General features: G+C 64.9%; 50 protein-coding genes and 2 tRNA genes (2 of these 52 cut by a window edge). 30 read left to right on the top strand and 22 right to left on the bottom strand.

Going from position 1 to position 57671, the window contains the following annotated elements; all coding sequences use genetic code 11:
* On the bottom strand, positions 1 to 612 hold the start of the coding sequence (locus QW868_RS00520) for a Na/Pi cotransporter family protein (protein WP_316229677.1). 1083 nt of this gene lie to the left of the window's left edge; only the first 612 of its 1695 coding nucleotides appear in the window; it begins with the start codon at positions 610 to 612; its stop codon lies beyond the left edge, outside the window.
* A gap of 120 nt (positions 613 to 732) precedes the next feature.
* On the bottom strand, positions 733 to 1926 hold the full coding sequence (gene metC / locus QW868_RS00515) for a cystathionine beta-lyase (protein ID WP_315738051.1): 1194 nt from the start codon (positions 1924 to 1926) through the stop codon (positions 733 to 735).
* 315 nt (positions 1927 to 2241) lie between these two features.
* On the opposite strand from metC, the gene QW868_RS00510 reads away from it, so the two are divergent.
* The 4 genes from QW868_RS00510 to QW868_RS00495 are packed head-to-tail and all read left to right on the top strand — an operon-like array spanning position 2242 to position 6775.
* Positions 2242 to 3258, top strand: a complete 1017-nt coding sequence (locus QW868_RS00510) for an amino acid ABC transporter substrate-binding protein (protein WP_315738050.1) — start codon at positions 2242 to 2244, stop codon at positions 3256 to 3258.
* 28 nt (positions 3259 to 3286) lie between these two features.
* Complete coding sequence (locus QW868_RS00505; RefSeq protein ID WP_315738049.1) at positions 3287 to 4492, top strand: amino acid ABC transporter permease; 1206 nt, start codon at positions 3287 to 3289, stop codon at positions 4490 to 4492.
* Complete coding sequence (locus QW868_RS00500; RefSeq protein WP_316229676.1) at positions 4489 to 6009, top strand: amino acid ABC transporter permease; 1521 nt, start codon at positions 4489 to 4491, stop codon at positions 6007 to 6009. The genes QW868_RS00505 and QW868_RS00500 overlap by 4 nt, the downstream gene beginning before the upstream one ends.
* Positions 6010 to 6031: 22 nt before the next feature.
* Positions 6032 to 6775 carry an amino acid ABC transporter ATP-binding protein gene (locus QW868_RS00495; protein ID WP_315711850.1) on the top strand — a complete coding sequence of 248 codons (744 nt, stop codon included), beginning with the start codon at positions 6032 to 6034 and terminating at the stop codon, positions 6773 to 6775.
* Between the two features lie 92 nt (positions 6776 to 6867).
* Here QW868_RS00495 and QW868_RS00490 read toward each other — a convergent pair whose 3' ends face one another.
* The 4 genes from QW868_RS00490 to QW868_RS00475 all read right to left on the bottom strand — a co-directional run bounded on the left by QW868_RS00490 (position 6868) and on the right by QW868_RS00475 (position 11493).
* A complete protein-coding gene (locus QW868_RS00490; RefSeq protein WP_315738047.1) occupies positions 6868 to 7902 on the bottom strand; it encodes a cysteine synthase A in 1035 nt (344 codons plus the stop codon).
* Between the two features lie 81 nt (positions 7903 to 7983).
* Positions 7984 to 9216: a cyclopropane-fatty-acyl-phospholipid synthase family protein gene (locus tag QW868_RS00485; protein WP_315738046.1), complete on the bottom strand. Its 1233-nt coding sequence runs from the start codon at positions 9214 to 9216 to the stop codon at positions 7984 to 7986.
* Between the two features lie 110 nt (positions 9217 to 9326).
* Complete coding sequence (locus tag QW868_RS00480; RefSeq protein WP_315757533.1) at positions 9327 to 10172, bottom strand: DUF1365 domain-containing protein; 846 nt, start codon at positions 10170 to 10172, stop codon at positions 9327 to 9329.
* Positions 10173 to 10179: 7 nt separating this feature from the next.
* A complete protein-coding gene (locus QW868_RS00475; protein ID WP_316229675.1) occupies positions 10180 to 11493 on the bottom strand; it encodes an NAD(P)/FAD-dependent oxidoreductase in 1314 nt (437 codons plus the stop codon).
* Between the two features lie 365 nt (positions 11494 to 11858).
* Here QW868_RS00475 and QW868_RS00470 point away from each other — a divergent pair, with 365 nt between their 5' ends.
* From QW868_RS00470 to QW868_RS00445, 6 genes are read left to right on the top strand one after another with little or no spacing between them, the layout of a single operon-like run.
* Positions 11859 to 13313: an efflux transporter outer membrane subunit gene (locus QW868_RS00470; RefSeq protein WP_316229674.1), complete on the top strand. Its 1455-nt coding sequence runs from the start codon at positions 11859 to 11861 to the stop codon at positions 13311 to 13313.
* Entirely contained in the window at positions 13303 to 14697 is a 1395-nt protein-coding gene (locus QW868_RS00465; protein ID WP_316229673.1) for an efflux RND transporter periplasmic adaptor subunit, read from the top strand. Before QW868_RS00470 ends, QW868_RS00465 begins: the two co-directional genes overlap by 11 nt.
* Before the next feature lie 29 nt (positions 14698 to 14726).
* Positions 14727 to 17855 (top strand): efflux RND transporter permease subunit, encoded by a 3129-nt coding sequence (locus QW868_RS00460; RefSeq protein ID WP_316229672.1) that lies wholly within the window; start codon positions 14727 to 14729, stop codon positions 17853 to 17855.
* A complete protein-coding gene (locus QW868_RS00455; RefSeq protein WP_316229671.1) occupies positions 17855 to 20959 on the top strand; it encodes an efflux RND transporter permease subunit in 3105 nt (1034 codons plus the stop codon). Before QW868_RS00460 ends, QW868_RS00455 begins: the two co-directional genes overlap by 1 nt.
* A gap of 39 nt (positions 20960 to 20998) precedes the next feature.
* Positions 20999 to 21736, top strand: a complete 738-nt coding sequence (locus tag QW868_RS00450; RefSeq protein WP_316229670.1) for a tRNA-uridine aminocarboxypropyltransferase — start codon at positions 20999 to 21001, stop codon at positions 21734 to 21736.
* A 50-nt stretch (positions 21737 to 21786) separates the two neighbouring features.
* Positions 21787 to 21960 carry a hypothetical protein gene (locus QW868_RS00445; RefSeq protein ID WP_316229669.1) on the top strand — a complete coding sequence of 58 codons (174 nt, stop codon included), beginning with the start codon at positions 21787 to 21789 and terminating at the stop codon, positions 21958 to 21960.
* 50 nt (positions 21961 to 22010) lie between these two features.
* Here the strand turns inward: QW868_RS00445 and QW868_RS00440 are convergent.
* A tRNA-Cys gene (locus QW868_RS00440) sits at positions 22011 to 22084 on the bottom strand.
* A gap of 451 nt (positions 22085 to 22535) precedes the next feature.
* Between QW868_RS00440 and QW868_RS00435 the strand changes: the two genes are divergently transcribed.
* A complete protein-coding gene (locus tag QW868_RS00435; RefSeq protein ID WP_316229668.1) occupies positions 22536 to 23111 on the top strand; it encodes a ubiquinol-cytochrome c reductase iron-sulfur subunit in 576 nt (191 codons plus the stop codon).
* Positions 23112 to 23202: 91 nt separating this feature from the next.
* Positions 23203 to 24945, top strand: a complete 1743-nt coding sequence (locus QW868_RS00430) for a methanol/ethanol family PQQ-dependent dehydrogenase (RefSeq protein WP_316229667.1) — start codon at positions 23203 to 23205, stop codon at positions 24943 to 24945.
* 120 nt (positions 24946 to 25065) lie between these two features.
* Here the strand turns inward: QW868_RS00430 and QW868_RS00425 are convergent, their stop codons facing one another.
* From QW868_RS00425 to QW868_RS00400, 6 genes are all read right to left on the bottom strand, one after another.
* Positions 25066 to 25245, bottom strand: coding sequence for a hypothetical protein (locus QW868_RS00425; RefSeq protein WP_315711867.1), 180 nt, complete (start codon positions 25243 to 25245; stop codon positions 25066 to 25068).
* Between the two features lie 364 nt (positions 25246 to 25609).
* Positions 25610 to 26014, bottom strand: a complete 405-nt coding sequence (locus QW868_RS00420; protein WP_315797444.1) for a response regulator — start codon at positions 26012 to 26014, stop codon at positions 25610 to 25612.
* Positions 25992 to 26396 (bottom strand): response regulator, encoded by a 405-nt coding sequence (locus tag QW868_RS00415; protein ID WP_316229666.1) that lies wholly within the window; start codon positions 26394 to 26396, stop codon positions 25992 to 25994. Before QW868_RS00415 ends, QW868_RS00420 begins: the two co-directional genes overlap by 23 nt.
* A gap of 275 nt (positions 26397 to 26671) precedes the next feature.
* The gene (locus QW868_RS00410) at positions 26672 to 27517 is read right to left on the bottom strand and encodes an EamA family transporter (RefSeq protein ID WP_315797442.1); all 846 of its coding nucleotides are present in this window, start codon (positions 27515 to 27517) and stop codon (positions 26672 to 26674) included.
* 15 nt (positions 27518 to 27532) lie between these two features.
* Positions 27533 to 28255: an NUDIX domain-containing protein gene (locus tag QW868_RS00405; protein WP_315738032.1), complete on the bottom strand. Its 723-nt coding sequence runs from the start codon at positions 28253 to 28255 to the stop codon at positions 27533 to 27535.
* Positions 28222 to 28296 (bottom strand) — tRNA-Asn (locus QW868_RS00400). Before QW868_RS00400 ends, QW868_RS00405 begins: the two co-directional genes overlap by 34 nt.
* Before the next feature lie 257 nt (positions 28297 to 28553).
* On the opposite strand from QW868_RS00400, the gene QW868_RS00395 reads away from it, so the two are divergent.
* From QW868_RS00395 to QW868_RS00375, 5 genes are all read left to right on the top strand, one after another.
* A complete protein-coding gene (locus tag QW868_RS00395) occupies positions 28554 to 28739 on the top strand; it encodes a hypothetical protein (RefSeq protein ID WP_315774806.1) in 186 nt (61 codons plus the stop codon).
* 132 nt (positions 28740 to 28871) lie between these two features.
* Entirely contained in the window at positions 28872 to 29537 is a 666-nt protein-coding gene (locus QW868_RS00390) for a protein-L-isoaspartate O-methyltransferase (RefSeq protein ID WP_315738030.1), read from the top strand.
* A 282-nt stretch (positions 29538 to 29819) separates the two neighbouring features.
* Positions 29820 to 31205 (top strand): TolC family outer membrane protein, encoded by a 1386-nt coding sequence (locus tag QW868_RS00385; protein WP_315797441.1) that lies wholly within the window; start codon positions 29820 to 29822, stop codon positions 31203 to 31205.
* Between the two features lie 379 nt (positions 31206 to 31584).
* A complete protein-coding gene (locus QW868_RS00380) occupies positions 31585 to 32331 on the top strand; it encodes a DUF2497 domain-containing protein (RefSeq protein ID WP_315797440.1) in 747 nt (248 codons plus the stop codon).
* 309 nt (positions 32332 to 32640) lie between these two features.
* A complete protein-coding gene (locus QW868_RS00375) occupies positions 32641 to 35505 on the top strand; it encodes a valine--tRNA ligase (RefSeq protein ID WP_316229665.1) in 2865 nt (954 codons plus the stop codon).
* Positions 35506 to 35613: 108 nt separating this feature from the next.
* On the opposite strand, the gene QW868_RS00370 is transcribed toward QW868_RS00375, so the two are convergent.
* Positions 35614 to 36237 carry a DNA-3-methyladenine glycosylase gene (locus tag QW868_RS00370; protein WP_316229664.1) on the bottom strand — a complete coding sequence of 208 codons (624 nt, stop codon included), beginning with the start codon at positions 36235 to 36237 and terminating at the stop codon, positions 35614 to 35616.
* A 135-nt stretch (positions 36238 to 36372) separates the two neighbouring features.
* Between QW868_RS00370 and lipA the strand changes: the two genes are divergently transcribed.
* The gene (lipA, locus tag QW868_RS00365) at positions 36373 to 37332 is read left to right on the top strand and encodes a lipoyl synthase (RefSeq protein WP_316229663.1); all 960 of its coding nucleotides are present in this window, start codon (positions 36373 to 36375) and stop codon (positions 37330 to 37332) included.
* A gap of 10 nt (positions 37333 to 37342) precedes the next feature.
* Positions 37343 to 37816, top strand: a complete 474-nt coding sequence (locus tag QW868_RS00360; RefSeq protein ID WP_315757514.1) for a type II toxin-antitoxin system RatA family toxin — start codon at positions 37343 to 37345, stop codon at positions 37814 to 37816.
* 352 nt (positions 37817 to 38168) lie between these two features.
* On the opposite strand, the gene QW868_RS00355 is transcribed toward QW868_RS00360, so the two are convergent.
* The gene (locus QW868_RS00355) at positions 38169 to 39431 is read right to left on the bottom strand and encodes a methyl-accepting chemotaxis protein (RefSeq protein ID WP_315738023.1); all 1263 of its coding nucleotides are present in this window, start codon (positions 39429 to 39431) and stop codon (positions 38169 to 38171) included.
* A complete protein-coding gene (locus QW868_RS00350; RefSeq protein WP_315810999.1) occupies positions 39403 to 39756 on the bottom strand; it encodes a hypothetical protein in 354 nt (117 codons plus the stop codon). Before QW868_RS00350 ends, QW868_RS00355 begins: the two co-directional genes overlap by 29 nt.
* 228 nt (positions 39757 to 39984) lie before the next feature.
* On the opposite strand from QW868_RS00350, the gene QW868_RS00345 reads away from it, so the two are divergent.
* The 3 genes from QW868_RS00345 (at position 39985) to QW868_RS00335 (ending at position 41450) form a co-directional block, all read left to right on the top strand.
* The gene (locus QW868_RS00345; RefSeq protein WP_315738021.1) at positions 39985 to 40245 is read left to right on the top strand and encodes a hypothetical protein; all 261 of its coding nucleotides are present in this window, start codon (positions 39985 to 39987) and stop codon (positions 40243 to 40245) included.
* Positions 40246 to 40318: 73 nt separating this feature from the next.
* Positions 40319 to 40849, top strand: a complete 531-nt coding sequence (locus QW868_RS00340) for an HD domain-containing protein (RefSeq protein WP_316229662.1) — start codon at positions 40319 to 40321, stop codon at positions 40847 to 40849.
* Positions 40850 to 41099: 250 nt separating this feature from the next.
* Entirely contained in the window at positions 41100 to 41450 is a 351-nt protein-coding gene (locus QW868_RS00335; protein WP_316229661.1) for a DUF1127 domain-containing protein, read from the top strand.
* Positions 41451 to 41486: 36 nt separating this feature from the next.
* Here the strand turns inward: QW868_RS00335 and QW868_RS00330 are convergent, their stop codons facing one another.
* Complete coding sequence (locus QW868_RS00330; RefSeq protein ID WP_316229660.1) at positions 41487 to 42455, bottom strand: alpha/beta hydrolase family protein; 969 nt, start codon at positions 42453 to 42455, stop codon at positions 41487 to 41489.
* A 590-nt stretch (positions 42456 to 43045) separates the two neighbouring features.
* Here QW868_RS00330 and QW868_RS00325 point away from each other — a divergent pair.
* Positions 43046 to 43234 (top strand): type II toxin-antitoxin system RelE/ParE family toxin, encoded by a 189-nt coding sequence (locus QW868_RS00325; RefSeq protein WP_316229659.1) that lies wholly within the window; start codon positions 43046 to 43048, stop codon positions 43232 to 43234.
* Here QW868_RS00325 and QW868_RS00320 read toward each other — a convergent pair.
* The 3 genes from QW868_RS00320 to QW868_RS00310 form a co-directional block, all read right to left on the bottom strand.
* On the bottom strand, positions 43185 to 43637 hold the full coding sequence (locus tag QW868_RS00320) for a hypothetical protein (protein ID WP_316229658.1): 453 nt from the start codon (positions 43635 to 43637) through the stop codon (positions 43185 to 43187). The two genes, QW868_RS00325 and QW868_RS00320, sit on opposite strands and share 50 nt — an antisense overlap.
* A gap of 255 nt (positions 43638 to 43892) precedes the next feature.
* Positions 43893 to 44504, bottom strand: a complete 612-nt coding sequence (locus QW868_RS00315) for a CinA family protein (RefSeq protein WP_315779978.1) — start codon at positions 44502 to 44504, stop codon at positions 43893 to 43895.
* 66 nt (positions 44505 to 44570) lie between these two features.
* The gene (locus QW868_RS00310) at positions 44571 to 45752 is read right to left on the bottom strand and encodes a bifunctional 2-C-methyl-D-erythritol 4-phosphate cytidylyltransferase/2-C-methyl-D-erythritol 2,4-cyclodiphosphate synthase (protein ID WP_316229657.1); all 1182 of its coding nucleotides are present in this window, start codon (positions 45750 to 45752) and stop codon (positions 44571 to 44573) included.
* 448 nt (positions 45753 to 46200) lie between these two features.
* Here QW868_RS00310 and dusB point away from each other — a divergent pair, with 448 nt between their 5' ends.
* The 7 genes from dusB (at position 46201) to hflX (ending at position 55612) form a co-directional block, all read left to right on the top strand.
* A complete protein-coding gene (gene dusB / locus QW868_RS00305) occupies positions 46201 to 47154 on the top strand; it encodes a tRNA dihydrouridine synthase DusB (RefSeq protein WP_316229801.1) in 954 nt (317 codons plus the stop codon).
* The gene (locus tag QW868_RS00300; RefSeq protein WP_315779974.1) at positions 47151 to 48326 is read left to right on the top strand and encodes a nitrogen regulation protein NR(II); all 1176 of its coding nucleotides are present in this window, start codon (positions 47151 to 47153) and stop codon (positions 48324 to 48326) included. The genes dusB and QW868_RS00300 overlap by 4 nt, the downstream gene beginning before the upstream one ends.
* A gap of 9 nt (positions 48327 to 48335) precedes the next feature.
* Positions 48336 to 49778, top strand: a complete 1443-nt coding sequence (gene ntrC / locus QW868_RS00295; protein ID WP_315711890.1) for a nitrogen regulation protein NR(I) — start codon at positions 48336 to 48338, stop codon at positions 49776 to 49778.
* Between the two features lie 175 nt (positions 49779 to 49953).
* Positions 49954 to 52299 (top strand): PAS domain-containing sensor histidine kinase, encoded by a 2346-nt coding sequence (locus QW868_RS00290; RefSeq protein WP_315738012.1) that lies wholly within the window; start codon positions 49954 to 49956, stop codon positions 52297 to 52299.
* A 17-nt stretch (positions 52300 to 52316) separates the two neighbouring features.
* Entirely contained in the window at positions 52317 to 53687 is a 1371-nt protein-coding gene (locus tag QW868_RS00285) for a sigma-54 dependent transcriptional regulator (protein ID WP_315738011.1), read from the top strand.
* A gap of 269 nt (positions 53688 to 53956) precedes the next feature.
* Entirely contained in the window at positions 53957 to 54205 is a 249-nt protein-coding gene (gene hfq, locus QW868_RS00280; protein WP_006613906.1) for an RNA chaperone Hfq, read from the top strand.
* A 27-nt stretch (positions 54206 to 54232) separates the two neighbouring features.
* Positions 54233 to 55612: a GTPase HflX gene (hflX, locus tag QW868_RS00275; protein ID WP_316229656.1), complete on the top strand. Its 1380-nt coding sequence runs from the start codon at positions 54233 to 54235 to the stop codon at positions 55610 to 55612.
* 64 nt (positions 55613 to 55676) lie between these two features.
* Here hflX and QW868_RS00270 read toward each other — a convergent pair whose 3' ends face one another.
* Complete coding sequence (locus QW868_RS00270) at positions 55677 to 57410, bottom strand: thiamine pyrophosphate-requiring protein (protein WP_316229655.1); 1734 nt, start codon at positions 57408 to 57410, stop codon at positions 55677 to 55679.
* A protein-coding gene (locus tag QW868_RS00265; RefSeq protein WP_316229654.1) for an FAD-dependent oxidoreductase crosses the window boundary here: on the bottom strand, positions 57407 to 57671 show its 3' portion. 1436 nt of this gene lie beyond the right edge of the window; the window shows 265 of its 1701 coding nt (coding positions 1437-1701); its start codon lies beyond the right edge, outside the window — the gene reads right to left on this strand; its stop codon occupies positions 57407 to 57409. The genes QW868_RS00270 and QW868_RS00265 overlap by 4 nt, the downstream gene beginning before the upstream one ends.

Genomic DNA, 57671 nt, shown 5'->3' with positions numbered 1-57671 from the left:
CGTAACGAAATGCGCATAGGCCAGTGACATCACCAGCAGCACGCTGGCGACGCTGGAGTGCACGACCCAGGTGACGAGCGCACCGAAGATGATGCACAGCGTGACATCGGCCGTGATCGCCTGCATGAACACGCGCATCGCCGGCGCTTCTTCGGCGGGTGCCAACGTATCGATCAGAATATGCAGCGACAGCAGCATCAGGCCGAGGCCGATTGCTACCCGGCCGAGATCCTTGATGCGCGATCGCGGCCCACTACGGAACGCCACCAGGCCGAGCACGAACAGGATGGGGGCGACCGCCGCCACGTTGAACGAGAGCACCTGGACGATCAGCGTGGTGCCGATATTGGCGCCGAGCATGATCGCGAGCGCCGGGATCAGGCCGACCAGGCCTTCCGCTGCGAAGGAGGTCGTGATCAGCGCGGTCGCCGTGCTGCTCTGGAGCAGAGCGGTCAGACCGAGGCCGGCAGCGAGGGCGCTGAAGCGGTTGCGCAGCGCCCGCGACAGCAGCAGCCGGAGATCCGGGCCGAAGGCGCGGAGAATGCCGCTGTGGACCATGTGAAGGCCCCACAGCAGCAACGCCACGCCGCCCATCAGATCGAGCAGAACCATGATTTCCGTTCGTTCGAGCTTTCCTTGCCGCGCAGGCTACCCCCAATCGGCGGGACATCAACGCCAATTTGTCGGCCCCGGCTGCCCGATCGCGCGGCGCTCCGCTGGCTGCGAGCGTGCTTAAGCCGCGTTGAACGCCGCAAAGCCCCGGTCGAGATCCTCCTTGAGATCCTCCACGTTCTCCAGGCCGATATGCAGACGCAGCGTGGGCCCCCCCGGCGCCCAGGTGGTGGCCGTGCGGTAGCTCGCGCAGTCGAACGGAATCGCAAGGCTCTCGAAGCCGCCCCAGGAATAGCCCATTCCGAACAGCGTCAGCGTGTCGAGCATCGCATCAACCGCGGCTTGCGGCTTTGGTTGCAGCACGATGCTGAACAGGCCGGAGGCGCCGGTGAAGTCGCGCTTCCAGATCGCGTGTCCCGGATGACTCTCCAGGGCGGGATGCAGCACCTCGATCACCTCGGGACGCGCGGCGAGCCAGCGGGCCATTTCCAGCCCCGAGCGATGGTGCTGCGCCAGGCGCACGCCCAGCGTCCGCACCCCGCGCAGGGCGAGGAACACGTCGTCCGGGCCGGCGCAGACGCCGAGCAGGCGAATGCCCTCGGCGATCAGCGGCCATGCCTTCGCATTGGCCGAAATCGTGCCGAACATGATGTCGGAGTGGCCGCCGATATATTTGGTGGCCGCCTGCATGCTGATGTCGACGCCCTGGTCGAGGGAGCGGTGGTAGAGCGGCGTCGCCCAGGTGTTGTCGTCGATGACCAGTGCGCCGTGCGCATGTGCGACCGCGGCAATGGCGGGGATGTCCGGCATTTCGAACGACTGCGAGCCGGGCGCCTCGACAACCACCGCGCGTGTATTTGGTTTGAGCAGTTGCTCAATTCCTGGGCCGATCAATGGGTCGAAATAGGTCGTCTCGACGCCGTAGCGTGCCAGCATGCCGTTGCAGAAATTGCGGGTCGGACGATAGATGCTGTCGCACACCAGCACGTGGTCGCCGGCCTTGAGCACCGACAGCAGCGTGGTCGAGATTGCCCCAAGGCCGGATGGTGCGATGCCGACGCCGGCGCATTGCGGTCCCTCCAGCGCCATCAGGACCTGCTGCAGGGCCTTCGTCGTCGGCGTGCCGTGGCGGCCATACTGGAATTCGCCGCGGTGTGCGTGCAGGTCCTCGGCGGTTGGATACAGAACCGTCGAACCATGAACGACGGGGGGATTCACGAATCCGTGCTGCGCCTTCGTATCCCGCCCCGCCGTGATCAGCCGTGTTTCGACGTTTTGTCGCACCGCCGCAGCGGGGTCATTCGATGATGCCATTCGCGTGTCTTTTCTCTCTTAACCTGCCGGGATAGCTCGAAATCGGGCAGCACTGCGGTCGTTAATAACAGAATGCAGAACAGGCCCGTCAACCCCTTGACCCGGACCGCCAGTCGTTCTGTGATGCCGGCGCAATTCGATCGCTGCACGTTGAGGGGCTTGCCGCGATTTCCGCTTCATCTCGCCTGCACGGCTTCGTCGTGCATGGTGTACGCCATATTCTTGGTATGGCGTTTGCAACGCGGATTCAGGTCGGGCCCCCCTGCGCGCTGAGACTTCATCGCTCCCCAAGGACGACCGCGAAAGGCTGTATTTATGAAACGCGTCACTCTGGCTCTCACTCTTGCTCTCGCCCCGGTGCTGGCGAGCGTCGGCGCCCAGGCCGAAACGCTCAAGACCGTCAAGGATCGTGGCATGCTCGCCTGCGGCGTCAGCCAGGGCCTCCCTGGTTTCTCGTCGCCCGACGACAAGGGCAACTGGACCGGGATCGACGTCGACGTCTGCCGCGCCATCGCCGCCGCAATCTTCAATGATCCGACCAAGGTGAAGTTCGTCCCGCTGTCCGCCAAGGACCGCTTTACCGCACTGCAGTCGGGCGAAGTGGACGTGCTGTCGCGCAACACCACCTGGACCCTGTCGCGGGACACCTCGCTGGGCGCCAATTTCGCCGGCGTGACCTATTATGACGGCCAGGGCTTCATGGTGAAGAAGGCCCTCAAGGTCAATTCTGCGCTCGAGCTCAACAGCGCCTCGGTCTGCGTGCAGACCGGCACCACCACCGAGCAGAACCTCGCCGACTACTTCAAGGCCAACAAGATGAAGTACGAGGTGATCGCGTTCGCCGGCGCCGACGAGACTGTGAAGGCCTATGAATCCGGCCGCTGCGACGTGTTTACCACCGACGTCTCGGGCCTCTACGCCGAGAGGCTGAAGCTGTCCAATCCGGCCGATCACGTCGTGCTGCCGGAAGTGATCTCGAAGGAGCCGCTGGGCCCGATGGTGCGTCACGGTGACGATCAGTGGTTCGACATCGTCAAGTGGACGCTGTTCGGGCTGGTCACCGCCGAGGAGCTCGGCGTGACGCAGGCGAACGTCGACGAGATGGCCAAGTCGGACAAGCCCGAGTTCAAGCGCGCCTTCGGCACCGACGGCAATCTCGGCGAGCAGCTCGGCCTCACCAAGGACTGGTTCTCGCGCATCGTGAAAGCGGTCGGGAATTATGGCGAGATGTATGACCGCAACGTCGGCGCAGGGTCCAAGCTGCAGATTGCGCGCGGTCTGAACCAGCTCTGGAACAAGGGCGGTCTGCAGTACGCGCCGCCGATCCGCTGATCGCTGCACGAGATCGGGGCTGCGGCGAATGAGCATCGAAGCGAGGCTACCGCCTCCGCAATATGGGCTTCGGCTGAAGCGCATGCTCGGAGGAAAGGCAGGATGGAACGGCATCATCCTGCAGATCCTGTTCGTCGCAGTCCTGGTGTGGGTTGGCTACGAGATCGTGGCCAACGCACGCAGCAACCTCGCAGCCCAACGTATCACGTCGGGATTCGGCTTTCTCAACAACACGGCCGGCTTCGACGTCAACCAGACCCTGATCAGCTACTCCGGCTCCGACAGCTACAGCCGCGTGCTGATCGTCGGCGTGCTGAACACCCTGCTGGTCTCGGTCATCGGCATCGTGCTGGCGACCATCCTGGGCTTCCTGGTCGCTCTAGGCCGGCTATCACCGAATGTGCTGCTGTCGCGTGTCTCCGGCGCCTATGTCGAGCTGATCCGCAACCTGCCGCTCCTGTTCCAGATCCTGTTCTGGTATCTTGCGGTGTTGGCGGCTCTGCCCGGACCGCGACAGAGCATCTCTCTTTTCTCGACGTTCTTTCTCAACAATCGTGGCTTCATCGTTCCGCGACCGATCGAGGAGCCCGGCCTGATGCCGTTCCTGGTCGCGCTCGGTGCCGCGATCGTCGGCTCGGCCGGTCTGCACTATTACGCGCGGCGAGAGCTGTTCGTACGCGGCCATGCGATGCGGATCTGGCCCTACGTGCTGGGGCTGCTGATCGGCCTGCCGCTGATTGCAACGCTCGTGTTCGGCGTGCCGATTTCGTTCGAGGTGCCGGCGCTCAAGGGATTCAACTTCGCCGGCGGTTCGCGCATCATTCCCGAGCTCGTCGCGCTGACCCTGGCGCTGACCATGTACACGGCGTCGTTCATCGCCGAGGTGGTGCGTGCCGGCATCCTCTCCGTCCACAAGGGGCAGATGGAAGCGGGGCTCTCGCTCGGACTGAGCCGCGGCACCGTGCTGCGCCTGATCGTCGTGCCGCAGGCGCTCCGCGTCATCCTGCCGCCGCTGACGAACCAGTATTTGAACCTGACCAAGAACTCCTCGCTCGCGGTCGCCATCGGTTATCCCGATCTCGTTTCGGTGTTCGCGGGCACGACGATGAGCCAGACGGGTCAGGCCATCGAGATCATCGGAATCACGATGGGCGTCTATCTGGCGCTGTCGCTGATCACCAGCGCGATGATGAGCTTCTACAGCTGGCGGCTTGGGAAGAGACTTGGCGCATGACCGACATCACGGCCTCAACCTTCATCCGTCAGGACATGGCCGGAGAACGTCCGGCGCCCATCAAGACGACGGGGTTCGTCGGCTTCGTCCGCACGAGGCTGTTGAACTCGCCGACCAATATCCTGCTCACCCTGGTGAGCGCGCTGTTGATCTGGTTCACCGTGATCCCGGCGGTCAAGTTCCTGCTGGTCGACGCGGTGTGGGTCGGCAAGGACCGCGAAGCTTGTCTGGCGCAGAACGCGGGCCATCCGGTCGGCGCCTGTTGGCCCTACATTTCGGCGAAGTTCGGCCAGTTCATGTACGGCTTCTATCCGGAGGCCGACCGGTGGCGGGTCAATCTGACCTACGGGCTCGCGGTGGTGCTGCTGGCGCCGCTGCTGATCCCGCGCCTGCCGGCCAAAGGATTGAACGCGGGCCTGTTCTTCTTCGCGCTTCCGGTGGTCGCATTCTTCCTGCTCTATGGCGGTGGGCTGGAGAGCTTCGGCGTGAGCTGGACCACAGGCGCGCTCCAGCTGTTCGTCGAGAGCATCGATACGGCCGGTAACGCGCTGGTTCGCGCCGGCGACAATTTGCCGGTGGTCGGCATGCTGCTGTGGCTGCTCGGCAAGCTGGTCGTGCTGATCGGTACGCTTGCATCGCTCGTGATCTGGCCGCTGGTCTGGATCCGCAATGAGCTGCAGCAATCTCACCAGCCCGTGTGGAATGATCTCGTGCTCTCCGCGATCATTGTCACCGCGCTGGTCTTCATCGTCGGTGGCGGGAGCAGGGCGCTGCGCAGCGTGATCGCCACGGCCGCGGCCTTCGCCGGCATCGCCATCGTCATTGCGATCATGGGCCTCGATCGCGGCGGCCTTCCCATCGTCGATACAAGGCTGTGGGGCGGAATGCTGGTGACGCTGGTCGTCTCGGTGATCGGCATCGTCGCGTCGATGCCGATCGGCATTGCGCTTGCGCTCGGCCGCCGTTCGACCATTCCATTGATCCGCATCTTTTCGATTGCCTTCATCGAACTGGTTCGCGGCGTGCCGCTGATCACGGTGCTGTTCTTCGCCACCTACATGCTGCCGCTGTTCCTGCCCGGCAATGTCAGGGTCGACGGCCTGGTTCGGGCGCTGATCGGCGTCGCGCTGTTCTCGGGCGCCTACATGGCCGAGGTCATCCGTGGCGGCCTGCAGGCTATACCGCGTGGTCAGGCGGAGGCATCGAGCGCGCTCGGGCTATCCTGGTGGAAGACGACCAGCTTCATCGTGCTGCCGCAGGCATTGCGCCACGTCATCCCCGGCATCGTCAACAGCTTCATCTCGCTGTTCAAGGACACCTCGCTGGTATCGATCGTGGCGCTGTTCGACCTGCTCGGCAGCCTCAAGGCCTCGTTTGCCGATCCGGTATGGGCGACGCCGACCACGGCCTTCACCGGCTTTGCCTTCACCGGGCTGATCTACTTCGCCTTCTGCTTCGGCATGTCACGCTACTCCATGCTGGTCGAGCGCCGCGTCAACGCGCACAGGCGCCATTGAGCCAGAGATCATCGAGAGACCCATGACTGCAAATTCGATCGTCAGCATTTCCGCCCTCAACAAATGGTACGGCGAATTCCACGTCCTGCGCGACATCAACCTCTCCGTCGGGAAGGGTGAGCGCATCGTGATCTGCGGGCCCTCGGGCTCGGGCAAGTCGACCCTGATCCGCTGCATCAACGCGCTCGAGGAATTCCAGGAGGGCGAGATCAATGTCGACGGCATCGATCTCGGGCCCAACCTCAAGCGCGTCGACGAGGTCCGCCGCGAGGTCGGCATGGTGTTCCAGAGCTTCAACCTGTTTCCGCACCTGACCGTGCTGGAGAACTGTACCCTGGCGCCGATCTGGGTGCGCAACATCCCCCAGAAGGAAGCCGAGGCGACTGCGATGAAGTTCCTGGAGCGGGTCAAGATCCCGCATCAGGCGCAGAAATACCCGGGCCAGATGTCGGGCGGTCAGCAGCAGCGCGTCGCCATCGCGCGCGCGCTGGCGATGAACCCGAAGGTCATGCTGTTCGACGAGCCGACATCGGCGCTCGATCCGGAGATGGTGAAGGAGGTGCTCGACACCATGGTCGATCTCGCCAAGGAGGGCATGACCATGCTGGTCGTGACCCACGAGATGGGCTTCGCGCGCGAGGTCGCCAACCGCGTCGTGTTCATGGACGCCGGCCAGATCATCGAATCGAACACGCCGCAGGAATTCTTCGCCAACCCGCAGCATGCGCGCAGCAAGCTGTTCCTGAGCCAGATTTTGCGGCATTGATGAGGAAGCGAATAGGGACTTGCGAATAGCGAATAGGGCGAAAAGTTCTACTCGCTACTCGCTACTCGCTACTCGCTACTCGCTACTCGCCCTCAAACGAAAGGCGGCTTGATGCCGCTGCGCCGCTCCAGCCAGGCCGGCACCGGCAGGTTCTTCGAACGCATGAATTCGGGATTGTACAGCTTCGACTGATAGCGCGTGCCCGAGTCGCACAGGATGGTCACGATGGTGTGGCCGGGGCCGAGCTTCCGCGCGAGTTGCACCGCGCCGGCGACGTTGACGCCGGTCGAGCCGCCCAGGCATAAGCCTTCATGCTGTACGAGGTCGTAGATCGTGTTGACGGCGTCCTCGTCGGACACCAGGAACGCGTCGTCGACCTTGGCGGTCTCGATCACGGGCGTCACACGACCGATGCCGATGCCTTCGGTGATGGAATCGCCGGGCGTCGATTTGACGACGCCGTTCTTGAACCATTCGTACATCGCGAAGCCGTGCGGATCGGCGCAGGCGGTGACGATATTCTTGTTTCTGTCCTTCAAATAGCGGCTCGTGCCGGCGATCGTGCCGCCGGTGCCGACCGCGCAGATGAAGCCGTCGACCTTGCCGCCGGTCTGCTCCCAGATCTCGGGTCCCGTGGACTCATAATGCGCCTTGGCGTTGTCGAGGTTGTTCCACTGGTCGGCGAACAGCACGCCGTTCGGTTCGGTCTTGCGCAATTCGTCGGCGAGCCTGCGCCCGACATGCTGATAGTTGTTGGGATTGCTGAACGGCAACGCCGGCACCTCGACCAGCTCCGCACCGCACAGCCGCAGCATGTCCTTCTTTTCCTGGCTCTGCGTCTCCGGGATCACGATCAGCGTGCGATAGCCGCGCGCGCTGGCGACCACGGCCAGACCGATGCCGGTGTTGCCGGCTGTGGCCTCCACCACGAGGCCGCCGGGCTTGAGATCGCCGCGCCTCTCGGCCTCCAGGATCATCCACTTGCCGGCACGGTCCTTGACCGACTGGCCCGGGTTCATGAACTCGGCCTTGCCGAGAATGGTGCAGCCCGTCGCCTCCGAGGCGCGATTGAGCTTGATCAGGGGCGTGTTGCCGATCGCCGCGACGACGTCGTTGTGAATGGTCATTTTGCAGATACCGTAGGAGTTTCCTCGAGCACACTTAAGAGGACCCTAGCCTGATATCCAGGGCAGCGTAAGCCGGCCGGATCAGCCCCCTGATTTCGCAAAGACGACCTGGCGAACATCGATGTTCCCAGAGAGGAAACCTGCTTCGCAGTAGGACAGATAATATTCCCAGAGCCGCCTGAAGCGCTCATCGAATCCTGCGGGCGTGAGGTCCGGCCAGGCCTCCCGGAAGTTCTTTCGCCAGATCGCGAGCGTCCTGGCATAATCTTCCCCGAAGATGCGCTCGCGGATGACGGGTATGCCAAAGCGGTCGCCGAGCGACTTCAGGATCTGCGGCGTCGGCAACATGCCTCCCGGGAAGACGTAGCGTTGGATGAAGTCGACCTCGCGGCGGTAGTGCTGGAACAGGCTGTCCTGGATGGTAATTGCCTGGACACCGGCCAGTCCGCCCGGCAGCAGACGGTCTCGCAGTTGCGAGAAATATTTCGGCCAGAACTGTTCGCCGACCGCCTCGATCATCTCGATCGAGGCGATGCGATCGTAGCGGTCACGCTCGTCGCGGTAATCCTGCAGGCGGATTTCGACTTTCTCGGCGAGCCCGGCCTCGTGGATGCGGCGCTGCGCGAAGTCGCGCTGCTGTTGGCTGATCGTCAGCCCAACGACCTGGGCGCCGAACGTCTTGGCGGCATATTCGGCAAAGCCGCCCCAGCCGCAGCCGATCTCGAGCAGCTTCTGCCCGGGCTTGAGATCGATCGCCTCGGCCAGCCGCTTGTACTTGTTGGTCTGCGCGGCGGTGAGGTCGGTGGTGTCCTCCTCGAACAGGGCCGAGGAGTAGGTCATGCTCGGATCGAGCCACGCCGAGTAGAACGAATTCCCGATGTCATAATGGGCGTAGATGTTGCGCTTTGCCTGACGCTTGGTGTTGCGGTTGAACCAGTGCCGGACCAGCTGGGCAAACCGGATCAGCGGCTTGTCTTCCAGCATCGACTGCAGCAGGTGCTGGTTGACGCAGAACAGATAGAGAAACTGCGTCAGGTCCGGCGTGTCCCAGTCGCCGTTCAGATAGGCCTCGGCGATGCCGATGTCGCCACCATTGAGAAGGCGCGATGCGAAGCCGTAATTGGCCAGGATCATTGCGGCGGCCGGCCCGGGCTCAACGCCGCCGAGCCGGATCACCCGTCCGTCCGGCAGGGTCACGTCGAGCGTGCCTTTCCGCAAGCGCGAGCCGAAGCCGAGGGCAAGGCGGGGCAGGCGGGGAAGATCGGCAAGCACCTTGTCGATGGTGTCAGGGGTGACTGGGATGACGTTCTGCATGGCAGGTCCATTCACGCAAACGGCTCGAGCCCACGTCCCCCGTCGGCTGGCCGGTGTGGCACCTGTGCGGGCAGGGAATCACGGACGCAGAGCGCGCCGGCCGTTTCCGGTCAGCGTCGTGAAATATAAGCGTGGCTGCCGTTCCCCGCCAAGCCGGTATTGGTTCCAGGGCTTGCGCTGATTTCGCCGCGCGGGACGAGGCGGACGCCTTTGGCCCACAGCCGCAGCGCCTCCCAATGGATCGCGGCAAAGATTTTGACAGTCACCAGCGGGAGCGAGACGAAGGCGGCGAGCAGGGAGCCAGAGGTCAGCGTGCGACGGCGGCCGGAGAAGGTTGCGGCAAGCAGGGGGCCGTCGGCCCCAGTTTCGAGAATCCGCAGCTTGACATTGTCGCCCGGCGGCATAACCCGGAAATGGTAACGCATCGCCATGTCGATGAAGGGCGAGACGTAGAAGGTCTTGTCCTGCGCCTGGCGCAGCCCTGCTGCCGACAGCTCATCCGGCCTGACCGGCAGCACATAGGGCTTGATCTCACCGAAGGTGTTGCGGACCTCGTAGATCATCAGCGCCAGGGTGCCGTCGCTGCGATAGCAGAAATAGACCGACAGCGGATTGAACACGTAGCCGAGCAGCCGCGGATAGCACAGCAGCAGCACGCGCCCACCGCTGAGATCGATCCCCTGATCCGCCGCACAGGTCTGCGCATAGGCCAGTAGCGACGAGCCGTCGCCCGGACCGTGGTCGGCCTCGTGGAAGCTGTAGAGCGCGCGCCGATTGACCCCGAACAGCGAAGCCTGCCGGTCCGCCTGGTCGAGCCGACCGAGATCGATCAGCAGGCTCATCACGCGATAGCGGAAGCGATGCGTGGTCGGGCGCATGCGGGCATGCATGACCTGTCCGACATAGAGCGCGGCCGCTTCCGTTCTGTCATCCGGTCCCGAGTGATCCATGTCCATATCGCGCCTATTCCGCAGCCTCGGCGAGCGCGATGGGAAGCCCGCGCCACGGCACGCTCGCGCCGAGCGCCTCTGCCACGGCGAGACCCGAGCGCAGCCCGTCCTCATGAAAGCCATAGCCGGTCCAGGCGCCACAGAACCAGGTATGGCGCTGCCCCTGAATCGCTGCCAGACGCTTCTGCGCCGCAAAGGCGGCAGCCGTGTATTGCGGGTGCTCACAGATATACTTGCCAAAGGTTAGCTCCGGAGCCGGAGCGAAGGGTGGGTTGAGGCTGACGAACAGCGGCTTGGCGTTGTCGATGTCCTGGAGGTTGTTCATCCAATAGGTGACGGCGACGTCGTTCATGGGAACGCCCTCACGCTGCCAGCGCAGGAAATTCCACGAAGCCCAGGCGCGGCGACGCTTCGGCATCAGCCTGCTGTCACGGTGCAGATAGATCGTGTTGGGCGAATATTTGATCGCCCCGAGGATGCTGCGCTCCCACTCGTCCGCATCGGTGAGCATCGACAACGCCTGGTCGCTGTGTGCGGCGATCACGACATGATCGTAGGTGTCGCGACGGCCGCTGCTGTCCTGAACGACGACGCCGTGGGCAGTGCGTTCGATGCTGGTCACGGCGCTGCCGAGCCGGATATGCTTGCGGAAGCTCGACGTCAGCTTCTCCACATAGCGGCGGCTGCCGCCCTTGACGGTGCGCCAGACCGGACGGTCATATTGCAGCAACCTGTGATTGCTGAAGAACGCGACGAAGTTCTCGGCCGGAAAGTCCAGCATCTCGGACGCCGGGGCTGACCAGATCGCGGCACCCATTGGCGCCAGATAGTCGGTGAGCAGTCGCGGGGCGAAATGGTTGCGCCGGAAATAGTCCCGGAGCGTAAGGCCATGCAGGCGCCCGGCCTTGAAGTCGGCTGTACTCTGCTCGTTGAAGGTCAGGATGTCCCTGAGCATCCAGAGATAGGATGTCGACAGCAGATTGCTCGGCTGCGCGAACAGCCCCTTGGCGGTGTCGAGCCAGGTGTTGCCGCCCCCCTTCCATTCGAAGCGGCCGGCATCCGCGGTGACGGCAAAGCTCATGCTGCTGTCGACCGTCTCGACCCCCAGATGGTCGAACAAGGCGGTGAGCTCAGGATAGTTCAGCTCGTTGTAGACGATGAAGCCGATGTCGACAGAGACCGGAGCGCCGTCATAGTCGATCGTCACGGTGTGGCTGTGGCCGCCCGGACGGAGATCGCGCTCGTAGACGGTGATCGGATAACGCTTCGCCAGGGACCAGGCCGCGGCATTACCCGCAATACCCGTTCCGACCACCGCAACTCGCATGAATGCCCCCTGAAGTTCACGTGCAAGTTACGGAGTCGCCGCCAAAGGGTTTCACCGGCGCGCTCCCCGCGTCACACCCCGCCCAAAACGGCATTCGACAGATGAAATCTTGGTAAGGCGGCAGCCGGTGGCCCGTGGCCCTGCCTGCACGAAACTCCGCTGATTTGCTGGAGATTCGTCGATTCAGTGGACTTTATCGGCACCATCGCTGTTGGGGGACGGGGGGCTGCAGGGCTGTCCGGCGCCGTGGGCTGCGGCTAGAATGATTCCCAAGACTACAGGGAAGCATCACGCCAGTGTCCATCGTGCCGATCGCCGTCGACGAGCCTTGCCGCGCGTCCGCTGACCCGCGGATCGTCGCCGGGATGCGGGAGCGCCGTGTGCCGGCTACCCTGCGGCGATTTGTCCACTGGCTGGCGGCGATCGGATTGGCGGCGAACTCGGCCGGCTGCCTGCTGACCCAGGATATTCCCGATCCGGCCCTCGACTTGCCCCAGCGCTACAAGGCGGCGTCCGGTTCCGATATGGCGGCGCCGCCGCCGCTGGATTGGTGGCGCGGCTTCGGATCACGCGAGCTGACCCAGCTGATGGAGGAGGCGCAGAGCGTCAACCTTGATATTGCCGCTGCTGTGGCAAGGTTCCGGCAGGCCGATGCGCTGGCGCGGCAGGCCGGCGCGGCGCTGCTGCCGAGCCTGTCCGCCACCGGCCAGGAGACCTATTCGCGCACGTCCGGGTCGAGCTCCAGCGGGCTCACCAATGGCGGCCGCGAGGTCGTCAATTACCAGGCGTCGCTCTCTGCGAGCTACCAGCTCGACTTCTTCGGCCAGAATCGCGACGCGCTGCAGGCGGCCGAGGAAACCGCGGTGGCCAACCGCTTCGACCGCGACGTCACGCAGTTGACGACGCTCGCCACCGTCGCCAATGCCTATTTCCAGGTGCTGGCCGCGCAGGATCGGATTCGGACGGCTGAGCGCAACATCGCCAGCGCCACGCGTGTGCTCGATGCCATCCGCGAGCGGCAGAAGGCGGGCACCGGCAATGATCTCGACGTCGCGCAGCAGGAGAGCGTGCTTGCCAACCAGAAGGCGGCGGTGCCGCCGCTGCGCCAGACGCTCGATCAGAACGTCAACGCGCTGGCCGTGCTGGTCGCGCGATCGCCCGAGGGCATTCGCATTGCCGGCGGCTCGCTGGACCGGATCAGGACGCCGCGGGTCACGCCCGGGCTGCCGTCCGAACTCTTGACGCAACGGCCGGACATCCGCCGGCAGGAAGCGCAGCTGGCGTCGGCCACCGCCAATGTCGGCAGCGCGCGGGCGCAGTTCTTTCCCAGCATCCAGCTGACCGGCAATGGCGGCTACCAGAGCGCAGCACTGGTGTCGCTGTTTCAGCCGCATGCGGCGTTCTTCAGCCTCGCCGGCAGCCTGACCCAGCCGATCTTCGATGGTGGCAGAATCCTGGGCAATTTCGAGAACGCCAAGGCGCGACAGGACGAGCTGCTGCAAACCTACCGCAAGACGGTCATCCAGTCTTTCACCGACGTCAACAATGCGCTGTTCTCCATCAAGCAGACCACGATCAAGTTGCAATTGCAGCGAGAAGTCGTTGCCGCCTCCCGCCGTGCCTTCCAGCTCTCCGAGCAGCAACTGCGCGCGGGAACTGCCGACATCGTGACAGTCTTGAATACGCAATTGACGCTGTTCCAGGCCGAGGACGCGCTATGGCAGGCGCAACTGGCGCGCCTGCAGGCGTTCGTGAGCCTCTATCAGGCGCTCGGCGGCGGCTGGGAGCCGCGCATGGAGAAGTCGGCCGATGCTCTTTAAACCGGACGAGAAGGGAGCAGCGGCAGTGAAGCGCGCGCGGTCCAGCGTGGCACGGCGGCTGGTGTCGATCGCGATCACGCTGCTGATCCTGGGCGGCCTCGGCTATATCGGCTGGTCGGCGATGCAGCAGAAGCAGCAGGCCAACAACCGCTTCGCGCGGCCCGACCTTCCGGTTCCGGTCCTGGCCGCCTCGCCTGTCATCAAGGACGTGCCGGTGTATCTCGACGGCGTCGGCTCCGTCCGCGCGCTCAACACCGTCACGGTGCGCCCCCAGGTCGACGGCAAGCTGATCGCGGTCAATTTCGTCGAGGGGCAGGACGTCAAGAAGGGCGACGTGCTCGCCGAGATCGATCCGGCGATCTACCAGGCGCAGTACGACCAGGCCGTCGCCAAGAAGGCGCAGGACGAGGCGCAGCTCGCCAACCAGAAGCTCGACCTCGCCCGCTACGAGCAACTCGCCGCCAGCAATGCCGGCTCCAAGCAGCAGGCCGACACGCAGCGCGCGGTGGTGGCGCAGCAGCAGGCGCTGATCAAGGCGGATCAGGCCGCGATCGATAATGCGGCGACGACCTTGAGCTACACCAAGATCGTGGCGCCGCTCTCCGGCCGCGCCGGCCTGCGCCAAGTCGACCAGGGCAACATCGTTCATGCGTCCGACGCGACCGGTCTCGTCGTCATCACGCAGCTTCAGCCGATTGCGGTGCAGTTCAGCCTGCCGCAGCAGCAGATCATGCGCGTCAATGCGGCCGCTGCCAAGGGGCCGCTCGCTGTCGACGTGTTCGGCAATGACGGCGTCACCGTCATCGACACCGGCACGTTGCGGGGTATCGACAACCAGGTCGATCAGACGACGGGCACGCTGAAACTGAAAGCAGAATTCCCCAACGGCAAATTCCAGCTCTGGCCCGGACAGTTCGTCAATGTCCGCCTCAAGGTCGAGACCTTGTCGCAGGCGATCACGGTGCCGACCTCGGCCGTGCAGCGCGGGCCGGCAGGCACGTTCAGCTACGTGATCGGCGAGGGCGACATCGCCTCGGCGCATCCGGTGACGGTCGTGCAGCAGAACGAGAGCGAGGCCGTGATCGCCAGCGGCTTGAGCCCGTCGGACCGCGTGGTGACGACCGGCTTTGCCAATCTGGCCGACGGCGTCAAAGTCGTGGTCGGACGCGCCGAGCAGACGCCGCAGGCCGATCTGGCGCCGCGCAAGCGCAGCCGCAATCCGCAAGGAAAAGAGCAGGCGAAGGAGGGCGCAGCGCCACCCGAAGGCGCGCCGAAGGACGGCGAGCGGCGCCGCAGGCCTGAGGCTGGGGGTCAGACCGACGCCGGCAGTGCAGCGCCCCAGGGAGGGAGTGAAGCAGGTCGCGGTGCGAAGGCACAGCCATGACGCAACCGCAAGAGTGACGAGCAGTCGCGATGAGCGTCTCCGAACCCTTCATCCGCCGTCCCATCGCGACCTCGCTGCTCGGCGTCGCCCTGCTGATCGGCGGCCTGCTCGGCTATCTCGCGCTGCCGGTCTCGGCGCTGCCGCAGGTCGACTTCCCGACTGTCCAGGTGACAACGCAACTGCCGGGCGCCAGCCCTGATGTGATCGCCTCGCTGATCACGGCCCCACTGGAGCGCCAGCTCGGCCAGATCCCGTCGTTGTCCGCGATGAACTCGACGAGCTCGTTCGGCGTCAGCCAGATCTCGCTGCAGTTCGATCTCGGACGCGACATCGACGGCGCCACGCAGGACGTCCAGGCGGCAATCAATGCCGCCGCCGGCGTCTTGCCAAAGTCGCTGCCCTATCCGCCGACCTACGCCAAGGTCAATCCGGCCGACGCGCCGGTCATGACGCTCGCGCTGACCTCGGACACGATCTCTTTGCGCGCGATGAGCGACATGGCCGACACGATCCTGGCGCAGCGGCTGAGCCAGGTCTCCGGCGTCGGCCGCGTCTCGGTGCTCGGCGGACTGAAGCCCGCGGTGCGCGTGCAGGCCGACCTGGCGCGGCTCGCGGCCTATGGCATCTCGATGGAGGACCTGCGCGCCGCCATCGCAGGCGCCAACGTCTCCGGACCCAAGGGATCGCTGGACGGGGCGCAGCAGGCCTATCTGATCACGGCCAACGACCAGATCGGGGCCGCCGACGCCTACAAGCCGATCATCATCGCCTACCGCAACGGCTCGCCGGTCACGATCGGCGATGTCGCAACGATCATCGACGGTTTGGAGAACGATCGGACCGGCGGCTGGTACCAGGGCGTCCCTGCGGTCATCCTCGACATCCAGCGCCAGCCGGGTGCCAACGTCATCGAGGTCGTTAGGCAGATCCGTGCCGAGATCCCGAAGCTGCAGCGCATGATTCCGGCCGGGGTGAAGCTCGCTATCGTCAGCGATCGTACCGTGACCATCCGCGCCTCGGTGCACGACGTGCAGTTCACGCTGCTGCTCAGCGTGGTGCTGGTGACGCTGGTCGTGCTGCTGTTCCTGCGCTCGTTGCGGGCCACGATCATCGCCGGCGTCGCGCTGCCGCTGTCGCTGATCACGAGCTTCGGCGTGATGTACTTCGCCGGCTTCAGCCTCGACAATCTCTCGCTGATGGCACTCACCATCGGCACCGGCTTCGTCGTCGACGACGCCATCGTGATGATCGAGAACATCGTGCGCCACATGGAGAATGGCGAGAGCGCGATGAACGCCTCGCTGCGCGGCGCGCGCGAGATCGGCTTCACCGTCATCTCGCTGACTGTCTCGCTGATCGCAGTGTTCATTCCGCTCTTGTTCATGTCCGGTCTGGTCGGCCGCATGTTTCGGGAATTTGCGCTTACGCTGACGATTGCAGTGGTGACATCGGCGGTGGTGTCGTTGACCTTGACGCCGATGATGTGCTCGCGGCTGTTGAAGCACGCCAGCGAGGAGTGGGTGCTGCCGGGGCTGAACGCTGTCAGCCGCTTCATCGACCGCACCGTGGCCGTCTATCATCGCAGCCTGCTGTGGGTGCTGGATCGCCAGACCGAGACGCTGGTCGTGACCTTCGCGACCTTGGCGGCGACCTTGGCGCTCTACGTCGTCGCGCCCAAGGGCTTTCTGCCGCTGCAGGATACCGGCTCGATCACTGCGGTGACCGAGGCCGGCCCCGACGTGTCGTTCGCCGAAATGACGAAACGCCAGGCGGACGTCGCCGCCGCGATCCAGGCTGACCCCGACGTCGTCGGCGTCGTCTCGGTGATCGGCGCCGGATCGGTCAACCCGACCACCAATGTCGGCCGTCTCGTCATGACCTTGAAGCCGCTCGGCGAGCGGCAAGACGGCGTCGCTGAGGTGATCAACCGGCTGAAGCAGAAGACCTCGGGCGTGCCCGGCATGACCGTGTACTTTCAGCCGGTCCAGGACGTGCAAATCTCGACCCAGGCGAGCCGCTCGCAATATCAGTACACGTTGACCGGTGCCGATGCCACCGAGGTGTCGAAATGGGCGAGGCAGCTTGTCGGAGAAATGCGCCGCGACCCTTTATTTCGCGACGTCTCCTCCGAAGCCCAGGAGGGCGGCCTGCGCGCGGAGCTGACCATTGACCGCCAGCGCGCCGGCCAGCTCGGCGTCAGTCTGCAGGGCGTCACCGACACGCTCAACGACGCCTTCGCGCAGCGGCAGATCTCGACGATCTATGGTCAGGCCAATCAGTACCGCGTCGTGCTGGAGGCGCTGCCGATGTATCAGCGCGATCCCTCGATCCTATCGAAGCTCTATCTGCCTGGCGCCGGCGGCCAAGTGCCGCTCTCGGCGGTGGCGAGCCTGAAGCGCACCACCGCGCCGCTCGCCATCTCGCACCAGGCGCAGTTTCCGGCGGTGTCGCTGAGCTTCAATCTCGCGCCCGGCGCTGCGCTGAGCGAGGCGGTCGAGGCGCTCCATGCGACTGAGAACCGCATCGGCATGCCCGGCAGCATCATCGGTGTCTATTCGGGCGATGCCGCCGAGTTCGCCAAGTCGCTGGCCGGCCAGCCCTGGTTGCTGCTGGCGGCCGTGGTCACGATCTACATCGTGCTCGGCGTGCTCTATGAGAGCTACATCCATCCGATCACGATCCTGTCGACCTTGCCGTCGGCGGGCGTCGGCGCCATCTTGGCCTTGATGCTGTTCGGCCAGGATCTCTCGGTCATCGGCTTGATCGGCATCATTCTGCTGATGGGCATCGTCAAGAAGAACGCGATCATGATGATCGACTTCGCGCTCGAAGCGGAGCGTCACGAAAACCGCACACCCTACGACGCGATCGTGCAGGCGTGTCTCCTGCGCTTCCGCCCGATCATGATGACGACCCTGGCCGCGCTGTTCGGCGCGCTGCCGCTGGCGATCGAGAGCGGCACCGGCTCGGAGCTGCGCTTTCCGCTCGGCATCTCCATCATTGGCGGCCTGCTGCTCAGCCAATTGCTGACGCTGTACACGACGCCGGTCATCTATCTCGCGCTCGACCGCATCAATCGTCGCTTCGAGCGCGCGCTGCCGCCGGCGCCGAACCTGCCGTCGCCGCCGATCGCAGGTGCGACCGAAGGCATCCAGTGATGGCCTCGATCTCCGAGCCGTTCATTCGCCGGCCGGTCGGCACCACGCTGCTCTCGATCGGCTTGTTCCTGGTCGGGATCGTCGCCTATATCTTCCTTCCCGTCGCGCCCGTGCCGAACGTCGATTTCCCCGCGATCTTCGTCAGCGCGTCGCGCCCGGGTGCGGACCCGTCCGTCATGGCGGGGACGGTCGCGGCGCCGTTGGAGCGGCGGCTCGGCGAAATCGCAGGTGTCGACCAGATCACATCGACGAGCTCGCTCGGCACCACCAACATCCAGATCCAGTTCTCGATCGGCCGCGACATCGACAAGGCCGCGCGTGACGTCCAGGCGGCCATCAACGCCTCGCTGTCGGACCTTCCGAGCGACCTGCCGGCGCTGCCGCGCTTCCGCAAGGCGAACACGGCCGCGGCTCCCGTATTCGTTCTGGCCCTGACCTCGAAGACGATGACGCCGAGCGCGATGTACGACGTCGCCGACACCGTTCTGGCGCAGCGTCTGTTCCAGGTGCCCGGCGTCGGCAACGTCACGGTCAGCGGCGCCGATCAACCCGCCGTGCGCATCGCACTCAATCCGGTCTCGCTCGCCAATGCCGGGATTTCGACCGACGATGTCCGGACGGCGATCATCAATGCCAATCCGATCGGGCCGGTCGGCATCTTCGAGGGCGCGCGGCAGAGCGAGACCATTGCCATCAACAGGCAGATGCGCAGCGCGGCCGAATTCCGCGACATCCTGATCAAGAGCAGCAATGGCAGCTTCGTGCGGCTGTCGGATGTCGCCGACGTCGAGGATTCCGTACGCAACGTGCGTTCGATCGCCTGGTTCAACAAGCAGCCGGCGGTGCTGATCCAGATCGCGAAACAGGGCGACGCCAACGTGATCGAGACCGTCGACCGCGTGAAGGCGCTGATCCCCGAGCTCAAGCAATGGCTGCCGGCCGGCATCGAGATCTCCACTCTGGTCGACCGCACCGGGACCATTCGCGCCTCGGTCGAGGACATGCAGTGGACCTTGCTCGCGACCGCCGTGCTGGTGATGGTCGTCGTGTTCCTGTTCCTGCGCCGCCTGGTGCCGACGGTGGCGGCCGGCGTCTCGGTTCCGCTGGCGCTGGCCGGCACCTGCGCGGCGATGTGGCTCGCAGGATTCTCGATCGACAATCTCTCGCTGATGGCGCTCGCGATCTCCGTCGGATTCGTCGTCGACGACGCCATCGTCATGATCGAGAACATGTACCGCAATCTCGAGCATGGCCTGTCGCCGATGCGCGCCGCGCTCGATGGCGCCCGCCAGATCGGCTTTACCGTGTTGTCGATCAGCCTTTCTTTGATTGCAGCCTTCGTGCCCTTGATCTTCATGGACGGCGTCGTCGGCCGTCTCCTGCGTGAGTTCTCGCTGACGCTGACCTTCGCAATCGTCGTGTCGACGTTGGTATCGCTGACGGTGACGCCGATGATCTGCGCGCATTACATCAAGGAGACGCTGTCCGATCGTGCCACCTGGTTCGACCGTATCGTCGAAGGCGCGCTGTCCGGCATGGTCCGCTTCTATGCCTGGACGCTGCGCGGCGTGCTGGTTTATCCGTTCCTCACCTTGATCGTGTTCTTCGCCACCATCGCGCTCACGGTGACGCTCTACATCAAGGTGCCCAAGGGCTATTTCCCGACCGACGATTCCGGCTTCGTCATCGGTGCGACGCGCGCCTCGGCCGACATTTCGTTCCAGTCCATGCTGGGCCTGCAGCAGCGGCTCGCCGACATCGTGATGGCCGATCCGGCCGTGGCCGGGATTGGCTCGACCATCGGTGGCGGCGGCGGGCCGGGCGGGGCGACCTCGAACCGCGGCACCATGTTCATCAACCTCAAGCCCCCGGCGGAGCGCGAGGGCGTCTCGACTGAGCTCGTGATCAACCGCCTCAGGCGGAGCCTCGCGATGGTCCCCGGCATTCGGCTCTTCATGTTCGCCGCGCAGGACGTGCGCACCGGCGGTCGCCAGAGCGATTCCGACTACCAGTACACGTTGAGCAGCCCCGATCTCGACCTTCTGCAGAAATGGGCGCCGATCGTCGCCAAGCGCCTGGAGACGGTCGACGGCATCACCGACATTTCCAGCGACCGCGATCCCGGTGGCCTGCAGCTCGCGCTGCGGATCGACCGACAGAAGGCGGCGAGCCTCGGCGTCCGCGTCCAGGACATCGACAACGCGCTCAACAACGCCTTCGCGCAACGCCAGATCTCGATCGTCTACAGCCAGCGCAACCAGTACATGGTCGTGCTGGAGATCGACCCGAAATTCCAGACCGATCCCTCCAATCTCGACCGCATCTATGTGGCCGGGGCAGGGGACGCGCAGGTGCCGCTGTCGGCGCTGGTCAAGGCCGAGCGCGGCCTGTCACCGCTGGCGGTGTATCACTCACAATCGTTCCCTTCGACCACCGTGTCGTTCAACCTGCTGCCGGACGTGCCCTTGCAGACCGCGACGGCCAACATTCAGCGCGCCGTCGATGAGCTGCACATGCCGGAGGGCATCCGCGGCAGCTTCGACGGCAATGCCGGAGACTTCAACAAGAGCAGCGGCCGCCAGCCGCTCTTGATCCTGTTCGCCCTGGCCGCGATGTATATCGTGCTGGGCGTGCTCTATGAGAGCCTGGCGCATCCGCTGACCATCATCTCGACGCTACCGTCGGCGGGGCTCGGCGCGCTGCTCGCGCTGCAGATCACCAATACGCCGCTGACCGTAATCGCCTTCGTCGGCATCATCCTGCTGATCGGCATCGTCAAGAAGAACGGCATCATGCTGGTCGATTTCGCGCTCGAGGCCGAGCGCCAGCGCGGCATGTCCTCGGCCGACGCGATCTTCGAGGCCTGCCGGGTGCGCTTTCGCCCGATCCTGATGACGACCCTCGCGGCGCTGTTCGCCGGCCTGCCGCTGGTGATCGCGACCGGTCCCGGCACCGAGCTGCGCCGCCCCCTCGGCATCACCATCATTGGCGGCCTCCTGGTGTCGCAGATCCTCACCCTCTACACCACGCCGGTGATCTACCTGCTGATCGACCGGCTACGCCGCCGGCCTGCGCCGGAGCCGCTTGCCGCGCCCGCCGAATGAGCCGTTGTGGCGCTGTCCGCGGGCGCGTATAGCCGCCGCATGCCAGAACCACACGACCATCCGCCGCTCGCCACCGAGGCGCCGCCCGATTGCCCGCGTTGCCAGAAGCCGCTGCCGCTGTGCGTCTGCGACAGCGTCACACCGCTGGAAAGCCGGCTGGGGCTCCTGATCCTGCAGCACCCGCAGGAGCAGGATCGCGCCCTCGGCACCGCGCGGCTCGCCGCGCTGCATTTCAAGAACGCGGTGGTCAAGGTCGGGTTATCCTGGCCGAGCCTCGCCAAGGCACTGGGACGGCCGGTCGCCGATCCCGCGCGCTGGGCCATTCTCTATCTCGGCTCGGCGAAGGCGGCCGAGCTCGATCCCGAGAGCGAGGTGGTCGCGGTGACCCGCAAGGGTGAGGTGGCCGACAACCAGCGCGCCATCCTCAAGTCGATCGAGGGCGTGATCCTGCTCGACGGCACCTGGAGCCAGGCCAAGGCGCTGTGGTGGCGCAATCCGTGGATGCTGAAGTGCCAGCGTGTGATCCTCGGGCCGCGGCAGCCGTCGCGCTACGGTCGGCTGCGCCGCGAACCGCGCCGCGACGGGCTGTCGACCATCGAGGCGGCCGGGATGCTGATGGCCGCGCTGGAACGGCGGCCTGAGATCGCCACGGTCCTCGACGCGAGCTTCGAGCGCATGCTTGCGCGGTATCGAGAGGTGGAGAAAGAGCATCCGGAGCTCACGCCCCGCCCAAAGGCCCGCAAGCCGGATTGGCGCAGCCGCAAACGGCGGGTTTAGGAACCAAGGGTACGCTTCTTGCATTGCAGCATGGAACGAGGATGAGAGCCATGCAGGAAGCAGAAAAGTCCAATGTGGTGCAGTTCCGGGATTACGCGCCCCGGCTGTCCGGCAGGTCCGGCTCGGATCGGGGCGGTGTCTCGGCCGGTGAACGGAGGGCAATTCTGACCTGGCCGCGCGCGCAGGTCAGCTATCCCGGCGGCATCGACGATCTGCCCATCTAGGGCCGGTTCGCGGCCCCAATGGGTAGTCCAACCGCTTGATTTTGATTGAGTGGAGGCCACGACCAGAATTGAACTGGTGTAAACGGTTTTGCAGACCGCTGCGTAACCACTCCGCCACGTGGCCCCTGTGGGCGGAGCAATATAGGCAATCTCGCGCTTAGGCAACCACTCTCGTCGCGAAGCCGACTCCATCGATCCGGACCGTTAGCCAAGTGGAAGTTCGATGCCCCGAGCCGCGTTTCGAGCTGGTCGGCATCGGGCCACGGCAGCGCATAGGGGTGTTGTCGCGCCGCGCTCATCGCGACCCTGCTCCACATCTCGCTTTGTCGCAATTCCAGACGGCGCTGGCGACACCGTCGGTCTCGATCGCGAGGACCTTTCGCCGAACCGCTTCACCGGCAATGACGCGCAGCAGCGACGATAGTCGAAAACATCGTGGCGAAATCGCGCAGCGCGCCTTGATTTTTTCAGGTTGTGTTGTTCTAATTGTTCTATGTTGGGCTGTGTTGCGGGACGCCGGGCTGTAGAGCAGCACTCCCACGACTCACACACGACTTCACACGCAAAGATCTGTCATGGATGATCACCCGACGCGCCGCTCGGTGGTTTTCGGCACGCTTGCCGCATGCGCAACAGTCACCAGCGCAGCGGCCGATGACGACGATCCGCGCAAGGAGAAGCGGCCGCAAAAAGGCGACCTGATCGTGTTCTCGGAAGGGGAGCGCGAAGGGCAGACGATCACGCCTGACGACTTGAAGATCGGCGAGCCACCGGTTCATGGGTGGCCGAAGGATCCAGCGAATGCGATCGTGCGTGACGGATCGCGATTGAACGAGGTGCTGCTCGTCAGGCTCGATCCAACCGAACTCGACGAAGACACGCGTCAGCGCACGGCCGAGGGCATCGTCGCCTACTCGGCTATCTGCTCGCATGCGGGATGCCCGGTCACGGCCTGGATCAAGGCGACCGAGGGCAACGACGATGTCTTCAAATGCATGTGCCACAATTCCGAGTACGACCCGAGGCGCGGGGCGCAGGTCGTGTTCGGCCCCGCGCCGCGGCGGCTTGCCGCGCTTCCCCTCGTGATCAAGGACGGCGCGCTCATGATCGCTGCGCCCTTCATTGGAAAGGTAGGTGGCCAACAGGGCTGATGAGATCCCGTGTGCCGATCGGAACTCGCATCGTCTCGACACCCGTCACGACAACAAGTGAATCGAAAAACGAAGGAGGGGAGGTTTGTCCATGTCCATCACGTCCACCGCGATCAAGCAATGGCTGCTATCGAGCACCGTGGCGTTCACCTGTCTCGCCGCACCTGCAGCCGTGGCCGGCCCCATCGACAACTACAGTCCCGTCACGCCCGCACGGCTCGAAAATCCCGAGCCAGGCAACTGGATGCTCTATCGTCGGACCTATGATGGCCAAGGCTATAGTCCGCTCGACCAGATCAACACCACGAACGTCAAGGACATGGTGCCGGTCTGGACCTTTGCCACCGGCGTCGTCGAAGGGCACGAGGCGCCGCCTCTGGTCAACAACGGCGTCATGTTCATCACGACGCCGATGGGACAGGTGATCGCGCTGAACGCCAAGACGGGCGACCAGTACTGGCGCTACAAGCGCGAGCTCCCCGAGGATCTGTTCCAGCTGCATCCGACCAATCGCGGCGTCGGCCTCTGGCAGGACAAGCTCTACCTCGCCACGACGGACGATCATCTGGTCGCGCTCGACGCCAAGACCGGCAAGGTGCTTTGGGACAAGAAGGTCCAGGACTACAAGAAGGGACAATATCTCACGCTGATGCCGCTGATCGTCGACGGCAAGGTGATGGTCGGTGGCTCCGGCGGCGAGTTCGGCGTCCGCGGTTATGTTGCCGCTTATGACGCAGAGGACGGCAAGGAGCTCTGGCGCACCTTCACGATTCCAGCCGAAGGCGAGGCCGGGCATGACACCTGGAGCGGCGACGACTGGAAGAACGGCGGCGGGTCCGCCTGGATGACAGGCACCTACGACAAGGACACCCAGACGGTGTATTGGGGCGTCGGCAACGCCGCGCCCTGGCCGGGGGGCTTGCACCCCGGCGACAATCTCTACACCAGCTCGGTGATCGCGCTGGATCCTGCGACCGGAAAGGTCAAGACGCATTTCCAGTATCACCAGAACGACTCGTGGGACTGGGATGAGGTCGATGCACCGATGCTTGTCGACCTGCAGCGCGACGGCCGCAGCTTCAAGAGCCTGATCCATCCCGGACGCGACGCCATCTTCTGGGTGCTCGAGCGCACGCCGGAGCGCATCAACTACGTCAACGGCTGGAACTTCGTCCACACCGATGTCTGGAAGGGGATCGAGCCCGAGACGGGACGGCCGATCGTCGATCCCGCGCACAAGCCGACGCTCGGCAAGCGGGTGGACTTCTGTCCCTCGTTGTGGGGCGGCAAGGACTGGCCGTCCGCGGCCTACAGCCAGAAGACGCGCTTCGTCTACGTGCCGGCGAACGAGAATTTCTGCGGCGGCTTCACCGGGGAAAAGCTGTCGCTCGTTCCCGGCCAGCTCTGGCTCGGCACCAAGGCCGAGGACATCGGGCTCACGGTGCGGCCCGGTGCCGACCATTTCGGGGAGCTGCAGGCCTGGGATCCAGCGACAGGCAAGAAGGTCTGGTCGCACAATTTCCCGAAATCCCAGCTGTTCGGGTCGGTGACCGCGACGGCGGGCGATCTCGTCCTGGTCGGCGGCACCAATGACCGGATGTTCCGGGCTTTCCATGCCAACACCGGCGAACTGCTGTGGGAGCAGAAGACGAATTCGGGCATCATGGGCATGCCGGTCGCCTATGAGGTCGATGGCACCCAGTACATCGCCGTGCAGTCCGGCTGGGGCGTCGACGCGCAGCGCATCCAGGATGCGCTCTCGAAAGGCAACATCGGTCTCGAAGACAACGTCCCGCAAGGCGGCGTCGTCTGGGTGTTCGCAGTCAGGAGGTAGCGCCGGTGATCTGAATGGCGGCGGCCTCGGCCGTCGCCATTCTAGGGAACGAAGACCGCAGCAGTGTTCCGGCCAAGACGTGCCGATCGCCTGGCCTGCATGGCGACAGAAGATCGCGCGTCAGCAGGCCGCGAACCAGCCGTCTGGAAACGGGATCAGCGGCCAGGCGCCCTGGTTGTCGTTGGCTGCCGTGGGGAAATGCAGGATCGAAAACAAGCGGGCCATGGAATCGGTCTCGGTCTCGGGCGCAATAGCCGTTCTCACAACGTCCATCAACAACTCGTATTCGGCTTCGCTCATCTTGCCCTCGCGCAAACTGCGAGCCACGATGGCAAAATTCCACTTTGTTCAAATTGAGCGGATCGCTCAAATTCTAACGATCGGGCGCAAAGGACCTAATCGTTACCGGTGCCCGTTGTTCCAAAAGGTACCGCGGTCCGCGCTGTTCCGGTGTGAACAGGCTCACACCCCTCGAGACTTCTCATCTTCCCTTGACCCGTCTCCCTGAGCGCCAAGTGATGTCGTACAGCGACGACGAGCCGGTCTGTAGCCGACCGTGAGCAAGAGATCGACGCGCCTGCCGCGAGTCGCAGGCTGCTTCTCCGGCAAAGGTCGATGAGGCGATCGGCTCCCGGCTCGACGCGTGCGACCGAATCGCTGGCGGTCAGACCGCGACGGCGAGAGGTTCGGTGTCCTGCGCCAGAATGTCACGCATCAGCTGCGACAGGTCTTTCGGCTTGAACGGCTTCGCCAAACGATGAAGGCCGACCACTCTGGCGGAGGGGCCGAGCAAATCAGCCGTGCCGCGTCCTGATTCCAGCACCATGCCCGACATCATCACGATCGGCATCGTGGGCCGAGCCGCGCGTGCAGCCCGGATCACGTCGTTGCCGTCCATGTCGGCCAAGTTGAGATCGATCAGAGCCGCGGCGAAGTCACCGCGGGTCACCGCATCCATCGCCAGCCGACCGTCGGTGACGGCAGTGACCGCGTAGCCCTCGCGAACCAGAAGGTGCTGGATGACACAGCAAACACCGACTTCGTCATCAACGACCAGGATGTTCATCATGAGGCCTTCCTGACAGATGTGAGCGAGGAGCCACGTGCCGCGCCTCGGTCAGAAGTCGTTGACGCACCTCGATCGAACGATCGACCGCTTCGAGCAGATCGCGGATGTCGAACGGCTTCTGCAACGCAGCCGTCGCTCCGAGCTTGATTGCCATACCGAGGAAGTCCGGAGCGCCCTGTTTCTTGTCGGTGAATGCGTAGCCGGAGATCGCGATGAACGGCACCGTGGGATCGATCTTGATGAGCTCACGAATGGTTGCGATCCCATCCATACCCGGCATGAACATGTCGATCACGACGGCATCGAAGGACACGCTGCCGATCAATCGAATGCCGGTCGGACCGTCCGGCGCGAGAAACACGCAGAACCGCTTCTTCTTCAATGATGCTTCCAGCGCAGCGCGCGTAGCATAGTCATCGTCAATAATGAGGACAGTAGGCATGGGCCACCTCAGTATCAGCGGGACTGAAGGACTCTCACGCTACAAGGACAATGGGTTGAAGCTCGAAAATGACAAAGTGGTTAACACTGAATTAGTTGTTACGATTCTGCAACGAGGAGTTTTACGGAACTTCCCGGCCGCGGGCCGGCGTATGTTGAAGCGACGAAGATGGAACCATGCTTTCCGGACCAATCGCTTCGGCAGTTTGGAGAAGCTCAGCCCGGCTTGAGCAAGGCGATGGCGACCAGCCCGGCTGCGATCAGTGCGGCGCAGCAGAGCCGCCGCGGCGTCGCATGCTCCTTCAAGAACAGCACGCCGATCAGCGTCGCAAACAAGACGCTGCATTCGCGGAAGGCCACCACATTGGCGATCGGATTGCGGCTCAAGGCCCAAAGGAATACCACGAATGACGCCAGCCCCAGGGTTCCTGCGATCAGCACCGGAATCCAGGCGTCGCGGATCTCCCACACCAGCGCAGGCCCTCGCAGCATCATCGCGACGAGGAAGAACGCGACACTGTCGAGCACGATCATCCAGACCGTGAACGAAGCCCAGCCTTCGATCTGCCGGGTGCCTGCCGCATCGACGACCGAATAGCCCGCGACCAGTGCGGCGGCGCAAATCGCAGCCCAGAACGCACGGCGATCGACGGGACCGTGGATGCGGTCGCGCGCCAGGCCGGTGATGCCGAGGACGATGACGGCAATCCCGATCAACTGCCCGCTCCGTGGCGGTTGCTGTAGACCCAGCGAGGCAAACAGCGTTGCGAACAGCGGAACGGCGCCGCGCGCGATCGGGTAGGAGCGTCCAAGCTCGGCCGAGCGGTAGGCCGTTGCGAGGCTCGCCTTGTAGCCTGCGTGCAAGACGAGCGAAGCGACGATGAGCGGCCAAGTCGAGGGGGCCGGAACGGGAACGAGAAACATGAAGGGCAGGATCAGGATGCTGCTCACCAGCCCCATGCCAGCCAGGAGAGAGAGGCTGCTGCCGGTCTTGACGATGGCATGCCAAGTCGCGTGAAGCAGACCGGCCATCAGCATGAGGCTTGCGGCGACAGGATCCAACGTCTTGTGTCCGGATCAGCTCTCGGGCCGCCAGCTCGCGGCAGCGAAGTAGGGGACGGGGTCGTGCTGGAGCGCCTGCCGCGAGATGATTCGGCTCGATGGCGACACCGCGAGCTGTTCCCATTCCGCGCGATCGACAAATCGCAGGCTCGCCATCTCCTCGCCGTCGGGCGCAAGCGCGCCGCCTTCGATGACGGCCTCGAACGCGATGACCGTATAGTAGGTCAGATCACCGTTGGGATAGCGGATGAGGAACTCCGGGCCGCCGAACACCCCGAGCAGACGTTTTGGCCGGACCACCAGTCCGGTCTCCTCGAAGCATTCGCGGGTGGCCGCGTCGGCTGGGTGCTCATTCGGATCGATGGCGCCGCCAGGCAACGTCCAGAGGCCCGTCTCCGCGTCGCGTCCGAGTAGAATGCGTCCTTGGTCGTCGAACACGGAGATGGAAACTGCCGTGGTCGCCAACAGATCATGGCCGATCTTGCTGCGGACGGCTCTCAGATGATCGGAAATCGGCATCGCTGGTCGCCACTTGCAAGAGATCCGTCCCGCTTGCCCGACGCCCCATGCGCCGTCAAGGCGGACAGCCACGCCGCCCAGCCAGATGACGGTCAGGAGGCGCGCGTTCGCCGCGAATCGGCGGGTGCCCAGCGTCACAAGAAAGAGGGAATGTGAGGATAAAGAACCATTCGGCTTGGCCAGAATGGCTCCCCGGGCTGGATTCGAACCAGCGACCATTCGATTAACAGTCGAATGCTCTACCGCTGAGCTACCGAGGAACAGGCGAAGCAATGTTCGCGAATGCGGCTGCGTATAACAAAGCCGTTTCGCCTTGCATAGAACGAAATCGCATCTTTGCGACGATTGCGGGTTCAGGAATAAAATACCGAAGTTTCAGATGGTTAGATTGATTTTGAACGCTTGCTGGGCAGCGGTCGCCCACAGTTCGATGACAGGAAATTCACTTGGAGGGGAGCAAACCGGCCCCGATAGTTTGCTGGAACCGGCCAGTGCCCGCGGTCATGGAGTGTCGTAGATGCCAAACACCGTCATCCCATTCGCTGAAGCAGTCTCCGCGCCCTCGTTGATTCCCGACCAGGTCGAGCGTCTCAGCGACGACGAATGCCTCACGCGGCTGGCCGACATGGTGACGCGCGGTGATTCCGAACATATTGACGAGATCGTGCAGTTGCTCGGACGACTCGCCGTGGTGATCGAGTAGCCGGCGACCGCCCTCGCAGACGCGGCTTCCCAGCGGATCCGTTCAAACCCGCATGTTGCCTTTTCGGGGACCTTGTACCAAAAGATTGCGCAGATCGTCTGCGGTCCATCCACTTTGCTTGCAGGTCTGCTCATGTCTTCATTCGCGACGGCGCGCCAGAAAATGGTCGATGGTCAGGTTCGGACCAGCGACGTCACCGATCACCGCGTGCTGGATGCGTTGTTGACCGTGCCGCGGGAAGCCTACGTTCCCGCAGATCGGCAGGCGCTGGCCTATCTCGACTTGGATCTCGACGTCTCCGAATCCGCTTCCGCCAAGCGGTATCTGATCAAGCCGATGCTGACCGGAAAACTGCTGCAGGCTGCCGAGATCAAGCCGACCGACAACGTGCTGGTGGTTGGATGTGCGACGGGCTATCTCGCCGCGCTGACCGCCCGACTCGCGGGCAGCGTGACGGCGACCGAGGTCGATTCTGCGGTCGAAGGGCGCGCCAAGCAGCTGCTTGCCGCCGTCGATGGCTGCCCGGTCACGATTCGGGTCGCGCCGGCCGCGCAGGGTGATCCGGCGGACGGCCGCTTCGACGTGATTCTCCTCAATGGGGCCACCGAGGTCCCTGTCGACGGTCTTTGCCGTCAATTGAAGGAGGGCGGCCGCCTGGTCGGTGTCTTCGCCACCGTACGTCCCGCCCGCGCCATGATCTTTACGCGATCGCATGGTGATATCGGCAGCAGGGTCCTGTTCGATGCCGCGGCACCGGTCATTCCCGGTCTCGAACAGCTCCCGGAATTCGTGTTTTAAATCGCCCAACGAAGTTCTTCGCGGCTTCTCTGAACTGGCGGGCCATCCCGTGGCGAGCAGGGTTTGCTGCGTCGTTTTCGCGCCCTCTGGCGGGCGAAATTCTGTTTTAAATCAGAAGTGTGGCCCGGATGCTGCACGTTGACAGTTTTCGGCACAGGTTCCAGGCTTGGGTAGTTCCGTTGCGCATGCATGGGGAATAAGGTGCGAGGTGCGCGGGAGTCTCTTCAACAGGTTACGGCCCGGCTCTGGCGTTCGAGCCGGTAACAAATGAATGGAACAGGGATGTTTGGGGTGAAGCTCGTCACTGCAGCGGCGGCTGCGGTCCTCGTGATGGCTTGTGCGGGCCCGGCGCCAGCGCTGGCCGACACGATCGAGGCTGCGCTGGTGCGCGCCTATCAGAACAATCCTCAGCTCAATGCCCAGCGCGCCTTTGTTCGCGCGACCGACGAAGGTGTCCCCCAGGCGCTCTCGGGGTATCGGCCGAAAGTAAATCTGTCGGCGACGGGCGGGGTGTCGTACACGGATCTGCAGGCTGCTCCCGGTGCCCCCGCTGCCAACGGCCTGCAGCGGCCGCGCAGTGTCGGTTTGACGGTGAACCAGACTCTCTACAACGGTCAGCAGACGGCCAATGGTGTCCGGAAGGCTGAAGCAAGTGTCTCTGGTGAGCGGGAAGGTCTGCGCGTTCTGGAGCAGAACGTGCTGTTGTCGGCGGCCACCATCTACATGGACTACCTGCGCGATGCGGCGATCGTCGAGGTTCAGCGCAGCAATACACGGGTGCTGGAGCAGACGCTCAAACAGACGCGCGACCGCTTCAATGTCGGCGAAGTCACCCGCACGGACGTTGCGCAGTCCGAGGCGCAGCTGGCGGCAGGCCGCACGCAGCAGCTCACGGCCGAAGCGAATCTGACTGCGACACGGTCGAATTTCCGACGCATCATCGGCAGCGAGCCCGTCAATCTCATGCCGGGCTCGCCTGTTGATCGGTACTTGCCACCGACGCTTCAGCAAGCGATCGAGACGGCTTTGACCCAAAGCCCGAGCGTGACGTCCGCGATGTACGGCATCGACGTTCAATTCCTGCTGCTGAAAATCAACGAAGGTGCTTTGCTGCCGACCGTCACGCTTCAGGCCTCGGCGTCCGAATCGTACGAAACGTCGGTTCAGGCCTATAAGACGTTCAATGCCGGTGCGACGGCAACGCTGAACGTGCCGATCTTTCAGGGTGGCGGCGAATATGCATTGATCCGGCAGTCGAAGGAGACGCTGGCTCAACGGCGTCTTACCCTTGAGCAGACGCGCGATCAGGCTCGCTCCGACGTAGTATCTGCCTGGGGCAAGCTGCTTGCGGGCAAGGCACAGGTGCAGTCGGCACAGGCCCAGGTCTCAGCCTCCGAGATCGCCCTCAATGGTGTCCGCGAAGAGGCCAAGGCCGGGCAGCGCACCACCCTCGACGTGCTCAACGCTCAGCAGGCGCTGGTCAACGCGCGGAATTCGCTGGTGAACGCCCAGCATGACCGCGTGGTGGCATCCTATACGGTGCTTCAGACCGTGGGGCGGCTGTCACCGCAGGTGCTGAACCTGCCGACCACCACCTACGATCCCAGCGTGCACTACCAGCAGGTCCGGGATAACTGGGCAGGTGTACGGACGCCGGATGGTCGTTAGTACATTCTTAATATCGACCCTAATCCCTCGGTCCTTGGCCGGGGGATTTTTTTGTGGCACATGCTGTGGTTGTGACGAATGGGCGACGCTTGACGGGCGACCTCCGTGCTCCACCGGGTTCGCGGCCAGCGTTGCTTGCATTCATTTGTTGCCATGACATAGCCTCAAAATGGCCGCCGAACGATTCGGACTGCGTCGGAAGTTCTTCCAAGAATAGACTCCGACATGGGCAGTATCGTTCTGTTGTTTTGCATCGATCAGGCCTTGTCCGGAGACAAGTTGGCATGTCCGTTGAGAAGTCCAAGCCACTTGGGGCCGGCGCCCGGGACTTTTGCGCTGAGCCGGTTCGTACGGCAGCGTTGCTGATTTGGAGTCGGAAATGACGCAGCCTGCGAAGGTCCAAGAACCCTCCATGGAGGAGATTCTGGCGTCGATCCGGCGTATCATTGCCGACGACGAGGGTAAGCCGCCGGCGGCAGACAAGGCCGCAGCGCCGGAGCCGGTCAAGGCCGAGAAGCCGGCGGCCCCGGCAGCGAAGTCGGCGATGAACGACATCCCACCTTCGAAGATCGCCGCTGCGGCTCCCGCCAAGCCCGCACCGCCGCCGCCAGCGCCTGCGGCCGCCGCGAGCAACAACCAGGACGACATTGACGCATTGCTGGCGGGTTTGGATGAAACGACTCCGGTCGCAGAGGTTCGGCCGGTAGCACCCGAGCCCGATCCCGAACCTGAAGTACTCGAGTTGACGGACGACATGGCAGTGGCCCCACCGACTCCCGCTCCAGCGCCAGCCCCCGCCGCGGCATCCTTCCGAAAGGTGGATCCGCGGGACGATATCGAGTTCATCGAGGCCGGGCGGCTCAATCAGAAGGCTGCCAGCTTCGAGTCCGCGTTCGAGCAAGTCACGCCGAAGCAGCCGATCCTGGCCCCATCGACGGTGAACGCCGTCGAATCGGCGTTCAACGCGCTGGCCAATACGGTGCTGAGCAACAACGCCCGGACGCTTGAGGACCTCGTCAAGGAGATGCTGCGTCCGATGCTGAAATCGTGGCTGGATGACAATCTTCCGGCCCTGGTGGAGCGCATCGTCAAGGCGGAGATCGAGCGCGTCTCGCGCGGCCGCTGACGCCAAGACGGCACGATCTCCCGTTCCGTTCTGGAGTGAGCCGCGGCAGGCGGTAGACGCTATCCGTCAATGTTCGCCGCTGCTGTTGACTTGGCGCGCCGCGGCGGCTTTCTAGCCCTGTCAAGCTGATCCCTGCCGGACGGATCGAGAGGGCTCTTCCGGGAGCGCGGTCCGCGGTCGGACATCAGTCCGAAAACAGCCCAAGCACCAACAGCTTGCGCGAGCTTTTTCAGGTCGTGTCACAAAAGGCCCGGACGAGTTCCGCGACATCCCGAATTGGACAGCCGGCCCCGCGCCGCTGGAAATGCCATGATCGATAAGAATTATCAGCCCACCGATCTCGAAGGTCGCATGTCCCTGGTCTGGGAGGATGCCCGCGCGTTCTCCGCCGGTCGCCCCGATCGGCGCAATGCGGATCCCTTCACCATCGTGATCCCGCCGCCGAACGTGACCGGCTCGCTGCACATGGGGCACGCGCTCAACAACACGCTGCAGGACATCCTGTGCCGTTTCGAGCGCATGCGCGGCCGCGACGTGCTGTGGCAGCCGGGCACCGACCATGCGGGCATCGCGACCCAGATGGTGGTCGAGCGTCAGCTGATGGAGCGCCAGCAGCCCGGCCGCCGCGAGATGGGCCGCGAAAAGTTCCTCGCGCGCGTCTGGCAGTGGAAGGACGAGAGCGGCGGCACCATCATCAACCAGCTCAAGCGCCTAGGCGCCTCCTGCGACTGGGGCCGCGAGCGCTTCACCATGGACGAGGGCCTGTCCAAGGCCGTCGTGAAGGTGTTCGTCGAGCTGCACCGCGCCGGCCTGATCTACAAGGACAAACGGCTGGTCAACTGGGACCCGAAGCTCCTGACCGCGATCTCCGACCTCGAGGTGCAGCAGATCGAGGTCAAGGGCAATCTCTGGTACCTGCGCTATCCGATCGAGGGCACGACGTTCAGCCCCGAGGATCCCACGAGCTTCATCGTGGTCGCCACCACGCGTCCCGAGACCATGCTCGGCGACAGCGCGGTCGCGGTGCATCCGGACGACGAACGCTATCAGCATCTCGTCGGCAAGCGCGTGATCCTGCCGCTGGTCGGGCGTGAGATCCCGATCGTCGCCGATACCTATTCCGATCCTGAGAAGGGCACCGGCGCGGTCAAGATCACGCCGGCGCACGACTTCAACGACTTCGAGGTCGGCCGCCGCCACGGCCTGCCGCAGATCAGCATTCTCGATCGCGAAGGCTGCATCGCGCTGGTCGACAACGAGGACTATCTGCGCGGCTTGCCTGAGGGCTCCGAGGAGTTTGCCAGGGAGTTCCACGGCATCGAGCGTTTTGCTGCGCGCAAGAAGATCCTGGAGCGGCTGGAGTCCTTCGGCTTCCTCGAGCGCGTCGAGCCGAACACGCACATGGTGCCGCATGGCGACCGCTCCGGTGTCGTCATCGAGCCGTACCTCACGGACCAGTGGTACGTCGACGCAAAGACCCTGGCGCAGCCGGCGATCGCAGCCGTCAGGTCGGGCGCGACGACGTTCGTGCCACGCAACTGGGAGAAGACCTATTTCGACTGGATGGAGAACATCCAGCCGTGGTGCATCTCGCGCCAGCTGTGGTGGGGCCACCAGATCCCGGCCTGGTACGGGCCCGACGGCAAGGTGTTCGTCGCCGAGACCGAGGAAGAGGCGGTGTCCAACGCACTCGGCTACTACGTCGAGCAGGAGGTCATCACGGCGGAGCAGGGCCGCGAGATGGCGCTCGACCGCAACAAGCGCGACGGCTTCATCACACGTGACGAGGACGTGCTCGACACCTGGTTCTCCTCGGCGCTGTGGCCGTTCTCGACGCTCGGCTGGCCCGACGCCACGCCGGAGGTGAAGCGCTACTACCCGACCAACGTGCTGGTCACTGGCTTCGACATCATCTTCTTCTGGGTCGCCCGCATGATGATGATGGGCATCCATTTCATGAAGGAGGTGCCGTTCTCGACCGTCTACATCCATGCGCTCGTCCGCGACGAGAAGGGCGCCAAGATGTCGAAGTCGAAAGGCAACGTCATCGATCCGCTCGCGCTGATCGACGAGCACGGCGCCGATGCGCTGCGCTTCACGCTGGCCGCGATGGCGGCGCAGGGCCGCGACATCAAGCTGTCGACCCAGCGCGTCGACGGCTACCGCAAGTTCGCCAACAAGCTCTGGAACGCGAGCCGCTTCGCCGAGATGAACGGCTGCACCGTGCCGGACGGCTTCGATCCGGCCGCTGCGAAGGAGACGCTGAACCGCTGGATCGCCCACGAGGCCGCCGCCGCGACGCGCGAGGTCACCGAGGCGCTGGAGGCGTATCGCTTCAACGACGCGGCCAACGCGATCTACCGCTTCGTCTGGGACGTCTATTGCGACTGGTATGTCGAGCTCTCCAAGCCGACGTTGCTCGGCGAGAACGGCCCGGCCAAAGCCGAGACCCGCGCCATGGTCGCCTGGGCGCGCGACGAGATCCTCAAGCTCCTGCATCCCTTCATGCCCTTCATCACCGAGGCTCTTTGGGAGTCGACCGCCAAGCGCGACAGTCTGCTGACCCTGTCACCCTGGCCACACCGCACCGACAGGCCGACGGTCGCCGAGATCGCCGCGCTGTCGGCCGCCAGCTTCGGCGATCCCCTGGTGCCGCCGCTGCTGGTCTCGTTCGACGCCGCCAGCTTCAAGGACGAGGCGGCCGAGGCCGAGATCGGCTGGGTGGTCGATCTCGTCACGTCCATCCGCTCGGTCCGCGCCGAGATGAACATCCCGCCGGCGACTCTGATGACGCTCGCGCTCGTCGCTGCCTCCGCCGAGACGAGGGAGCGCGCGCCGCGCTGGAGCGAGGTGATCAAGCGCCTTGCGCGTCTCTCCGACATCTCCTTCGCCGATACGGCGCCCGAAGGCTCCGCCCAGCTCGTCGTGCGCGGCGAGGTCGCGGCGCTGCCGCTCAAGGGCGTGGTCGATCTCGCCGCCGAGCGCACCCGCCTGGGCAAGGAGATCGCCAAGGCCGAGGCCGACATCGAGCGCGTCGACAAGAAGCTCGGCAACGAGAAGTTCGTCGCTAACGCGCCCGAGGAACTCGTCGAGGAGGAGAAGGAGAAGCGCGAGGCGGCACTGGCCCGCAAGGCCAAGCTCCAAGACGCGTTGTCGCGGCTTCAGGGCGCGTGACGTAGTCCTCTCTCCTTCGTCATTCCGGGGCGATGCGAAGCATCGAACCCGGAATCTCGAGATTCCGGGTCTGGTGCTTCGGACCATCCCGGAATGACTGCCATGGGCTTAGCGCGCGAACGGCTTGCTCAAAAACCGCGAGCCCTTCAGTCCGAACCGCCAGGGCAGCTCGACGGCCTTGGTGATGCCGATGCGCACGCCGGTGACGACGTCGACATCACCCGCTCGTGCGAACAGCTCGATCGGTAGAGCATCCAGCGCCAGGCCATTATGCGCGATCGTGATCCCCATCGCCTCGGTCAGCTTGCCCGGCCCCGAGCACAGTGTCCTGACATCCTCCAGCCCGCGCCGCTGCCGCATCTCGTCGATCCCGAACGTCGGCTCGATCGCGCGGATCAGGACCGCGCTCGCCGAGCCCTCCGCCTCGCAGACGAAATTCACGCACCAGTGAATGCCGTAGGAGCGGTAGACATAGGCGAAGCCGGGCGGACCAAACATCACCTGGTTGCGCGGCGTCGGGCCGCGGAACGAATGCGCCGCCGGGTCGGTGTGATGATAGGCCTCGACCTCGACGATGGTTCCGCCGACGCCGTCGACCAGAAAGGTCGCCCCGATCAGCTCCGGCGCCACCGCGAGCACCTCGCGGGCGAAGAACGCCCGCGTCAGCCGTTTGGCCGCGCCATGCCGCCGGGGCCGTGAAACCCCGGGGGCTTTTGCCGGTTTTTGCGCCATTCTTGAGGAAATCCGCCGTGATGAGCGCTGTTCCGCGCTGCCCATATCTGCCATGCCCTGGTATCGTCGGCCAGCCGGTTGCGGCGCGCCGCGGCACGGAATAGCTAGGGCGCAACAGAGGTTTGTGCGAATCCCATGGTCACCATCGTCGACATCAACGCGAACACGCCGCTGCGCCCCCGCCACCCCGAAAAGGCGAACCGGCCGGACTCGATCTCGCCGGCCAAGCCTGCCTGGATCCGCGTCAAGGCGCCGACCACCCGCGGCTATGCCGACACCCGCAACATCGTGCGCGAGAACGGCCTCGTCACCGTCTGCGAGGAGGCCGGCTGCCCCAACATCGGCGAGTGCTGGGACAAGAAGCACGCCACCTTCATGATCATGGGCGACACCTGCACGCGGGCCTGCGCCTTCTGCAACGTCAAGACCGGCCTTCCCGCCGCGCTCGACGCCGGTGAGCCCGAACATGTCGCGGAGGCGACCTTCAAGCTCGGCCTGGCCCACGTCGTCGTCACCTCGGTCGACCGCGACGATCTCGCCGACGGCGGAGCCGGCCATATCGCCGCGACCATCCGTGCCATCCGCGCGAAATGTCCGACCACCACGATCGAGGTGCTGACGCCCGACTTCCTGCGCAAGGACGGCGCGCTTGAGCAGGTCGTCGCCGCCAAGCCCGACGTCTTCAACCACAATCTCGAGACCGTGCCGTCGCGCTACCTCTCGGTCCGTCCCGGCGCGCGCTACTTTCACTCGATCCGGCTGCTGCAGCGGGTCAAGGAGATCGATCCGACCATCTTCACCAAGTCCGGCATCATGGTCGGCCTGGGCGAGGAGCGCCACGAGGTGCTGCAGGTGATGGACGACCTGCGCTCGGCGGAGGTCGATTTCCTCACCATCGGCCAGTATCTGCAGCCGACCAGGAAGCACCACGCCGTGATGCGCTTCGTCACGCCGGAGGAATTCTCCGGCTACGAGACCGTCGCCTATACCAAGGGCTTCCTGATGGTGTCGGCGAGCCCGCTCACGCGCTCCTCGCACCATGCCGGCGAGGACTTCGCCAAGCTCAAGGCCGCGCGCGCCGCCATCGCGCGCTGATCGAGACCAGATGCCGAGATTTTCCAACAAGCGCCGCGTCGCGCATACGGCCGAGCAGATGTTCGACCTCGTCGCCGATGTCGAGCGCTATCCCGAATTCGTGCCGCTGTGCGAGAAGCTGGTGGTGCGCCAGCGTAGCCAGAAGCCCGATGGCACCGAGGTCGTCGTCGCCGACATGACGGTGTCGTTCAAGCTGGTGAAGGAGACCTTCACCAGCCGCGTCACGCTCGACCGCGCCGGGCGCAAGATCCTGGTCGAATATGTCAGCGGGCCGTTCTCCAGCCTGGAGAACCGCTGGAGCTTTGAGCCGCGCGAGCAGGGTGCCTGCGAGGTGACGTTCTTCATCGCCTACGAGTTCAAGAGCCGCATGCTGGCGATGCTGATGGGCTCGATGTTCGACACCATCTTCGCGCGCATGTCGGCGGCGTTCGAGAAGCGCGCGGATGCGATCTACGGCCGCAAGCCGGCGGTGTCGTCGACGTAAGTCCTTGCCAATCCCTGCCGATGGTAGACCACGGCCGGCGCCCCAACCTCAGCTGTCATCCCCGCGAACGCGGGGATCCATAGCCACAGGATGCGGTGTGGCGGCACCCGCGTAGTTCCGATCTCGTCTCACCATAGCCGCCGCGGAGTATGGGTCCCGGGTCGGCGCCTCCGCGACGCTCTGGCTTGCCCGGGACGACAGCGAAGGGTGAGGACGCTCCTCGTCATCTCACCCCGCGCGTTCCGAGTGCGAAGCCCGAGCGCTTTCCTTCCTATCCACGTCTTCAAACAGCCGCTCCGCGACATCGTCGCGGAGTCGTTCTGATCGCGGACACGTCGAGCCGCGATCGAAACTACGCCGCCTGCACGGCGCTCAAAAAGTCCTTCACCTTGCCGCGCAGCTCGTCCGCGTGCTTGGCGAGTTGGCCGGCCGCGCCCAGCATCTGCCGCGCGGCGCCGCCAGCTGATTCCACGGTCTGGCTGACCGAGCCGATGTTGGTGGCGACCTCGCGGGTGCCGCTGGCGGCCTGGCTGACCGAGCGGGCGATCTCCTGCGTCGCGTGGCCCTGCTGGTCGACCGCGGTCGCAATGGTCTTGGCGATCTCGCTGATCTGGCCGATGGTGCCGCCGATGCCCTGGATCGCGGCCACCGTGTCGCTGGTGGCGCGCTGCATCGCGCTGATGTGGGCTGATATCTCGTCGGTCGCCTTTGCGGTCTGGCTCGACAGGCTCTTCACCTCCGAGGCCACGACGGCGAAGCCGCGGCCCGCATCGCCGGCGCGCGCCGCCTCGATGGTCGCGTTCAGCGCCAGCAGGTTGGTCTGGCTCGCGATCGCATTGATCATGTCGGTGACCGCGCCGATCTTGGCGGCCGCGTCCGCGAGGCTGTTGACGAGGTCGTTGGTGCGCGAGGACGCCTCGACCGCCTCGGCTGCGATGGTCGAGGAGGTCGCGACCTGGCGGTTGATCTCGCTGACCGAGGTCGACAGCTCCTCGGTGGCGCCGGCCACCGACTGCACGTTGGAGGAGGCGGAGTTCGACGCCGACGCGACCAGCGCCACGCGCTGCGCGGCCTGGTCCGCCGTGGTCGTCAGCGACGCGGCCGTCGTCTCGACTTCGCGCGAGGCGCCAGAGATCGCATTGGCGATGGCGCCGACGCTGGTCTCGAAATCCTTGGCGATCTGGTCCAGCGCGCGCTTCTTCTCCTCGCGTGCGGCGACGAGGTCGGAAAGATCGCGGCGGAAGCTCATGACGTAGGTCTGGCCCTCGACCTGGGTCGGCACCAGCGTGATCTGCACCAGGGCCGGGCTGCCGTCGGCGCGCTTGGTGGTCCACTCGAACGTCGCGTGGCCCTCGCGCCTGGCCTTGGCATCCATCTCCTTCACCACGTCGGCGGAGCGCTTGCCACTGGGCTGAAACTCCGGCGCCATGGTCGCCGGCGAACGCGACAGCAAGTCCTGCTTGCTGCGGAAGCCGCCGAAGCGAACCGCGGTCTCGTTGCAGGCGATGATCTTGCCGTCGGACATCACCAGGATGGCGTCGCGATGGCGTTCGAACAGCTCCGTCATCAGGAGGTTATGCGTGCGATCAGCCGACTTGCCGGAGAAGAAAGCCATGGGGTCCCGAATCCACTGTCAGAGAAGAATGCACGAGACGTAGCAGGACAAAATTAACCAAAACCTTTAGGCCGTGGAGGGGCGAGCGATAATGGTCGGCGATCGCGGTCCGGACGGTGAGGGACGGCATCCAGCGGGCACGCAGCCGCATCCTCCGCGGCGCAATCACGCCCGGGCTGTGCATCTCGATCGACCCTCTGAAATCACGAGGGCGCAGGGAATGCCGGGTGCTGGCCGCAACCCATGGCCCGCCTGCAACAAAAAGCAGGCGGCAGTCACCACAGGTCCAGCCGACATCCGGCATTCCCTGCGCGATGGTCTTCACGTTTATACGCAGTCTCCCCGGGGACCGGGCTGTCTTGCCCCCGTGACCGGCGGATCATCATCTCCACCGGCGTGACACCAGCATCGGGGTGCCAGGACGCTGCGACTTCACGTCCGCCAAGAGCCGTTCGTCCGCACGTCATCAGACGTGCTGCGGCCCATCGGCGGCCATCGCCTCCCCACCTCGCGTGTCGTGACGATCGCGATACGCCCCTCGTGTCGAGGCGGGATGACGAGAGGGAAGCATGAATTCTGGAAAATAGAAACGAGAATATTTTCGTCGGCAGGACTGGACAGTGAGTCGGACATTGAACGGATTGAGGAAATCAGTGTCTTGGCGCACGCCCTCGCGATGCGCTTCGATCGCAGCAAGGCACCGGAGGCGGGCTCTCCGCTATTCCGCACGCCAGCTGATTCGCCCGACGGGTCGGCTAGGATGATGCTCGACGTGGTGCCCAATGATTGGAACAATGCCGACAATCCCCAATGACGAACCATCGGTCTGACCCTGCGTCAGCCAGAGAAGAAAGCAAGCAATGTTACTCTCCCATCTCTACGACGAAGTGCTCGTCTATGCGACAAGGCTGCACCGGACCCAATTGAGAAAGGGCAGCAACGTGCCCTACATCGCGCATCTGCTGAGCGTCTCCAGCCGCGTGCTGTCGGCGGGCGGCAGCGAGGTGCAGGCTATCGCGGGACTGTTGCATGACGCCGCCGAGGACCAGGGCGGGCAGGCCACGCTGGATGAGATCCGCCGGCGTTTTGGCGATCGCGTCGCCGGGATCGTCGCGGACTGCACGGATTCCTGGGGCGATCCGAGGCCGGCCTGGCGCCCGCGGAAGGAAGCCTATCTCGCCCGGCTGCCGCTCAAGCCGGCGTCATCGCTGCTGGTCTCGCTCGCTGACAAGGTTGACAACGCGGAAGCGATCGCGAGCGACCTTGATGAGGTGGGCGACGTCGTGTGGCAACGCTTCACCGGTGGAAGGGATGGGACGATCTGGTATTACCGCACGCTGAGCCGGATTTTCGATGAGGCTCTGCCCGGACCGTTGGCGCGGCAACTTGCGCGGACCGTCGGTGCTTTTCCCTCCTGACCAGATCGGGCAAGGCGCTTGCCCGCCTCGCACCGGATTCGATGATGACAACCTCAGGGCGATCAGCTATAGAGCCGGCCATGATCACCGTCGCTTCCCATCGTTTTGGTCGCATCACGCACCGTAGCTCGCTGGCGGCGGGAGGATCGCGCTCAATCTGACGATTTGCAGCAAATGATCCGATCAGCCGCCAGAACCTGGCGGCTTTTTTTGTTGCCGGCAGGTTCTTCATTTGAAGGGGGAGCCCGCGATGCCGAGCACGACCGACGATCCGAGGGGCAGCGCCATCGAGGAGCGAACTCCGCTCCATCATATGCTGCGTTTCCAGGAACTCGACGAGCGGCGCCGTGGTCCCTCGGCGAGCCATCCCATCTCGCCCAAGCCCGGCGCTGAGATCTACTACTTGGCGCGACCGGCGCCTGATCAAAGCTGCGCCGAGCTGCAGCCAGTGTCATTGCTGCGGCTCTGGTGGGAGCGCTGGCGCGAGCGCGGTCGCTTCGCCCGGGAGTTGCCGTGGATCGCCGACGAGGTGCTGCAGGACTACGGCCTGACACGCGACGAGGCGCGGCGGCTGTGCCGGCGCCCGTTCTGGCGCGCTTGAGAGCGACGCGGCGGAACCCAGGTTCTGCCACGGATCCTACTTGCCCAGCTTCTCGGAGAAGAACCTGACGACCTGGGCGTCAAACTCTCGGTGAAACGCCGCGCGGTCGAAATCCGCAGGCGTATCAGCACAGATGCGCGGAACGGCGGCCGCGAGCTCCGCGGAGCACGGCGCGAGGAAAGCAAAATGCGCGGCGGGCACGGTGTGGACCTCGGGCGTGCCGGGAAGGCTCGCGGTTACGCGGGCGGTCCCTTCCGGATCGACCCCGTTGCCGCCGAGCTCCGAGCGCCAGACCTGGAGGGGAATCTTGATGCTCGCGAGATTTGCTCGCGTGAATCCGACCGTGTGGGCGGCGTCGGCCAGCACGGCCGCCTTGATCCTCTCGTCGTGCGGCCAGCTTCTGGGAAACTCGCCATTGCGGACCTGCTCGCAGAACGGGTTCTGTTGCGTGCAGTAGTGCGCCACCCTTTGAAAGTCCGGGTCGACGCCGGCGAGAACGGTTCCGGTGTAGCCACCGCGCGAAAAGCCGAAGAAGCCGATCCGGTCCGGATCAATCGCGGCTCTGCTTGTCCAATCGTTCAACATGAAATCGATCAGATGCATGATGTCCTGCGGCCGTGAGAGCCAGACCGACAGGCTGTCGCGCTGCGCCAGGTCACCGACACTGTCGCCGGGATGGTTGATCGCCGCGACGATGAATCCCGCGTCCGCCAGCGCTTCCGCAACATCGTGGTTTCCACCGATCCAGCCGCCGCGCCCGTGGGACATCACGACCAATGGCAGCTTCGCGCCCTTGATTGGACAATTCTTTATCCCGGGCAGTGTCTCCAGCCCTGGGATCGCGAGGCTTCCAACCGGCACGCTACCGGCGTCTTCGGCGCACGGCGTCCAGATGATGCCGTGAAATCCATGATCGACCTCTAAGAGCTGCAAGCCAGCGGCGTGGGCGGAGGAGGTCAGGAGGAGGAGCGGCAGCGCGAGAGTGGCGAAGGTCCGATGAAGCAAGACGGTCTCCTCACGTTGAACTACGAAATAGCGTGTACCCGCGAAAGTTGTGCCAACTGGACCGCCCGTTCCGCCCAATGACCGGCCGTCGAACCGGAGTGGACAATCCATCGGCAGATCACCTCGGGTGCCATAGGGTCTGTCGTGCCGACCATCTTTGCGTTCACCACCAGCTCGTGCCTCCGATGACAAGATGATTTGATCAAGCCGTCGAGGTTCTGCGGTAACTCCCAAACGTTAGAACACTTCCCGGCGGAGGCTCGTCAGTATATATTGCCTGCATGACAACATTGCTTGACAGGGCTTTTGACGTCGCACGCCAGCTTCCGGCCGAAGAGCAGGATGAGCTGGCGCGGGTACTGTTACGGTTGACCGGATACGACGAAGCTTGCGTTGAGCTGACTCCTGCCGACCTTGCTTCGCTGGAAGAATCGCTGCGCCAAGCAGATCAAGGGCGGTCGCGACCGAAGACGAAATCAAGGCCATATGGGCCAAGCACGGTCTCTGAAGCTTCGCTTCACGACTCGCGCAGCGAACGAGCTTGAGAGCGTACTCGATTATGTCGCGTCGCATTCGCAAGGCGCGTTCACATGCGGATCAAGTCCGTCTTTGACATGTTGGTTTATTATCCTAAGGCAGGTGCTCAATCGACCCATCCGCGCCTGCGCAGATTGATTATCAATCCTTATCCTTACCTCATCTACTACGAAGTTACTGCCGACGAGGTGGTCATTCACAGTGTGCGTCACGCGGCGCGCAATCCGGATGAGATCGGTTAGGGGCGGAATGAAGATTGAACATCTGGTCATTGCGAGGCGCTGTCGCGCCGAAGCAATCCAGTGTCTTGAAGCGCGAAAGTCTTGGATCGCGTCCCGGCGCTCGTACAGACATCGTCTGTCGATCGATTTGATTTGCCGCGTAGAATTGTCGGGCGTCGAGCAGGGCCCGCCGCTCGTCCACCGTCAATCGACCCGCGTCGGGGTCTTTGGACGTGCGGCAGCGTCGATCGTAGCCGAGCAAAGTATCGCCGATGCTGTCTGAAAGCGGTGCGACCGAGTCGATCGTGCAGACGGCGCCGTCGGCTTCCAAAGTGATGCTCGTGCCGCTCCTTCGGCCGAAGCGGAATATTTCCTGGGTCGTCAGCGCCCGTGCCGTTAGGGTGCCGTCATCCAGCGCCGTCACGATGCAAATGCGGACGGCGTCGTTCGAAAACGCTGCATGGAAGAGATCGTTGACCGCCAGGTTGGAGACGGATGTCTGGCGCTGTTTCGCTGATATGCCGGTACGTTCATCTGATTGAAATTCACGACTCCATCCACGTCATTGCGAGGCGCCCTTGCGCCGAAGCAATCCAGAGTCTTGAAGCGAGAAAAGTCCTGGATCGCGTCGCTGCGCTCGCGATGACGATGGGGCGAGAGCTGCGCGCGTCACAAGCGACTACGTCCGCGGCCGCCGTGGCCGTTTCACCGGATGCAGCCGCGGCGCGCGGGCGACGCGCGGACGGAGGCGGGTGGCGGCGGCGCGCTTGGGCTTGGCAGCAACCTGTGGCCGGGCCAGCTCCATCAGCAGGCGCAGGGCTTCCAGCACCGAGCGCGTGCGCACGGCGCTGCGGCCGATGGCGCCGAAGCGGTGCTCGCGGTGGGTGATGCGGCCGTCGCGGGCGGCGACGGCGAAATGGACGAGGCCGACCGGCTTGCCGGGGGTGGCGCCGCCGGGGCCGGCAATGCCGGTAATGGCCACCGCGAGGTCGACGTCGGCGCGCTCCAGGGCGCCGACCGCCATCTGAATCGCGGTCTCCTTGGAGACGGCGCCGAAGGTCTGCAAGGTGGAGGCCTCGACGCCGAGCATCGCGCGCTTGGCCTCGTTGGAGTAGGTGACGAAGCCGCGGTCGATGACGTCGGACGAGCCGGGGATGTCGGTCAGCGCTGCGGCGACCAGGCCGCCGGTGCAGGACTCGGCGGTCGCGATCATCAGCTTGCGCGACCGGCAGAGGTCGAGCAGCGAGCGGGCCAGCGCGCTGGTAGAGCCGATTTGACGTTCGCTGGCCATGGCTGCGTTGTCCTCATCCGACCGTCAGATCGAAAGCTCCACGAGCGGTGACAGGGTGGTGCGCCTCTAGGCGCTCCACGGCAGACGGATCGTCGCGCTCGCCGTCGCTGCGATGCCTTCCTCGCGGCCGGTGAAGCCGAGCCGCTCGCTGGTGGTGGCCTTCACCGCGATGCGCGAGATGTCTACGCCGGTGATCTCGGCGATGCGGGCGCGCATCTGGTCGCGCAGGGGGCCGATCTTCGGGCGTTCGCAGATCATCGTGACCTCGAGATTGGCGACGCGGCCGCCACGCGCGGTCACGCGCTCGATGGCGTATTTCAGGAACTGGTCGGAGGAGGCGCCTTTCCACTTCATGTCGGAGGGCGGGAAGTGCGAGCCGATGTCGCCATCGGCCAGGGCGCCCAAAATTGCATCAACCAGAGCGTGCAGACCGACGTCACCGTCGGAGTGGGCAAGGAACCCCTTGCTATGCGGCACACGCAGGCCGCACAGCCAGACATGGTCGCCTTCGCCGAAGGCGTGGACGTCGTAGCCGGTGCCAGTCCGGATGTCGCCGAGCTGCGCGGCAAGGCGCGCTTCCTCGCGCACGAAATCTTCCGGTGTGGTGAGCTTCATGTTGGCAACATCGCCCTCAAAGGTCGCGACGGTCAATCCCGCCCATTCGGCGATCGCCGCATCATCTGTGAACTCGGTGAGGCCGTCGCGCGCGGCGCGGCGGTGTGCCTCCAGGATCGTGTCGAACTTGAAGGTCTGCGGCGTCTGCGCGATGCGCAGCTTCGCGCGCTCCGGTGTCGCGGTGATGTCGCCGCCCGTGCCGACTTCCTTGATGGTGTCGGTGACCGGCACCACGGGAATCGCCGCACCGGTCTTGCCGGCCGCTCGAATCGCGCGCGAGATCACGGCGGGCGTGACGAACGGACGCGCGGCATCGTGGATCAGCACGATGTCGGGCTTGTGCGGCGCCAGCGCTTCCAGGCCTGCGAGCACCGAGGCCTGGCGCGTCACACCGCCGTGCGCTGGGACCTCGTGGCGCAGGCCGAAGACGGCTGCGTTGAAGATGTCGATGTCGTCGGGGTTCACCACCGGCTGGACCACCGCCACCTCGGGGTGATCGGCGAAGGCGGCGAGCGCGCGATGGATGACCGAGCGGCCGCCGATCATGCGGTATTGCTTCGGACCGCCGGCGCCGGCGCGCAGGCCACGTCCGGCCGCGACGAGAATGGCTGCAGTCCGCTGAGAAGTCGTCATGGGAACAGGGTATCGATGCAAAGGGAGATGATGGGTTCGCGGCTTCTTACATCTGCAGAACATGTTAAGCGAGCAGGATCACACGTTGCCTGAGCGGCGACTGCGATCGCGATGCATGTGCCGGGAGGCGCCGTGGCCTCGAGCGGGCCGATCGCCCGCCGCCTGTGGGCATCCTCGCTGAGCCATGCAAAAATCCGGCGGCTCACGGGTTTACCATGACTGCCGAACAAGCATATTTTGCTGCACTGCACTTGAAATGCTGATTGTCTTGGCTAAAGTGTAGGCATGACGCTTGACTGCCCAAGATTTGTGCTTGAGAGTACAGCGCAGACGCGATGATGCGTCCAAAGAGCTTTAAGAGTCGTTCGTGACCGGTCCGGCCAATACACACGCCAAAGCCTTGAAGATAGGCGACGTTTCACTCGCCAACCGGGCCATTCTCGCGCCGATGTCGGGCATCACCGACGCGCCGTTCCGCCGACTCGCGGCCGAGCTCGGCGCCGGGCTGGTGGTGTCCGAGATGACCGCGAGCGACGATCTCGTGCGCGGGCGGTGGATATCCCGGTTGCGCTGCGAGGCGAGCGGCGTCGGGCCGCATGTGGTGCAGCTCGCCGGCTGCGAGGCGCATTGGATGGCCGAGGGCGCGAGGGTCGCCGAGGAGGGCGGCGCTGATATCATCGACATCAACATGGGCTGCCCGGCGCGGCACGTGACCGGCGGCCAGTCCGGCTCGGCCCTGATGCGTGATCTCGATCATGCGCTGACCCTGATCGAGGCGACGGTCGAGGCCGTCGATGTGCCCGTGACGCTGAAGATGCGGCTCGGCTGGGACGAGCGCAGCCTCAATGCACCGGAGCTGGCGCGCCGCGCCGAAGCCGCGGGCGTGCGGCTGATCACCGTGCACGGCCGCACGCGGCAGCAGTTCTACAAGGGCGAGGCCGACTGGAGCGCGGTGCGCGCGGTGAAGGATGCCGTCGATCTGCCGGTCGTCGTCAACGGCGACATCACCACCTACGAAGACGCGCGCGAGGCGCTCGATACGTCCGGCGCCGATGCCGTGATGATCGGGCGCGGCGCGCAAGGACAGCCGTGGCTTCCCGGCCAGATCGGCCGCCAGCTCGACGGCGGTGCGGAAGAGGGCGCGCCCGAACTGGCTCAGCAGCTCAGTCTTCTCGCAGCGCTCCATGACGAGATCTGCCGTCACTATGGCGCGCGTGTCGGCCTGCGCCACGCCCGCAAGCATCTCAGCTGGGGGCTCGACGTCGCCGCCCAGCACGCCCAGGCGCCGGCCGAAAAACTGAAGGCGTGGCGCGACCGTATCCTGACGTCCGAGCAGCCGTCCTTGGTGCATCGGGCGCTGCGTGAGGCTTTCGACGATTTTGCCTGGAGTGCAGCCGCATGAGCTCAGCCGCAGAACAGCGCAAGCGACTTCCGTCGGATGGCGACGCCATCCTCAACGCTTTGCCGAATCCGGTCCTCGTCATCGGCCCGGATGGCATGATCATGGACGCCAACATGGCGGCGGAATCGTTCTTCGATTCCTCGACGCAGTTTTTGCAGCGGCAGTCGCTGAAGAAGCTGGTGCCGTTCGGCAGCCCCTTGCTGGCGCTGATCGACCAGGTCCGTACCACCAGCGCGCCGGTCAACGAGTACAAGGTCGATCTGGGCACGCCGCGCACCGGCGCCGATCGGCTCGTCGACCTGCACGTCGCGCCGCTGCCGGAGCGCCCCGGCCATATCGTGGTGATGCTGCAGGAGCGCACCATCGCCGACAAGATGGACCGCCAGCTCACGCATCGCAGCGCCGCGCGCTCGGTGATCGCGCTGGCCGCGATGCTCGCGCACGAGATCAAGAACCCGCTGTCGGGCATCCGCGGCGCCGCGCAGCTTTTGGAGCAGCAGGCCTCCTCCGAGGACCGCATGCTGACCCGCCTGATCTGCGACGAGGCCGACCGCATCGTCACTTTGGTCGACCGCATGGAGGTGTTCGGCGACGACCGCCCGGTGGCGCGCGGGCCCGTGAACATCCATTCCGTGCTCGATCACGTGAAGCGGCTGGCGCAGTCGGGCTTTGCCCGCAACATCCGCTTCGTCGAGGATTACGATCCGTCGCTGCCGCCGGTGCTCGCCAACCAGGATCAACTGATCCAGGTGTTCCTGAACCTGGTCAAGAATGCCGCGGAAGCGGTCGTCGATCTCGGCTCGGATGCCGAGATCCAGCTCACCACGGCCTTCCGCCCGGGCGTGCGTCTGTCGGTGCCCGGCAAGAAATCGCGGGTGTCGCTGCCGCTGGAGTTCTGCGTCAGGGACAACGGCCCCGGCGTGCCGGAAGACCTGATGCCCAATCTGTTCGATCCGTTCGTGACCACCAAGCCGACCGGAAGCGGCCTCGGACTTGCATTGGTCGCGAAGATCGTCGGCGACCATGGCGGGATCATCGAGTGCGAGTCGCAGCCGCGCAAGACGACCTTCCGGGTGCTGATGCCGATGTACAGCGCAACCAGACAACCAGACCACGGCCATCGCGATGACGTTTCGGGGACGCCGTTGCATGCCTCACAGGGATCAAATTGAGGACCACCTATGCCTGCAGGTAGCATTCTCGTTGCCGACGACGATACGGCCATCCGCACGGTCCTGAACCAGGCGCTGTCACGCGCCGGCTATGAGGTGCGGCTGACCGGCAACGCCGCCACGCTGTGGCGCTGGGTGAGCCAGGGCGAGGGCGATCTCGTCATCACCGACGTGGTGATGCCGGACGAGAACGCGTTCGACCTGCTGCCGCGGATCAAGAAGATGCGGCCGAACCTGCCGGTCATCGTGATGAGCGCGCAGAACACCTTCATGACCGCCATCAAGGCGTCGGAGCGCGGCGCCTATGAGTATCTGCCGAAGCCGTTCGACCTGAAGGAGCTGATTGCGATCGTCGGCCGTGCCTTGGCCGAGCCGAAGGAGCGTGCGGCGAGCCAGCCCGACGACGGCGAGTTCGAATCGATCCCTCTGGTCGGCCGCTCGCCGGCGATGCAGGACATCTACCGCGTGCTGGCGCGACTGATGCAGACCGACCTCACGGTGATGATCTCCGGCGAGAGCGGCACCGGCAAGGAGCTGGTCGCGCGCGCGCTGCACGATTACGGCAAACGGCGGAACGGCCCGTTCGTCGCGGTCAACATGGCGGCGATCCCGCGCGACCTGATCGAGTCGGAACTGTTCGGGCACGAGCGCGGCGCCTTCACTGGCGCCAACACCCGAGCGTCCGGCCGTTTCGAGCAGGCTGAGGGCGGCACGCTGTTCCTGGACGAGATCGGCGACATGCCGATGGAGGCGCAGACGCGGCTCTTACGCGTGCTGCAGCAGGGCGAGTACACCACCGTCGGCGGCCGCACCCCGATCAAGACCGACGTGCGCATCGTCGCCGCCTCCAACAAGGACCTGCGCATCCTGATCCAGCAGGGGCTGTTCCGCGAGGATCTGTTCTTCCGCCTCAACGTCGTGCCGCTGCGGCTGCCTCCCTTGCGCGAGCGCATCGAGGACCTGCCGGATCTCGTCCGGCATTTCTTCGCGCTGGCCGAGAAGGACGGGCTGCCGCCGAAGAAGCTCGATGCCGCGGCGCTGGAGCGGCTCAAGCAGCACCGCTGGCCGGGCAACGTCCGCGAGCTGGAGAATCTCGCCCGGCGTTTGGCCGCGCTGTATCCGCAGGACGTGATCACTGCCTCGGTGATCGATGGCGAGCTGGCGCCGCCGGCAGTGACGACCGGCTCGAACACGCCGACCTCGATCGACAATCTCGGCGGTGCCGTGGAGGCCTATCTGTCGTCGCACTTCCAGGGGTTTCCCAACGGCGTGCCGCCGCCGGGGCTGTACCACCGCATCCTCAAGGAGATCGAGATTCCGCTGCTGACGGCGGCGCTGGCGGCAACCCGCGGCAACCAGATCCGCGCGGCCGATCTGCTCGGCCTCAACCGCAACACGCTGCGGAAGAAGATTCGCGACCTCGACATTCAGGTGTACCGCAGCGGCGCTTGATGGTGATTTGATACCTTTCCGGCGGGCTCAGGCCCGCCTCAGGTGAGAATTAATGTAGACAAATCCGCGACGCGCTCCGGCGCCGCGGATTTGTCGCAATTTGGCAACAGCGTGGTAGGAATGCATCAGTCCGATTCCCGGACATGCCGCGTTCAGCATCACCCACCTTGCCGGAATGACCAGCGCAGAGACCTCGGCCACCCCCTTCGATTCGTCGTCCACCGACGGCCGGCGCTGGACCTGGCGCACCTGGCTGGCGCCGGTGGCGGTGGCGCTCGCGCTGCTGTCGGCCTTCCTCACCTTCATCGTGCTGGTCGGGCTGACCCCGGTCGAGCCGACGACGGACGTCGTCAAGACCTTCTACCTGATCGACGCCGGAACGATCCTGGTCCTGGTCGGGATCATCATCCGCGAGGTCTGGCAGGTGGTGCAGGCCCGCCGGCGCGGCCGGGCGGCGGCGCGGCTGCACGTGCAGATCGTCAGCCTGTTCTCGGTGATCGCGGTATTGCCGGCGGTGCTGGTCGCCGTGGCGGCCAACGTCACCATCGATCGCGGCCTCGACCGGCTGTTCTCCGGACCGGCCAAGGTCGCGATCCAGAACTCGCTGACCATCGCGCGCGCCTACATGCAGGAGCACGCGCAATTCATCCGCGGTGACATCATCGGCATGGCGACCGACATCGCACGCGCGCGGCCGCTGTTCGACCAGGACCGCGCCAGCTTCCGCGAGCTGCTCACCACCAGCGCCGCCTCGCGCAACCTGCCGGGCGCGATGATCATCGACAAGAACACCAATCCGATCGTCTGGGCCGAGACCGGTGGGGTGCAACTGGCCTATTCGCCGCCAGCGCCCGAGTTCCTCAACAATGTCCGGGAGGAGGAGCCCGAGATCGCGGTCCTGCCGGAATCGAACTACGTCGCCGCGGTGATCCGGCTGCGCGCGTTCAACGACACCTTCCTCTACGTCGCGCGCCCGCTCGATCCGCAGGTCGTCGAGCAGCTCAAGCAGACCGAGCTGTCGGTCGCCGAATACGCCCAGGTCGAAGCGCGGCGCTTCGGCATCCAGATCGCCTTCGCGCTGATGTTCGCGGTGATCGCGCTGACCATCCTGATGGCCTCGGTGCTGATCGGGCTGAACTTCGCCAACTGGCTGGTGGCGCCGATCCGGCAATTGATGAATGCCGCCAACACCGTGTCGACCGGCGATCTCAACGTCCAGGTCCCGGTGCATCGCTCGGAGGGCGATCTCGCCCAGCTCGGCCAGACCTTCAACAAGATGACGCAGGAGCTGCGCACGCAGCGCGACGAGCTGGTCAGCGCCAGCGAATTGATCGACAGCCGGCGCCGCTTCATCGAGGCGGTGCTGTCGTCGGCCTCCGCCGGCATCATCGGCGTCGATGCCTCGGGCAGCGTCGGCATCCTCAACCGCTCGGCCGAGAAGCTGATCGGACATGCCGAGCAGGAGGTGCTGGATCATCCGCTCTCCGACGTGCTGCCCGAGCTCGACGACATGATGAAGACGGCGCGCGAGGGCAAGCAGCGGCTGGTGCAGGGGCAGATCACGATCCAGCGCGACGGCCACGAGCGCAATCTGTCGGTGCGCGTCACCGCCGAGCAGACCAACCAGGCGCGCGACAGCTACATCATCACGCTGGACGACATCACCGAGCTGGTCTCGGCGCAGCGCACGTCCGCCTGGGGCGACGTCGCGCGCCGCATCGCGCACGAGATCAAGAATCCGCTGACGCCGATTCAACTCTCGGCTGAGCGCATCCGCCGCAAATTCGGCAAGGTCATCACCGAGGACAAGGCGGTATTTGAGCAATGTACCGAGACGATCGTGCGGCAGGTCGACGACATCAGGCGAATGGTCGACGAGTTCTCGCGATTCGCGCGGATGCCGAAGCCGGTGATGGAAGGCGAGGACGTCGCCGACACCGTGCGGCAGGCCGTGTTCCTGATGAAGGTCGCGCATCCCGAGATCGACATCGAGACCGAGATCAAGCAGGACCCGTTGCGCGCGCAGTTCGACCGCCGCCTGATCTCGCAGGCGCTGACCAACATCATCAAGAACGCCACCGAGGCGATCGAGGTGGTGCCCGAGGCGGAGCTCGGCAAGGGCCGAATCGATGTCGTCGCCTCGCGCGAGGGTGAGGACGTGCTGATCGACGTCATCGACAACGGCATCGGTCTGCCGAAGGTGGCGCGGCAGCGGCTGCTCGAGCCCTACGTCACGACGCGCGCCAAGGGCACCGGCCTCGGGCTCGCCATCGTCGGCCGCGTGCTGGAAGACCATGGCGGCAAGCTCGAGCTGAAGGACGCGTCCGATTTCCGTCCCGGCCAGCGCGGCGCCTGGATGCGGCTGCGCTTTGCCGTCTCCGGCCAGGCCGCGAAGACGGGAGCGAAGGAGCAGGCGGGGGCGTCTGACAATGCGCAGAAGACCGAGGCCGGCGGCGAAACCGCTGACACGGTTCAAACGACCAATGATGAACCAAAAATCCAAGCCGCAACCGGCAGCTGACGAGACAGGCGTGACCCATGGCGAGTGATATTCTGATTGTCGACGATGAAGCCGATATCCGGGAGCTGGTCGCCGGCATCCTGGATGACGAAGGCTTCACGACGCGAACCGCGCGCGACAGCGATTCGGCGCTCGCGGAGATCACGAGCCGCCGTCCCAACCTGGTGTTCCTGGACATCTGGCTGCAGGGCTCCAAGCTCGACGGTCTGCAGCTCCTCGAGCAGATCAAGAAGGACCATCCCGACCTTCCGGTCGTGATGATCTCCGGCCACGGCAACATCGAAACGGCGGTCGCCGCGATCAAGCGCGGCGCCTATGACTTCATCGAGAAGCCGTTCAAGTCCGACCGCCTGATTCTGGTTGCCACGCGTGCGCTAGAGAATTCCCGGCTGAAGCGCGAGGTTCGTGAGCTCAAGCAGCTGGCGCCGACCGCGAGCAGCATGACCGGCCGCTCGCCATCGATGAACCAGTTGCGCCAGACCATCGAGCGCGCCGCCAAGGCCAACAGCCGCATCCTGATCGTCGGCCCGCCGGGCTCGGGCAAGGAGCTTGCCGCGCGTTCGCTGCACGCTCAATCGCCGCGCTCCGAGGGCCCGTTCGTCGTCATCAACGCCGCCGCGATCACGCCGGAGCGGATGGAGGAGGAGCTGTTCGGCATCGAGCAGTCGAACGGCGAGCAGTCGCGCAAGACCGGCGCGCTGGAAGAGGCCCATGGCGGCACGCTGTTCGTCGACGAGATCGCCGACATGCCGCGCGAGACGCAGAACAAGATCTTGCGCGTGCTGGTCGATCAGACGTTCCAGCGTGCGGGCGGGACCACCAAGGTGCACGTCGACGTGCGCATCATCTCCTCGACCGCACGGAATCTCGAGGAGGAAATTGCCGCCGGGCGTTTCCGCGAGGACCTCTATCACCGTCTGTCGGTGGTGCCGATCCGGGTTCCGCCGCTGTCGGAGCGCCGCGAGGACATTCCCGAGCTGATCGACTATTTCATGGAGCAGATTTCGGCCACGACCGGCCTGCCAAAGCGGCAGATCGGCCAGGACGCCATGGCCGTGCTGCAGTCGCATGTGTGGCCCGGCAACGTCCGTCAGCTTCGCAACAACGTCGAGCGTGTCATGATTCTGGCCGCCGGTGGACCGGAGGTGATCATCACCGCCGACATGCTGCCGCCGGATGTGGGATCGATGGTGCCGGCGATGCCGACCAGCAACAATGGCGAGCACATCATGGGCCTGCCGCTGCGCGAGGCACGCGAGGTGTTCGAGCGCGACTATCTGATCGCCCAGATCAGCCGCTTCTCGGGCAACATCTCGCGCACGGCCGAGTTCGTGGGCATGGAGCGGTCGGCCCTGCATCGCAAGCTGAAGGCGCTCGGCGTCGGCTGAGGCTCCAGCTCGGCCAAACCTGCCGACTGGACGAATTTACATTGGAAAATTCGTCCATTTCCGGAATTTTACGGATGAATCCGGTTGTTTTGGAACCGGCTTCCTTGCAAGCGGCTTGCCTAATATGCTCGCCTGTCTTCTAATCCGGCATCCCGTGGTCCCTCGAGGGGGATCTCAATGGACCATGGGCCACCTCGATGAATCCGGGGCCTGCGATCGGGACATCGAAGGTTCAATAAGAAAAAGCACAAGACTGCGAGACAATAACAATGGCGGCAGACCGCGCACAAAACCTACAAGACACCTTTCTAAACCATGTCCGCAAAACCAAGACGCCGCTCACGATCTTTCTGGTCAATGGCGTGAAGCTGCAGGGGATTGTCACATGGTTCGACAATTTCTGCCTGCTGCTCCGGCGCGACGGTCACTCGCAGCTCGTCTACAAGCATGCGATCTCCACCATCATGCCAGGCGCGCCGATCCAGTTGTTCGAAGGCGGCGAGGACGCGTCTGCGTGAGTGTGACCTGACGTGAGAGTGACCTGATTGGAACCCCGCGATCGCGAAGGGACCATCGGCCTGTCGAGGCCGGATGACAATAAGGGGACCGGGCTCGTCATCGTGGTCGGCCCCTACTTGCGAGCGCGCCGCGGCGACGATGGCGCGCAAGCAGGCCAATCTGACATGCGTGATTTCGAGGCGAGGATCGACGAGGCGGCGGGCCTCGCGCGGGCCATCGACCTGACCGTGGCCGAGGCCATTCCCGCGCCGATCGGGCAGATCCGCCCCGCGACCTATCTCGGCAAGGGCAAGGTCGAAGAGATTGCCGGCGTGATCGCCGGCCATGGCGTCGAGCTGGTGGTGATGGATTGCGCGCTCTCGCCGATCCAGCAGCGAAACCTCGAGAAGGCCTGGAACACCAAGGTGCTCGACCGCACCGGCTTGATCCTGGAGATCTTCGGCCGCCGCGCCAAGACGAAGGAGGGTGCGCTGCAGGTCGAGCTCGCGCATCTCAACTATCAGCGCAGCCGCCTGGTGCGGTCCTGGACCCATCTCGAACGCCAGCGCGGCGGTTTCGGCTTCATGGGCGGTCCCGGCGAGACCCAGATCGAGGCCGACCGCCGGCTGATCGGCGACCGCATCACGCGGCTCGAGAACGAGCTGAAGAAGGTCCAGGCGACGCGGCGGCTGCATCGCGCCGGACGCCAGCGCGTGCCGTATCGCGTTGTGGCGCTGGTCGGCTACACCAATGCCGGCAAGTCGACGCTGTTCAATCGCCTGACGCGCGCCGACGTCCAGGCCGCCGACATGCTGTTCGCGACGCTCGATCCGACCTTGCGCGCGATCACGCTGCCGCATGGCGGCAAGGCGATGCTGTCGGACACCGTGGGCTTCATCTCCAACCTGCCGACGCAGCTCGTCGCCGCCTTCCGCGCCACGCTCGAGGAGGTGCTGGAGGCCGACGTGATCCTGCACGTCCGCGACATGTCGCACGAGGATGCCGAGGCGCAGCAGCACGATGTCGAGCTGGTGCTCAGCCAGCTCGGCATCGATCCCGAGGCCACCGACACCATCATCGAGGTCTGGAACAAGATCGATCGCCTCGACGAGGCGGCGCGCGAGAACCTCGCCAACATCGCCGCACGGCGGCCACCGGAGCGCCCGTGCCTGCTGGTCTCGGCCCAGAGCGGGGAGGGCGTCGAGGCGCTCCTGCAGACGATCGAGGACCGGCTCGCGGCGGCGCGGACGACGCTCGATCTCACCATCGATGCGGCCGACGGCGCCGGCATCTCCTGGCTGCATCGCAACGCCGAAGTGCTGGCCAAGGAGCTGCACGAGGGCCACTACGACATGACCGTGCGCGTCGATGCCACCAAGCGCGACATCGTGGTCGAGCGCTATCACGGCGTGCCCCGCGTGGCGTGAGCCTCGCGCGACGTCGTTTGCCTCTCGTGCAGGATGACATGCATCGCTGCGCCTATCCATCGGGCTACAAGGGCGTGATGTCGACGTGCAGCACGGCGGCTCGGCCGTCACCGAGGGCGGCGAGGCAGCGCTCGATCGCCGCATCGAGCTTGTCGGGATCGTCGACCCGCTCGCCGTGGGCGCCGAATGCGCAGGCGATGTCGGCGAGACGACGCTGCTCGCCCTGGCGCCCGGTGCTGAGCCTAGAGAGGAAGGAGTCCGTGCGCTGTGCGGCGCCGTCCGGATAGACGCGCTGCACCGATGCCTTCACCGCCTGCCATCCGTTGTTGTCGAGGATCACGGTCAGGATCGGGAGCTGGCACTGCTGCGATACGGCGTAGACGGAGTCCGGCGCGGCGAAATGATAGGCACCGTCGCCGACGACCTGCACCACGCGCGCTGAGGGATTGGCTAGCTTGAGCCCGAGCGCCATGCCGCCGCTGAAGCCGAGGCCGCCGCCGGCCAGGCCCACATAGGTCATCGGCTTGGTGCGGCGAAGCTGCTGTTGCAGGATTGGCGCGTTGCGGACCGCCTCGTTGAGGACGATGTCGTCCTCCGACAGCAGCGCCTGCAACCGCGCAAACAAATAGGCCGGGTTGATCGCTCCGATCCGGCCCTTCTGTGCCGCTGCAGATATCCGTTTCGCCTGCGCGGCCTCGCGTGCCGGCTGCCAGCTCGCGATCCGGTCGCGCACTCTCGTGAGATAGGCGTCGTCGCCACGGGCAACGATGATCTCCAGTACCTGACGAAGAATGACGGCCGAATCGCCCTGAATACGGAGGTCGGTGGCAAATCCCCACATCGGGATGTCCGCCTTCAGGGCGTCGATATCGATGTGGATCCAGCGCAGCCGATCGGCGGCCTTCAGCATCTGCGGAATGAATGGCACGTCGATGTCGATGAGCAGCCCGAGATCGGCGCCGGCGACCAGCGCGGCCGGGTCGGAGCCGGCAAAGCAAGGGGAGTCCTGGCAGATGTTCATCGTGACGGGGTTGAACTCCGCGACACGGATTCCGCAGACCAGCGCCAGCCGCTCCAGCACAGAGACGGCCTCGGCGCTGCGTCCGAGATAAGCGGTCAGCGCGATCGGATTCTCCGCCTTCATCAGCGCGTCCGCGATGGCACGCGCGCGCTCCGGCTCGATCCCTCCCGCCTTGACGCTGCCATGGCGCGCGGGCGGGCAGGCCGGCATCGCCGCCTCGTCCCAGGTCTCGGCGAGGGTCTCGCGCGGCAGCATCATGTAGACCGGGCCGGGCGGATCGCTGTGCATGAACGCGGCAGCGCGGGCGACCGCCTCCTTGACGACGACACCCGACGGCAGCGTGTATTCCCATTTGACATAAGGACGCACGATGCTGCCCTGATCGAAACTCTCCTGCACGAAGTGGACGTAGGTGTCACGTCCTCCCGGCAGCTCGCCATGCATCGCGAACGGAGCCCGCCCTGCAAACAGCAGCACCGGCAGCCGGTAGCGAAAGGCGTTCTGAATCGCCATGCACGCATTCGCCGTGCCGGCATCGACATGGACGAACACGGCCTGGCCGCGGCCGGTCGCGCTCGCATAGCCCATTGCCATGTGCACCGCGACCACCTCGTGGGGACACAGGATCACCTCGGGGTGCCGTCGACCTTCGCTGTCCCAGCGTGCAATCTCCTCGATCAGCGAGACATGATCGGTGCCGAGATTGGCGAAGATGTAGTCGATGCCGATATCGACGAGCGCCTCGAGGAAGTAATGCGCGGTGGTGTGGCGGGTCATGGCGCGATGACACGAGTCAGGGCGACGACGGCATCGTCACGGCGCATGCTCTGACTTGCCTGTCCACGCAGGCGATCGAACAGGTCGTTGGGCTCGAGCGGTGCGGCCAAGCCGCGCCAGGCAATGTGCGAGTCCGGCCGCAGCACGAGCAGGCTGTCCGGGAAGCCATAGCCGGCCTTTGCGCGCTCGACGTCGACGAGCGTCAAGGGAACGCCCTGGCGGGCCGCGGCGTCGACCAGTGGCATGACATCGACGGCCGGA

This window comes from Bradyrhizobium sp. SZCCHNR1051, from assembly GCF_032489615.1.
Lineage (GTDB): Bacteria > Pseudomonadota > Alphaproteobacteria > Rhizobiales > Xanthobacteraceae > Bradyrhizobium.
This window is presented reverse-complemented; position numbering and strand designations above follow the sequence as displayed.

Excerpts from the sequence above, each read along its gene's own strand:
- QW868_RS00480 (WP_315757533.1), bottom strand. The coding sequence starts at position 10,172 with ATGGACATGGATCACTCGGGACCGGATGACAGAACGGAAGCGGCCGCG.
- QW868_RS00490 (WP_315738047.1), bottom strand. The coding sequence starts at position 7,902 with ATGACCATTCACAACGACGTCGTCGCGGCGATCGGCAACACGCCCCTG.
- QW868_RS00430 (WP_316229667.1), top strand. The coding sequence starts at position 23,203 with ATGTCCATCACGTCCACCGCGATCAAGCAATGGCTGCTATCGAGCACC.
- QW868_RS00485 (WP_315738046.1), bottom strand. The coding sequence starts at position 9,216 with ATGCAGAACGTCATCCCAGTCACCCCTGACACCATCGACAAGGTGCTT.
- QW868_RS00360 (WP_315757514.1), top strand. The coding sequence starts at position 37,343 with ATGCCGAGATTTTCCAACAAGCGCCGCGTCGCGCATACGGCCGAGCAG.
- QW868_RS00470 (WP_316229674.1), top strand. The coding sequence starts at position 11,859 with ATGCGGGAGCGCCGTGTGCCGGCTACCCTGCGGCGATTTGTCCACTGG.
- QW868_RS00290 (WP_315738012.1), top strand. The coding sequence starts at position 49,954 with ATGACCAGCGCAGAGACCTCGGCCACCCCCTTCGATTCGTCGTCCACC.
- dusB (WP_316229801.1), top strand. The coding sequence starts at position 46,201 with ATGTCGGGCATCACCGACGCGCCGTTCCGCCGACTCGCGGCCGAGCTC.
- QW868_RS00390 (WP_315738030.1), top strand. The coding sequence starts at position 28,872 with ATGTCTTCATTCGCGACGGCGCGCCAGAAAATGGTCGATGGTCAGGTT.
- QW868_RS00285 (WP_315738011.1), top strand. The coding sequence starts at position 52,317 with ATGGCGAGTGATATTCTGATTGTCGACGATGAAGCCGATATCCGGGAG.
- QW868_RS00465 (WP_316229673.1), top strand. The coding sequence starts at position 13,303 with ATGCTCTTTAAACCGGACGAGAAGGGAGCAGCGGCAGTGAAGCGCGCG.
- QW868_RS00460 (WP_316229672.1), top strand. The coding sequence starts at position 14,727 with ATGAGCGTCTCCGAACCCTTCATCCGCCGTCCCATCGCGACCTCGCTG.
- metC (WP_315738051.1), bottom strand. The coding sequence starts at position 1,926 with ATGGCATCATCGAATGACCCCGCTGCGGCGGTGCGACAAAACGTCGAA.
- QW868_RS00500 (WP_316229676.1), top strand. The coding sequence starts at position 4,489 with ATGACCGACATCACGGCCTCAACCTTCATCCGTCAGGACATGGCCGGA.
- QW868_RS00405 (WP_315738032.1), bottom strand. The coding sequence starts at position 28,255 with ATGGTCGCTGGTTCGAATCCAGCCCGGGGAGCCATTCTGGCCAAGCCG.
- QW868_RS00450 (WP_316229670.1), top strand. The coding sequence starts at position 20,999 with ATGCCAGAACCACACGACCATCCGCCGCTCGCCACCGAGGCGCCGCCC.
- hfq (WP_006613906.1), top strand. The coding sequence starts at position 53,957 with ATGGCGGCAGACCGCGCACAAAACCTACAAGACACCTTTCTAAACCAT.
- QW868_RS00355 (WP_315738023.1), bottom strand. The coding sequence starts at position 39,431 with ATGGCTTTCTTCTCCGGCAAGTCGGCTGATCGCACGCATAACCTCCTG.
- QW868_RS00370 (WP_316229664.1), bottom strand. The coding sequence starts at position 36,237 with ATGGCGCAAAAACCGGCAAAAGCCCCCGGGGTTTCACGGCCCCGGCGG.
- QW868_RS00375 (WP_316229665.1), top strand. The coding sequence starts at position 32,641 with ATGATCGATAAGAATTATCAGCCCACCGATCTCGAAGGTCGCATGTCC.
- QW868_RS00380 (WP_315797440.1), top strand. The coding sequence starts at position 31,585 with ATGACGCAGCCTGCGAAGGTCCAAGAACCCTCCATGGAGGAGATTCTG.
- QW868_RS00445 (WP_316229669.1), top strand. The coding sequence starts at position 21,787 with ATGCAGGAAGCAGAAAAGTCCAATGTGGTGCAGTTCCGGGATTACGCG.
- QW868_RS00270 (WP_316229655.1), bottom strand. The coding sequence starts at position 57,410 with ATGACCCGCCACACCACCGCGCATTACTTCCTCGAGGCGCTCGTCGAT.
- QW868_RS00505 (WP_315738049.1), top strand. The coding sequence starts at position 3,287 with ATGAGCATCGAAGCGAGGCTACCGCCTCCGCAATATGGGCTTCGGCTG.
- QW868_RS00300 (WP_315779974.1), top strand. The coding sequence starts at position 47,151 with ATGAGCTCAGCCGCAGAACAGCGCAAGCGACTTCCGTCGGATGGCGAC.
- QW868_RS00420 (WP_315797444.1), bottom strand. The coding sequence starts at position 26,014 with ATGATGAACATCCTGGTCGTTGATGACGAAGTCGGTGTTTGCTGTGTC.
- QW868_RS00325 (WP_316229659.1), top strand. The coding sequence starts at position 43,046 with ATGCGGATCAAGTCCGTCTTTGACATGTTGGTTTATTATCCTAAGGCA.
- QW868_RS00475 (WP_316229675.1), bottom strand. The coding sequence starts at position 11,493 with ATGCGAGTTGCGGTGGTCGGAACGGGTATTGCGGGTAATGCCGCGGCC.
- QW868_RS00455 (WP_316229671.1), top strand. The coding sequence starts at position 17,855 with ATGGCCTCGATCTCCGAGCCGTTCATTCGCCGGCCGGTCGGCACCACG.
- lipA (WP_316229663.1), top strand. The coding sequence starts at position 36,373 with ATGGTCACCATCGTCGACATCAACGCGAACACGCCGCTGCGCCCCCGC.
- QW868_RS00310 (WP_316229657.1), bottom strand. The coding sequence starts at position 45,752 with ATGACGACTTCTCAGCGGACTGCAGCCATTCTCGTCGCGGCCGGACGT.
- QW868_RS00315 (WP_315779978.1), bottom strand. The coding sequence starts at position 44,504 with ATGGCCAGCGAACGTCAAATCGGCTCTACCAGCGCGCTGGCCCGCTCG.
- QW868_RS00335 (WP_316229661.1), top strand. The coding sequence starts at position 41,100 with ATGCCGAGCACGACCGACGATCCGAGGGGCAGCGCCATCGAGGAGCGA.
- QW868_RS00395 (WP_315774806.1), top strand. The coding sequence starts at position 28,554 with ATGCCAAACACCGTCATCCCATTCGCTGAAGCAGTCTCCGCGCCCTCG.
- QW868_RS00425 (WP_315711867.1), bottom strand. The coding sequence starts at position 25,245 with ATGAGCGAAGCCGAATACGAGTTGTTGATGGACGTTGTGAGAACGGCT.
- QW868_RS00495 (WP_315711850.1), top strand. The coding sequence starts at position 6,032 with ATGACTGCAAATTCGATCGTCAGCATTTCCGCCCTCAACAAATGGTAC.
- ntrC (WP_315711890.1), top strand. The coding sequence starts at position 48,336 with ATGCCTGCAGGTAGCATTCTCGTTGCCGACGACGATACGGCCATCCGC.
- QW868_RS00435 (WP_316229668.1), top strand. The coding sequence starts at position 22,536 with ATGGATGATCACCCGACGCGCCGCTCGGTGGTTTTCGGCACGCTTGCC.
- QW868_RS00510 (WP_315738050.1), top strand. The coding sequence starts at position 2,242 with ATGAAACGCGTCACTCTGGCTCTCACTCTTGCTCTCGCCCCGGTGCTG.
- QW868_RS00345 (WP_315738021.1), top strand. The coding sequence starts at position 39,985 with ATGACGAGAGGGAAGCATGAATTCTGGAAAATAGAAACGAGAATATTT.
- QW868_RS00385 (WP_315797441.1), top strand. The coding sequence starts at position 29,820 with ATGTTTGGGGTGAAGCTCGTCACTGCAGCGGCGGCTGCGGTCCTCGTG.